The sequence below is a fragment of the Tepidicaulis marinus genome (assembly GCF_000739695.1).
In the GTDB taxonomy this organism is placed as follows: domain Bacteria; phylum Pseudomonadota; class Alphaproteobacteria; order Parvibaculales; family Parvibaculaceae; genus Tepidicaulis; species Tepidicaulis marinus.
In genome coordinates, this window is record NZ_BBIO01000008.1 from 1 (window position 1) to 55,381 (window position 55,381).

General features: G+C 60.5%; 55 protein-coding genes and 1 pseudogene (1 of these 56 cut by a window edge). 19 read left to right on the forward strand and 37 right to left on the reverse strand.

Going from position 1 to position 55,381, the window contains the following annotated elements:
• Positions 1-2,312: pseudogene (locus tag M2A_RS08640) on the reverse strand (DUF1302 domain-containing protein); the annotation flags it as partial.
• A gap of 450 nt (positions 2,313-2,762) precedes the next feature.
• Between M2A_RS08640 and M2A_RS17325 the strand changes: the two are divergent.
• The 5 genes from M2A_RS17325 (at position 2,763) to M2A_RS08670 (ending at position 7,595) form a co-directional block, all read left to right on the forward strand.
• Complete coding sequence (locus tag M2A_RS17325; protein ID WP_052379335.1) at positions 2,763-3,368, forward strand: TetR/AcrR family transcriptional regulator; 606 nt, start codon at positions 2,763-2,765, stop codon at positions 3,366-3,368.
• Positions 3,369-3,554: 186 nt separating this feature from the next.
• Entirely contained in the window at positions 3,555-4,724 is a 1,170-nt protein-coding gene (locus M2A_RS08655) for an acetyl-CoA C-acetyltransferase (protein ID WP_045445944.1), read from the forward strand.
• Positions 4,725-4,922: 198 nt separating this feature from the next.
• Positions 4,923-5,240 carry a hypothetical protein gene (locus tag M2A_RS08660; protein WP_045445947.1) on the forward strand — a complete coding sequence of 106 codons (318 nt, stop codon included), beginning with the start codon at positions 4,923-4,925 and terminating at the stop codon, positions 5,238-5,240.
• Between the two features lie 76 nt (positions 5,241-5,316).
• A complete protein-coding gene (locus tag M2A_RS08665; RefSeq protein ID WP_045445950.1) occupies positions 5,317-7,146 on the forward strand; it encodes an ABC-F family ATP-binding cassette domain-containing protein in 1,830 nt (609 codons plus the stop codon).
• A complete protein-coding gene (locus M2A_RS08670) occupies positions 7,143-7,595 on the forward strand; it encodes a YaiI/YqxD family protein (protein ID WP_045445953.1) in 453 nt (150 codons plus the stop codon). The genes M2A_RS08665 and M2A_RS08670 overlap by 4 nt, the downstream gene beginning before the upstream one ends.
• Here M2A_RS08670 and M2A_RS08675 read toward each other — a convergent pair.
• The 3 genes from M2A_RS08675 to M2A_RS08685 all read right to left on the reverse strand — a co-directional run bounded on the left by M2A_RS08675 (position 7,590) and on the right by M2A_RS08685 (position 10,689).
• Positions 7,590-8,774, reverse strand: a complete 1,185-nt coding sequence (locus M2A_RS08675) for an FAD-dependent monooxygenase (RefSeq protein WP_045445956.1) — start codon at positions 8,772-8,774, stop codon at positions 7,590-7,592. The two genes, M2A_RS08670 and M2A_RS08675, sit on opposite strands and share 6 nt — an antisense overlap.
• 124 nt (positions 8,775-8,898) lie before the next feature.
• On the reverse strand, positions 8,899-9,909 hold the full coding sequence (locus M2A_RS08680; RefSeq protein ID WP_052379336.1) for an MBL fold metallo-hydrolase: 1,011 nt from the start codon (positions 9,907-9,909) through the stop codon (positions 8,899-8,901).
• A 144-nt stretch (positions 9,910-10,053) separates the two neighbouring features.
• Positions 10,054-10,689 carry a TetR/AcrR family transcriptional regulator gene (locus tag M2A_RS08685; protein WP_081875507.1) on the reverse strand — a complete coding sequence of 212 codons (636 nt, stop codon included), beginning with the start codon at positions 10,687-10,689 and terminating at the stop codon, positions 10,054-10,056.
• A gap of 122 nt (positions 10,690-10,811) precedes the next feature.
• Here M2A_RS08685 and M2A_RS08690 point away from each other — a divergent pair, with 122 nt between their 5' ends.
• On the forward strand, positions 10,812-11,336 hold the full coding sequence (locus M2A_RS08690) for a lytic transglycosylase domain-containing protein (RefSeq protein WP_052379337.1): 525 nt from the start codon (positions 10,812-10,814) through the stop codon (positions 11,334-11,336).
• A gap of 70 nt (positions 11,337-11,406) precedes the next feature.
• Here M2A_RS08690 and M2A_RS08695 read toward each other — a convergent pair whose 3' ends face one another.
• On the reverse strand, positions 11,407-12,336 hold the full coding sequence (locus M2A_RS08695; protein WP_045445959.1) for a flagellin N-terminal helical domain-containing protein: 930 nt from the start codon (positions 12,334-12,336) through the stop codon (positions 11,407-11,409).
• Between the two features lie 302 nt (positions 12,337-12,638).
• Between M2A_RS08695 and motA the strand changes: the two genes are divergently transcribed.
• The 5 genes from motA to M2A_RS08720 all read left to right on the forward strand — a co-directional run bounded on the left by motA (position 12,639) and on the right by M2A_RS08720 (position 17,510).
• Positions 12,639-13,529: a flagellar motor stator protein MotA gene (motA, locus tag M2A_RS08700; protein ID WP_045445962.1), complete on the forward strand. Its 891-nt coding sequence runs from the start codon at positions 12,639-12,641 to the stop codon at positions 13,527-13,529.
• 9 nt (positions 13,530-13,538) lie between these two features.
• A complete protein-coding gene (locus M2A_RS17330; RefSeq protein WP_052379338.1) occupies positions 13,539-14,009 on the forward strand; it encodes a flagellar basal body-associated FliL family protein in 471 nt (156 codons plus the stop codon).
• Positions 14,010-14,014: 5 nt separating this feature from the next.
• Positions 14,015-15,373: a hypothetical protein gene (locus M2A_RS08710; RefSeq protein ID WP_045445964.1), complete on the forward strand. Its 1,359-nt coding sequence runs from the start codon at positions 14,015-14,017 to the stop codon at positions 15,371-15,373.
• A 111-nt stretch (positions 15,374-15,484) separates the two neighbouring features.
• Positions 15,485-16,870 (forward strand): flagellar hook-length control protein FliK, encoded by a 1,386-nt coding sequence (locus M2A_RS08715; protein WP_045445967.1) that lies wholly within the window; start codon positions 15,485-15,487, stop codon positions 16,868-16,870.
• Between the two features lie 31 nt (positions 16,871-16,901).
• Positions 16,902-17,510 (forward strand): flagellar hook assembly protein FlgD, encoded by a 609-nt coding sequence (locus M2A_RS08720; protein ID WP_052379339.1) that lies wholly within the window; start codon positions 16,902-16,904, stop codon positions 17,508-17,510.
• 80 nt (positions 17,511-17,590) lie between these two features.
• On the opposite strand, the gene M2A_RS08725 is transcribed toward M2A_RS08720, so the two are convergent.
• The 3 genes from M2A_RS08725 to M2A_RS08735 are packed head-to-tail and all read right to left on the reverse strand — an operon-like array spanning position 17,591 to position 19,733.
• Positions 17,591-18,127, reverse strand: a complete 537-nt coding sequence (locus tag M2A_RS08725) for a flagellar protein FlgN (protein ID WP_045445970.1) — start codon at positions 18,125-18,127, stop codon at positions 17,591-17,593.
• Entirely contained in the window at positions 18,124-18,606 is a 483-nt protein-coding gene (locus M2A_RS17335) for a rod-binding protein (protein ID WP_052379340.1), read from the reverse strand. Before M2A_RS17335 ends, M2A_RS08725 begins: the two co-directional genes overlap by 4 nt.
• Positions 18,606-19,733: a flagellar basal body P-ring protein FlgI gene (locus tag M2A_RS08735; protein ID WP_045445973.1), complete on the reverse strand. Its 1,128-nt coding sequence runs from the start codon at positions 19,731-19,733 to the stop codon at positions 18,606-18,608. The genes M2A_RS17335 and M2A_RS08735 overlap by 1 nt, the downstream gene beginning before the upstream one ends.
• 316 nt (positions 19,734-20,049) lie before the next feature.
• On the opposite strand from M2A_RS08735, the gene M2A_RS08740 reads away from it, so the two are divergent.
• Positions 20,050-20,841 carry a response regulator transcription factor gene (locus M2A_RS08740; protein WP_147446329.1) on the forward strand — a complete coding sequence of 264 codons (792 nt, stop codon included), beginning with the start codon at positions 20,050-20,052 and terminating at the stop codon, positions 20,839-20,841.
• Between the two features lie 85 nt (positions 20,842-20,926).
• On the opposite strand, the gene M2A_RS08745 is transcribed toward M2A_RS08740, so the two are convergent.
• Genes M2A_RS08745 through fliF form a run of 7 tightly spaced genes read right to left on the reverse strand, consistent with a single transcriptional unit; the run spans position 20,927 to position 26,607 of the window.
• Entirely contained in the window at positions 20,927-21,418 is a 492-nt protein-coding gene (locus M2A_RS08745; RefSeq protein ID WP_156101711.1) for a BspJ family T4SS effector nucleomodulin, read from the reverse strand.
• Positions 21,419-21,444: 26 nt separating this feature from the next.
• The gene (locus M2A_RS17340; protein WP_052379342.1) at positions 21,445-22,101 is read right to left on the reverse strand and encodes a MotE family protein; all 657 of its coding nucleotides are present in this window, start codon (positions 22,099-22,101) and stop codon (positions 21,445-21,447) included.
• On the reverse strand, positions 22,101-22,745 hold the full coding sequence (locus M2A_RS08755; protein WP_045445980.1) for a DUF6468 domain-containing protein: 645 nt from the start codon (positions 22,743-22,745) through the stop codon (positions 22,101-22,103). The genes M2A_RS17340 and M2A_RS08755 overlap by 1 nt, the downstream gene beginning before the upstream one ends.
• Positions 22,726-23,763 (reverse strand): FliM/FliN family flagellar motor switch protein, encoded by a 1,038-nt coding sequence (locus tag M2A_RS08760; protein WP_052379343.1) that lies wholly within the window; start codon positions 23,761-23,763, stop codon positions 22,726-22,728. Before M2A_RS08760 ends, M2A_RS08755 begins: the two co-directional genes overlap by 20 nt.
• Positions 23,763-24,179 (reverse strand): flagellar motor switch protein FliN, encoded by a 417-nt coding sequence (gene fliN / locus M2A_RS08765; protein ID WP_081875526.1) that lies wholly within the window; start codon positions 24,177-24,179, stop codon positions 23,763-23,765. The genes M2A_RS08760 and fliN overlap by 1 nt, the downstream gene beginning before the upstream one ends.
• Before the next feature lie 41 nt (positions 24,180-24,220).
• Positions 24,221-24,892: a FliH/SctL family protein gene (locus M2A_RS08770; RefSeq protein WP_045445983.1), complete on the reverse strand. Its 672-nt coding sequence runs from the start codon at positions 24,890-24,892 to the stop codon at positions 24,221-24,223.
• A 5-nt stretch (positions 24,893-24,897) separates the two neighbouring features.
• On the reverse strand, positions 24,898-26,607 hold the full coding sequence (gene fliF, locus M2A_RS08775; RefSeq protein ID WP_045445986.1) for a flagellar basal-body MS-ring/collar protein FliF: 1,710 nt from the start codon (positions 26,605-26,607) through the stop codon (positions 24,898-24,900).
• 122 nt (positions 26,608-26,729) lie between these two features.
• Between fliF and M2A_RS08780 the strand changes: the two genes are divergently transcribed.
• From M2A_RS08780 to flhB, 4 genes are read left to right on the forward strand one after another with little or no spacing between them, the layout of a single operon-like run.
• On the forward strand, positions 26,730-27,254 hold the full coding sequence (locus M2A_RS08780) for a flagellar basal body-associated FliL family protein (RefSeq protein WP_045445989.1): 525 nt from the start codon (positions 26,730-26,732) through the stop codon (positions 27,252-27,254).
• Complete coding sequence (locus M2A_RS08785; protein ID WP_045445991.1) at positions 27,251-28,078, forward strand: flagellar type III secretion system pore protein FliP; 828 nt, start codon at positions 27,251-27,253, stop codon at positions 28,076-28,078. Before M2A_RS08780 ends, M2A_RS08785 begins: the two co-directional genes overlap by 4 nt.
• A gap of 8 nt (positions 28,079-28,086) precedes the next feature.
• Positions 28,087-28,851 carry a flagellar biosynthetic protein FliR gene (locus tag M2A_RS08790; protein ID WP_045445993.1) on the forward strand — a complete coding sequence of 255 codons (765 nt, stop codon included), beginning with the start codon at positions 28,087-28,089 and terminating at the stop codon, positions 28,849-28,851.
• Between the two features lies 1 nt (position 28,852).
• Positions 28,853-29,941, forward strand: coding sequence for a flagellar biosynthesis protein FlhB (gene flhB, locus M2A_RS08795; RefSeq protein ID WP_045445995.1), 1,089 nt, complete (start codon positions 28,853-28,855; stop codon positions 29,939-29,941).
• A 75-nt stretch (positions 29,942-30,016) separates the two neighbouring features.
• On the opposite strand, the gene fliG is transcribed toward flhB, so the two are convergent.
• The 17 genes from fliG to flgF form a co-directional block, all read right to left on the reverse strand.
• Positions 30,017-31,051, reverse strand: a complete 1,035-nt coding sequence (gene fliG, locus M2A_RS08800; protein ID WP_045445997.1) for a flagellar motor switch protein FliG — start codon at positions 31,049-31,051, stop codon at positions 30,017-30,019.
• A 45-nt stretch (positions 31,052-31,096) separates the two neighbouring features.
• Complete coding sequence (locus M2A_RS08805) at positions 31,097-31,354, reverse strand: hypothetical protein (protein ID WP_045446000.1); 258 nt, start codon at positions 31,352-31,354, stop codon at positions 31,097-31,099.
• Positions 31,355-31,363: 9 nt separating this feature from the next.
• Positions 31,364-33,460 carry a flagellar biosynthesis protein FlhA gene (flhA, locus tag M2A_RS08810; protein WP_045446003.1) on the reverse strand — a complete coding sequence of 699 codons (2,097 nt, stop codon included), beginning with the start codon at positions 33,458-33,460 and terminating at the stop codon, positions 31,364-31,366.
• Positions 33,457-34,947, reverse strand: a complete 1,491-nt coding sequence (gene fliI / locus M2A_RS08815; RefSeq protein ID WP_156101712.1) for a flagellar protein export ATPase FliI — start codon at positions 34,945-34,947, stop codon at positions 33,457-33,459. Before fliI ends, flhA begins: the two co-directional genes overlap by 4 nt.
• Before the next feature lie 102 nt (positions 34,948-35,049).
• Entirely contained in the window at positions 35,050-35,721 is a 672-nt protein-coding gene (locus tag M2A_RS17345) for a hypothetical protein (RefSeq protein WP_147446328.1), read from the reverse strand.
• An 8-nt stretch (positions 35,722-35,729) separates the two neighbouring features.
• Complete coding sequence (gene fliQ / locus M2A_RS08825) at positions 35,730-35,996, reverse strand: flagellar biosynthesis protein FliQ (RefSeq protein WP_045446005.1); 267 nt, start codon at positions 35,994-35,996, stop codon at positions 35,730-35,732.
• Between the two features lie 23 nt (positions 35,997-36,019).
• On the reverse strand, positions 36,020-36,352 hold the full coding sequence (gene fliE / locus M2A_RS08830) for a flagellar hook-basal body complex protein FliE (RefSeq protein ID WP_052379345.1): 333 nt from the start codon (positions 36,350-36,352) through the stop codon (positions 36,020-36,022).
• An 11-nt stretch (positions 36,353-36,363) separates the two neighbouring features.
• Positions 36,364-36,783 carry a flagellar basal body rod protein FlgC gene (gene flgC / locus M2A_RS08835; protein ID WP_045446007.1) on the reverse strand — a complete coding sequence of 140 codons (420 nt, stop codon included), beginning with the start codon at positions 36,781-36,783 and terminating at the stop codon, positions 36,364-36,366.
• A 16-nt stretch (positions 36,784-36,799) separates the two neighbouring features.
• Positions 36,800-37,195, reverse strand: a complete 396-nt coding sequence (flgB, locus tag M2A_RS08840; RefSeq protein WP_045446008.1) for a hypothetical protein — start codon at positions 37,193-37,195, stop codon at positions 36,800-36,802.
• Positions 37,196-37,265: 70 nt separating this feature from the next.
• A complete protein-coding gene (locus M2A_RS08845; RefSeq protein WP_045446010.1) occupies positions 37,266-38,321 on the reverse strand; it encodes a flagellin N-terminal helical domain-containing protein in 1,056 nt (351 codons plus the stop codon).
• A gap of 13 nt (positions 38,322-38,334) precedes the next feature.
• Positions 38,335-39,813, reverse strand: coding sequence for a flagellar hook-associated protein FlgK (gene flgK, locus M2A_RS08850; RefSeq protein WP_045446012.1), 1,479 nt, complete (start codon positions 39,811-39,813; stop codon positions 38,335-38,337).
• A 56-nt stretch (positions 39,814-39,869) separates the two neighbouring features.
• A complete protein-coding gene (locus tag M2A_RS08855) occupies positions 39,870-41,144 on the reverse strand; it encodes a flagellar hook protein FlgE (RefSeq protein WP_045446014.1) in 1,275 nt (424 codons plus the stop codon).
• 146 nt (positions 41,145-41,290) lie between these two features.
• On the reverse strand, positions 41,291-42,466 hold the full coding sequence (locus M2A_RS08860) for a flagellar motor protein MotB (protein ID WP_045446017.1): 1,176 nt from the start codon (positions 42,464-42,466) through the stop codon (positions 41,291-41,293).
• A 29-nt stretch (positions 42,467-42,495) separates the two neighbouring features.
• Complete coding sequence (gene flgH, locus M2A_RS08865; RefSeq protein ID WP_045446020.1) at positions 42,496-43,224, reverse strand: flagellar basal body L-ring protein FlgH; 729 nt, start codon at positions 43,222-43,224, stop codon at positions 42,496-42,498.
• A gap of 12 nt (positions 43,225-43,236) precedes the next feature.
• Entirely contained in the window at positions 43,237-43,692 is a 456-nt protein-coding gene (gene flgA, locus M2A_RS17350) for a flagellar basal body P-ring formation chaperone FlgA (protein WP_052379346.1), read from the reverse strand.
• A gap of 4 nt (positions 43,693-43,696) precedes the next feature.
• Positions 43,697-44,482, reverse strand: a complete 786-nt coding sequence (gene flgG / locus M2A_RS08875) for a flagellar basal-body rod protein FlgG (protein WP_045446022.1) — start codon at positions 44,480-44,482, stop codon at positions 43,697-43,699.
• 58 nt (positions 44,483-44,540) lie between these two features.
• Positions 44,541-45,260, reverse strand: a complete 720-nt coding sequence (gene flgF / locus M2A_RS08880) for a flagellar basal-body rod protein FlgF (protein ID WP_045446025.1) — start codon at positions 45,258-45,260, stop codon at positions 44,541-44,543.
• Positions 45,261-45,452: 192 nt separating this feature from the next.
• Here flgF and M2A_RS08885 point away from each other — a divergent pair, with 192 nt between their 5' ends.
• Complete coding sequence (locus tag M2A_RS08885; protein WP_156101713.1) at positions 45,453-47,186, forward strand: hypothetical protein; 1,734 nt, start codon at positions 45,453-45,455, stop codon at positions 47,184-47,186.
• A 56-nt stretch (positions 47,187-47,242) separates the two neighbouring features.
• Here M2A_RS08885 and M2A_RS08890 read toward each other — a convergent pair whose 3' ends face one another.
• Genes M2A_RS08890 through flaF form a run of 3 tightly spaced genes read right to left on the reverse strand, consistent with a single transcriptional unit; the run spans position 47,243 to position 48,883 of the window.
• Positions 47,243-48,037: a DUF1217 domain-containing protein gene (locus M2A_RS08890; RefSeq protein ID WP_045446032.1), complete on the reverse strand. Its 795-nt coding sequence runs from the start codon at positions 48,035-48,037 to the stop codon at positions 47,243-47,245.
• Positions 48,038-48,082: 45 nt separating this feature from the next.
• Complete coding sequence (locus tag M2A_RS08895) at positions 48,083-48,496, reverse strand: flagellar biosynthesis repressor FlbT (protein WP_045446035.1); 414 nt, start codon at positions 48,494-48,496, stop codon at positions 48,083-48,085.
• A gap of 33 nt (positions 48,497-48,529) precedes the next feature.
• Positions 48,530-48,883, reverse strand: a complete 354-nt coding sequence (gene flaF, locus M2A_RS08900; protein WP_045446037.1) for a flagellar biosynthesis regulator FlaF — start codon at positions 48,881-48,883, stop codon at positions 48,530-48,532.
• 161 nt (positions 48,884-49,044) lie between these two features.
• Between flaF and M2A_RS08905 the strand changes: the two genes are divergently transcribed.
• Entirely contained in the window at positions 49,045-49,695 is a 651-nt protein-coding gene (locus M2A_RS08905) for a trimeric intracellular cation channel family protein (protein WP_045446039.1), read from the forward strand.
• Between the two features lie 4 nt (positions 49,696-49,699).
• On the opposite strand, the gene M2A_RS08910 is transcribed toward M2A_RS08905, so the two are convergent.
• Together M2A_RS08910 and M2A_RS08915 are read right to left on the reverse strand one after the other, a co-directional pair.
• Positions 49,700-52,834 (reverse strand): efflux RND transporter permease subunit, encoded by a 3,135-nt coding sequence (locus M2A_RS08910; protein ID WP_045446041.1) that lies wholly within the window; start codon positions 52,832-52,834, stop codon positions 49,700-49,702.
• Positions 52,831-54,072 carry an efflux RND transporter periplasmic adaptor subunit gene (locus tag M2A_RS08915; protein ID WP_081875512.1) on the reverse strand — a complete coding sequence of 414 codons (1,242 nt, stop codon included), beginning with the start codon at positions 54,070-54,072 and terminating at the stop codon, positions 52,831-52,833. Before M2A_RS08915 ends, M2A_RS08910 begins: the two co-directional genes overlap by 4 nt.
• 266 nt (positions 54,073-54,338) lie before the next feature.
• On the opposite strand from M2A_RS08915, the gene M2A_RS08920 reads away from it, so the two are divergent.
• On the forward strand, positions 54,339-55,381 hold the 5' portion of the coding sequence (locus tag M2A_RS08920) for a TrkH family potassium uptake protein (RefSeq protein ID WP_045446045.1). The gene runs 400 nt beyond the window's last position; the window shows 1,043 of its 1,443 coding nt (coding positions 1-1,043); the start codon lies at positions 54,339-54,341; the stop codon falls past the right edge of the window.

Genomic DNA, 55,381 nt, shown 5'->3' on the forward strand with positions numbered 1-55,381 from the left:
TCATGCTGCCATGCGATGGTCGGGTTCAGCGTGATCGGCGTGCCGAACGCGTTGTTGTACTGCAGCTGGCCGAGGAGCACGTAGCCCCAGGACAGGCTGGTGGGACGGCAGCCCTGACGGTTGTCGAGCGCAAGGAAGGCGCCGAGCGGCAGGTCCGTACCGGCAGTACACACATTGGCAAGCTGCTTGCGGGAGAAGTCGGCTTCATCCGGAACATCCGGCACCCACATCGCCCCGGCTTCCGTCACCAGGATACCGAGGTCGGCACCAAGCGCGCCGATCAGCGGGTTGGACTGGGTGTAGGTCGCCGTCGTGCCGATCTGAGCCGTCAGGACCTCTTCACGGACAAAGCCGGAATATTCCGCGCTTTGGCCCACACCGACGCTGCCGCAGGTGGAGTTCGGACGGAAGGTCTGACCAGCATCAACCTGTGCGGACACGGTGTCTGCACCCAGGATGAAGTCGAACAAACACGAGGCGCCGAGAGCAGCAAGCGTCAGCTGGTCCGTATCGAGCTGCAGCGGCTGGTTCGGGCGGAACGAGGTTTCGCCCTGCACGCCCCAATCACCAATCGTGGTGTTGAAGGAGAAGCCGAAGAGCTTGATGTCTTCCGGGTATTCCAAGAAGAGACCAATGTTGCTTGCGGCACCCGCCGTCGTGGTTGCGGCCAGAATTTCGGCACCGTCCACAGCCAAATCCGGAACGGTATCAGCGTTCAAATCCACAGACTGGTCGGCAATCAACGCACAGTTGAGGATCATTGCTTCCAGCAAGCTGCCACCATTAATGCCGCCGGTCGCAATTTGTGCTACAGGTGCGATAACACTTGCAACAGTCGGGCTACCGTTCAGCGCCAAACCGTTCTTCGCCGCCTGGATCAGCCCGTCCGGGTCATTCACCTGCGTGCTGTTCAAATAAGCCAACTTGGCCGGATTGAAAGTAGCCAGTGCCGCGCCAGGACCAGCACCGCCGCCTAGGCATCCGCTCTGCAATGCGCCGCAGGTTGTCTGCCCTGCGTTCAGGCCCGTTGCGTTATAAACTTGGAGCGACGTGTTTCCAGGACGGTTGATATAGCGCTCGCTCGCGATCGGCACACGGCTATGGTAGTTCATGAAATAGAAACCGAACTCAGTGGAGTTCAGCTCTTCCGAATACCAGCGCAGTGCGAGACCGTACTGGCCGCTGTCGCTTGCTTCCCGGTCCTGATCACGGGCTATATCACCCGTGCCGTCTTTCAGAGCAAGACGAAGGGCTTCATTGTTCCCTGTCGGATAAGCAACCGAGTAGTCGAGATAAGGGTTCACCCCTCCGCCGCAATTGAAACGCGGATCCGATACTTCTTTGTCAAACTCGCCGCTGATGTTACCTGCAGTGGAACAGTTACGGTTGAAGAAACCGGAAATGAACTCACCGCCCGTCACGAAGGACTGGCCGTTCGCCACGCCGCCTTGCGCGGTTACGTCAGAGCCGGAGAAGGGCGTGCCCGGACGGTCGAGCTGGGTTTCTTCCCATTCGAGCTGATAGAAACCTTCCAGCGCGAGATTGTAGGGAAGACCGATGGAGCCATAAGCCGCCTAAACGGGAAGCAGGCCTTCTTTGATTTCGGCGCCCGGACGGCGGAAGGCGTTCACATCGAGCGGGGAAACGGAGTTCACACCATTCAGAATGAACGTGCCTTCGCCCCAGTTGATCACCTGGCGGCCGATACGCAGGTTGAGCGGCAAATCGCCCACGTTGTAATCCGCCGACACATAAAGGTCGAGCAGGTCGATGTCGCGGGCGGCATCCACCTTGCCGCCTTCGTTCAGGGCAAAGCGCTCGTAAGAGCTGTCATTGTCCAGAACCGCGTCGTAGAACGAGTTCACACGGGCAAAGAGCGTGTAGTTCTGCCAGTTCGCCTGAATGTCGTTCGTCATTTTGACGACGCCCGATGTCAGGTCCCATTTGTCGAAGTTCAAACGGCCGTCATCGGTGTTGATCGACCCGGCAAAAGCGTTCGGGCCCGTTTCGCGGTCGAGCGTCACAACCTGATTACCGAAGTTACCGGCAGCAGCAGAAGCCGTAGTGGTCAAACCAGCGGTCGTTTCTACGTCCACTCGACTTTCGATTGGGCCGCCGTTACCGCCCGGTAAAAACAGGTCATTACGTTCGGAGACGCGCGCCGACACACCGGCCGAAACCGTCGTGTCGAAGTAAATCTGCACACCGCCGAATTGATATTCCAATGCGCTGGCCGGCATGCCCGATAGACATGTCATCGCCAGCAGCGACGCCGCGCCTAGCGCGCCGCGTCCGCTGATCTTTCCGATCATCTATTCCCTCCTCACGCGAAGCGATTCGCGCCCCGCATACCTCGATTACTTCGATTGGTGCTTTGCGAGCCCCTCGGCACTCAAGCACACCCTAGAAGATTAATAGACACGCTTCTTGTCAATAACTTCGGGCTTTAATGACTCAGTTTAAATATAACTGTAACAAATCGGCATATATGAAAACCGGATAATTTATCAGTCAAATCAATGAACTAGCTGATTCTTAAAGACTTTCTTCATACGAAATATCACCGTGCCACACCTGCCGGCACTTCGCCACCCTCCGGGCGGAATCATGACAAAATATCATGGACAGATCTTTCTCATAAAAATCGACACCCTCAATGCCTAAACATGAGAAGACCAAACCCGGCGGCTAAATGCTCGCAGCCCGGCGCGCAAGGCCTTACGTTTATTCCATGAGATCCGGCGCAGGGGAGAGCCAAGAGGGTGTCGAAGACCCACAAAGTCAGTTTCGTCAAAAAAACCGATGGCCGCGCCGCGCGGGGCGCGCAGACGAAACAAAAAATCATCGACGCGCTGTTCGAGCTGATCGAAAGCGGCCAGTCCGCGCCAACCGGCGAGCAGGTGGCCGAAAAGGCACAAGTCGGGCTTCGCTCCGTCTATCGGCATTTCGATGATATTGACACGCTTTATGCCGCTATTCAGGAACGGCTCGATGCCTCCCTGCGCCCGCTCATCCAATCGGCGCAAGAAAAGATCACGGGCGATCTGGAAGCGCGCACCCGCGCCATGACGGATATCAGGGGCGAATTCTACGAACGGGCAGGCCCTTTTATCCGCTCCGACCGCATGCGCCATTGGAACTCGCCCGAAATCGAACGGCGGCGGGCCTCGGGCAATTTGGAGATGCGCCTCTGGCTTTGGACCTGTCTGCCCGAATGCGCCAGTGCCCCTGCGGCGGCGCGCGCGGGGGTAGAAATGGCCGCTTCTTTCGCCGCTTGGGACCATTTGCGCAATGAGCAAAAGCTCAGCGTGGAAGAAGCGAAAGCCTGCACAGTCGAGGTAATCTTGAAATTGCTCGAGCCGGCGTGACGCGCCTTCAACCGCGCCTTTCTCTTTCCAATGTTCCCCTACGTCACGCGGATGAAGTGATCAAATCTGCGGCGAGAGTGCTAGAGCGCGCGTTTCAAAGGGTGTAAAGGAAGGGCAGCTTTTATCCGCATAAAGGGCAAAAGCCCTGACCCATAACGGATTGCGTTAACAGGAAGGAACTCACTCATGGCAGAAGCATATATCGTTGCTGCTTCGCGCACGGCAGGCGGCCGCCGCGACGGCAAACTCAAAGGCTGGCATCCGGCGGACCTCGCCGGCGCGGTGCTCAAAGACCTCGTCAAGAAAACCGATATCGACCCGGCCCGCATCGACGATGTGATCATGGGCTGCGTCGGCCAGGCGGGCGAGCAGGCCGTGAATATCGGCCGTAACGCCGTGCTCGCCGCCGGTCTGCCGGAAAGCATTCCGGCCACCAGCGTCGACCGTCAGTGCGGGTCTTCCCAGCAGTCGATCCACTTTGCCGCTCAGGCTGTGATGTCCGGCTTCATGGACTGCGTGATCGCCGCCGGCGTTGAAAGCATGACACGCGTGCCGATGGGCCTGCCCGCGTCGCTGCCCGCCAAAAACGGCTTCGGTGTTTATATGAGCCCGGAAATGCAGAAGCGCTATCCGGACATTCAGTTCTCCCAGTTCATGGGCGCTGAAATGATGGCGAAGAAATACGACATCTCCCGCGATGAGCTGGACGAATTCGGCTACCGGAGCCATCAGCGCGCGATCGCCGCAACCCAGGCCGGCGCGTTCGACGATGAAATTCTTGCCGTGGAAGTGGAAACGGAAAACGGCAAGGAAATGCACAAGGTTGACGAAGGCATCCGCTTCGATGCCAGCCTTGACGGCATCAAGGGCGTGAAGCTGCTTGCCGAAGGCGGCCGGCTGACGGCGGCAACCTCCAGCCAGATCTGCGACGGCTCGGCCGGTGTCATGATCGTCAATGAAAAAACGCTGAAGGAACTCGGCCTGACGCCGATGGCCCGCATCCACCACATGACCGTTGTGGGCGGCGATCCCATCATCATGCTCGAAGCCCCGATCCCGGGCACGCAGAAGGCGCTGCAGAAAGCCGGCATGAAAATCGACGACATCGACCTTTACGAAGTCAATGAAGCGTTCGCTTCCGTGCCGCTTGCCTGGTTGAAGGAAACCGGCGCCGACCCGGAAAAACTCAACGTCAATGGCGGCGCCATCGCGCTCGGCCACCCGCTCGGCGGCTCCGGCGCCAAGCTCATGACGACGCTGGTCCATGCACTGAAAAACCAGAACAAGCGCTATGGCCTGCAAACCATGTGCGAAGGCGGCGGCCTGGCCAATGTGACGATCATCGAACGTCTCTAAGCGCCGCACCTTAGCGTGAAACGGACGAACCGGCGGGGCCTCCCCGCCGGTTTTTCTTTGCCTGTTTCTCCGCATCTCAAGCGGGAACCAATGCCCCTGCCCGCGCGTTTAAACTGAACTAGCTAAAGTGCGGCAGCTGTGCCGCCTTGAGATGCCGACATGGGATGCAGACATGGGATGCAGACATGGGAGGGAGCCATGGACCGCAAGCCGATCTTTGCCTTTATCGTCAACAACGAATGGCTGGCCGCTCTTCTGGCCGCAATGACCTATATTCTGGCCACTTCCGCCTGGGCGGCAGGCCCCGCCGGGATCGATGCCGGTGCTTTCGAGCAGCAATTCGCCGCCCAGGGCATTTACCAGAAATGGGACCTCGACAAGGACGGAATCGTGGACGAGCGTGAGTTCTCCAAGGGGTTTCACGGCTATTATGACGAAGACCGCGACGAGGTCTTGAGCGAGAAAGAGCTGGAACGCTTCGAGAAAGATGCCGGCGAAGAAGGCCGCCTGCGCTAGGCCGCGCCCCAAAAGCTCCTTTTAGGGTCAAGAAAGCCTCTTGTCAGGTACAGGCCGGGCCATTAAGCCCAAGGCCATGGCGCCGCCGCTTTTACATCTGAAAAATATCCACCTGACCTTTGGAGGCACACCGCTTCTGAACGGGGCGGAGCTTGCCGTCTCGCCGGGCGAGCGGCTTTGCCTTGTGGGGCGGAACGGGTCCGGCAAATCGACCCTTTTGAAAGTCGCCGCCGGGCTTGCCACGCCCGATAGCGGCGAGATTTTCCTGCAGCCCGGCGCCACCATACGCTATTTGCCGCAGGAGCCGGATTTCAGCGGCTTCGACACCGCCCTTGCCTTTGCCGAGGCCGGACTCGGGCCGGGAGACGATCCTTACCGGGCGCGCTATCTTCTGGAGCGGCTGGGGCTGACGGGAGAAGAAAACCCCGCGCATCTTTCCGGCGGTCAGGCGCGCCGCGCGGCCCTCGCCCGCACGCTTGCCCCCTCACCCGATATTCTGCTTCTCGATGAACCGACGAACCATCTCGACCTGCCCGCCATCGAATGGCTGGAAAGCGAATTGCGCGGGCTGAAATCCGCCCTCGTCCTCATCAGCCACGACCGGCGCTTTTTATCCAATCTTTCGCGCAATACCGTCTGGCTCGACCGCGGACGCACGCGCGCCTTCAATGTCGGTTTTGCCGCCTTCGAGGAAACGCGCGACCGGCTGATCGAGGAAGAAGCGCAGGCCCAACACAAGCTCGAACGCAAAATCGAGCAGGAAGAAGACTGGCTGCGCTACGGCGTCACCGCCCGGCGCAAGCGCAATCAGAAGCGGCTGCGCGATCTCCACTCACTGCGCGCGGCACGTGTCAGCCAAGGCGAAGCGCTGCGCCGTGCCACCGCAACGGTGAACATGGCGGCAACCGAAGGGGAAACCTCCGGCAAGCTCGTCGCCGACCTTGAAGAGGTGAGCAAATCCTATGACGGCACGCCCATCGTCAAATCCTTGAGCGTGAAAATCCTGCGCGGCGACAGGGTGGGCATTGTCGGGCCCAACGGCGCGGGCAAGACCACACTCCTGAAACTCATCACGGGCGATCTTGCCCCCGATGAAGGCCGCATCAAGCTCGGCACGAACCGGCAGATGGTGACGCTGGAACAGAACCGGGAAAGCCTTGATCCAAACGAGACCTTGCGCGACGTTTTGACCGGCGGGCGCGGCGATATGGTGGAAGTCGGCGGCAGCAGCAAGCATGTCATCGGCTATATGAAGGATTTCCTCTTTGCCCCGGAACAGGCGCGCACGCCCGTCCATGCGCTCTCCGGCGGGGAGCGCGGGCGGTTGATGCTGGCCCGCGCGCTGGCCCGCCCTTCCAACCTTCTGATCCTCGACGAGCCTACCAACGATCTCGATATCGAAACGCTGGATCTCCTTCAGGAAATGCTCGCCGATTATGACGGCACGCTTTTGCTCGTCAGTCACGACCGCGATTTCCTCGACCGGATCGTGACCTATACGATCGCCTCGGAGGGAGATGGCGTCTGGCAGGTCTATCCCGGCGGCTATAGCGATATGGAGCGCCAGCGCGGCGCGCGCAAAAAGGAAGAAAAACCCGCTGCGCCCGCCAAACAAAAATCCGGCAGCGACAAGGCGCCCTCTACGCCCGCCAAAAAACAAGAAAAGCGCAAGCTCTCCTTCAAAGAAAAACATGCGCTTGAAACACTGCCCGGCGAGATGGAAACGCTTGCTGAGAAAATTGCGCTGCTTAAAGAGAAACTCGCCGCGCCCGATTTTTATTCCAAGGACCCGGAGGGTTTTGCCAAATCAGCCAAGGCGCTGGAAGCGGCAGAGGCCGAGCTTGCCCGGAAGGAAGAAGACTGGCTTGCTCTTGAAATGCTGCGCGAGGAGCTGGAGGGCACATGACCACGATCTATGTCGATGCCGATGCCTGCCCGGTGAAAGACGAAACGCTGCGCGTTGCCGAGCGGCACGGGCTTTTGACCTATATCGTTTCCAATAGCGGTATGCGCGTGCCGCGCAGCCCGCTTGTGCGGCAAATGATCGTACCGGAAGGCCCGGACGCCGCCGATAATTGGATTGCGGATCATATCGGCGAGAACGACATTGTGATCACCGCCGATATTCCCCTTGCCGCGCGCTGCCTTGAAAAGCAGGCGCTGGCACTCGGGCCAAGCGGCAAACCATTTTCGCAGGAAAATATCGGCATGTCGCTCGCGATGCGCGATCTGACCAGCACGTTGCGGGAGACGAGCGATTTTAAAAGTTACAATCCGGCCTTCACGCCGAAAGACCGCTCCCGTTTTCTCAGCGCACTGGAAGAGACGGTGCGCAAGGCAAAGCAGGACTCATAACGCTTCTGTCGCGTCATATTTCATCAGCCAGTCATAGCGGGACGCCGTAAAGCCCGGCAGCAATTTCGAGCCGGCCGCCATGGCAAAATGCACCCCGCGGCGCATCACCGGATGGGCAAGATGAAAGAGCCCCGCATTCGCTTCGGATTGCGCCTGCACCTTGGAGGCGCGCGGTTTGCGCACCGCTTCATAGCGGGCAAGCGCGTCCGGCACGGGTGCCGTTTCAAGGGAGGCAGTCAGGATGCAGGCATCCTCGATCGCCATGGCCGCGCCTTGCGCAAGAAACGGGAGCATCGGATGGCAGGCATCGCCCAGCAGCGTGACGCGGCCTGAACTCCAGGAGGCAAGCGGCGCGCGCGCATGAAGCGCCCAGCGGAAGGGTTTTTCCACTGCTTCAGCCACAGTACTTAATGTGGGGTGCCAGGAACCGAAATCCCGGCGCAATTCCTCCCGGCTACCAGGTTCCATCCAGGCTTCGGAGACCCAGGTGTCCCGCTCGACCACGCCGACGAAATTCACCAGCTCGCCGCCGCGCACATAATAGGTGATGGCATGGGCATGGGGCGCAAGCCAGCTCGTAACAACAGGGCGCAGGCCCGCATCTTTGAGCCGCTCGGCGGGCACAAGGCCGCGCCAGGCCATCATCTTTTTGAAGATGGGTTTTTGCGCGCCGAAAAGCGCCGTACGCACCGCCGAATGAATGCCGTCGGCGCCGACAATCAGATCGCCGCTTTCCACCGCGCCGTCTTCAAGGATGAGCGTCGCCGATCCGGCATTCTGATAAAGGCCGTTTACTTTCGCCTCGGTGCGGATCGTGCCGGGGCTGCGCGCTGCGACCGCCTCGCGCAAAAGCCGGTGAAGGTCCGCCCGGTGAATATGAAAATAGGGAAGCCCGTAGCGTGCCCGCGCCCGCTCGCCCAGCGGGATCTGCGTGAGAAGCCGGCCCGAGGCGTGATCGCGCAGCTCGATGCCTTGCGGCTCGAAGGAGACCTGCGTCAACGCTTCCTCAAGACCGAGGGAAAAAAGAACCCGCAGCGCATTCGGCCCGAGCTGAAGCCCGGCGCCCACCTCGCCCATATCGGCGTTTTGCTCGAAGAGCAGGACCTCATGCCCCTTTGCGAGAAGCGCGAGTGCCGCGGTAAGACCGCCAATGCCGCCGCCTGCAATCAATATTTTCATCGCCGTCCCTTTGCCCGCGAATGCGCTGCCGCATTAACCCGCCGAGCCACCCGCGCTCACCATAAAGGCTCGGGTGAGAGCGGCAAAGGCGGCATGTTGCCCGCGCCTGCGGTATTGCGGCAGATCAAGGCGCGGCAGCAGCAAGGCGGGGCAGTGCCGCAAAGGCCGCCTCATCATGAGAAGGCACGATGGCGAGCCCCGGATTGGCCTTCGCGATTTCGTGAAGCAGCGCCACGGTGCGCGCGGTCTCTTCCCTATTCCGGTCGACAAGCGAGCGGGCGAAGGGTGTTTTTTCGGCCGGAATAGAAACCGCTTCCGCTGACCAGGAAACATCGCCGATGAAAAAATAGCGCTCTTTGGGGCTGCGGGTCAGCACAAGGCCCAATGAGCCTGCCGTGTGACCGCCAAGCTCCACCAGCACGGCGGTTCCGTCCCCGAAAATGTCCTTGGAACGTTCAAAAGGACCGAAGGGAACAGGATCTAGCTTGACGAAATCCCAATTGATGGCCGGGTCCATATATTGTTCGGGAAAGAAGCCGGGATTGCCGATCTTACCCGCTGTGACCGCGCCTTCATATTCAGCCTCGAGAAGGCGAATTGGCGTTTGCGGGAAGTCCTTGATGATGCCTGCATGGTCCCAGTGCAAATGCGTGAGCAGGACGAAGTTGAAATCGGATGGCGCAAGCCCCGCCGCACGCAATTGCTCCAGCGCCGGGGTCCTTCCTTCATAGGCAAAGAGCTTGGCATTGAGACCGGAAAAATTCCGCTCGAACTCTCCGGCAATGCGCGAGCCGATCCCGCCTTCGAACAGGAAAGTCGCTTCGGGATGGCGTACGACGACGCCGGAGAAAATCGAGGTGTGTTCTTTCAGGAGGCTGCCGCCGCTGAAAATAAACGCCTGGGGCGAGACGTTCTGTCCGGTTACGAAATAGCCGAGTTCCACTTGCGGCGCACCCGGCTCCGGCACGGGTAGGCGGTATTCCCCTTCCCCGGCAAGTGCGGACGTGTCGATCACGCGGGGCCAAAGCTGATAGGCGGCGAACCCCCCGATCACCAAGAGAAGGGCGCCAAGCAAGGCCAGGCCCGTCAAAAGCAGGGTACGCGGGGTAAAGGGAAGGCTGCGGGACTGACTCATGATATCTCTCCTGTGTTCTGGATATTTTTTATGTTGTCCGGTCTATTTTTGTCAAGACAAATGCCGCCGGGCACGAAAATGGCGCGAATTTCCGCCACTTCACAGGAGGCAGAGCGGTCTTACCTGTACAGGGTGTGCGGGCTCTTAAGCCAGGGAGAGGGTGAGCTGACGGGCGAGGCGCCTCAGCGGCGCCGGAGAGCGCTGGACCTGCGAGAGGATGAGCGCGCCTTCGATGGCGGCAATGGCAAGCTCTGCCTGAGCGGCGGCTTTTTTCTTTTCCATGCCAAAGCGGCAGAGATGTTTCTCGATGATCGCCTGCCAGCGCGCATAAGCCTCAAGCGCGCTTAACCGGATGGGCTCGGCCTTGCCCGCGACTTCCAGCGCCACCAGACAGACGGGACAGCCCCCCTGGAAATCGCTCTCGACAAGCACATCCCCCAAAAGGGCTGCGGCTTTGGTCATGAGGTCCGCCGGGTCTTTCGCCTTGCCGGCGAGCTCTTCCAGCGCCTCGGCGATCTGTCCGCCGGCAAAGGCGACGGCAGCCGCGCCGATCTCTTCCTTACCGCCCGGAAAGTGATAATAGATCGACCCCTTGGGCAGATTCCCGGCCTCGGCAATGTCGAAAATGCCGGTCGCGTGAAACCCCTGCTTCTGGAAAAGAGAAGCAGCGACCTCAATCAATTGCTGGCGGGTTTTCTGCCCTTTGCTGATCTTCTTGTTCGCGGGTTTTGCAGAGGCCTGCCCCTGCCCGTCCGGCTTTGTATTTTGCGGCTTTTTCATCACTCACCTTTTAGAACAGCCGGTCTATTATGGGCGAGGAACCTTGCGGAAGAAAGCAAAACCGAAATCCGGTTTTAAAGCCGCGCGGCGAAACTCTTCTTCTCATTGAAAATGGAAGAGCCATGCCCCGCTTCACCGGCATTGCCGCATTCACCGCTTGCCTCGCCCTTTCCGGCCTTGGCGCACCCTCCGCCCATGCGGTAAAGGCGGCGGCCAGCACGCCGGAGCTTAAAACCTGCATTAGCAAGGCTGCCGCGCATTACGAGGTGCCCGAGCCGCTGATCTGGCTCATCCTCGATGTGGAAGGGGGCGAGGCCGGCACCGTCTCGGGCAACAGCAACGGCACGGATGATCTTGGCCCCATGCAGATCAACACGTTCTGGCTGCCCTTGATCGAGGAACATTATGAGCGCCCGCGCGCGCTCCTGCGCCGCCAGCTGCAGAACGACGCCTGCTTTAACATCGCCGTCGGCACCTGGATCCTGCGGGTCAATATCGACGAGGCGGGCGGCAATGTCTGGCAGGGCATGGGCTGGTATCACTCGCGCACCCCCTCCCATGCACGCAACTATCTCGACCGCGTGCTTGCTGCCGCCGAGCGATGGTATGGCGTGCGGCCGGAGGTATCCGTTTCCTTCCAGAAATAACGCACCTAACGGAAAAGGGCCCGCCCCGGAGGGCAGGCCCCATCTTGAGTGCTTCTGTTAACCGCGTCCGTTAGCCACGGAAGAGCGCCAGAATGTTCTGCGGCGCGCCATTGGCGATCGTCAGCGCCTGAATACCCAGCTGCTGCTGGACCTGCAGGGCTTTCAGACGAGCGCTTTCGCGGTTCATGTCGGCATCGACCAGCACACCGATACCGCGTTCTGCGGCGTCGGCGAGCTTCTGCACGAAGTCGTGCTGAATGCCCAGACGCTTTTCGATCGACCCCAGCGTGGAGCCGACTTCGGTCGCCTTGGCAACAGCTGCTTCGACTTCACCCAGTGCGTCGGCAAGATCGGCAGCCGTGGTGGTGTTGTCGATCGCGAAAGCGGCATCGAGGATACCGTTGGCGATCAAGCCGGCCGCACCACCGCTAAGCTGCGTGGTGAAGTGGCCATCACCCACCGCTGCACCGACATAGGCCGTCTGGCCCGGATCGAACACGATATTCTGCGGCGTAACCGTGGCACCCGTACGCACAAGCGAGGCAAGGATGTTCACGGGGTTACCGTTGTTGTTCGTATCGTTGATCGAACCGTCCAGCCAGTTGTTGCCGTTAAAGTTGGCGGAGTTCACCACTGAGAGGATCTGCCCCTTCAACTGCTGGATATCGTCGTTGATCTTCTCCTTGTCCACACCGGCATCCTGGGCCGCCACGAGACGCTGCTTCATATCCTTGAGCAGGTTCACGATGGATTCGTTGGCGGTGGACGCCACGTCCGCGGTCGCCTGACCGAGGCCGATAGCATCCGAAATCGCCTGATAGCCCACGAGGTCGGTCCGCATCGTCGTGGCAATCGCCCAATAAGCCGCGTTGTCCTTGGCTTTTGCGACGCGCATGCCCGTCGAAATACGGTCCTGGGTCATTTCCAGCTGCTGGTTCGTGCTGGTAAGGGTCTGCAGCGCGGTCATTGCGCCGACATTAGTGAGAATAGAAGCCGTCATAGCTCTGTTTCCTTCTTTCTAGGTTCAAAGAGGTGTCCCGCCTTCTGACGACCTGCAAAGATCCGCCGTGCTTCTGACTGGCCGGACCTGAGATGACATCTTGAGCTTTCCCGCCTCCGGTTAAACGCGGGTTTAAGTTTGCGCGGGCGAGCGTCCGGCGCGCGGAGCGCTTTTCTTAAAACCTGATTTAACCGCCCCTTCCTAGCGTGTCCCGATGCTGCACGAGGTGCGTTGCACTCGTTGCATTGCGTGTGAAATGCGCGGGCGCTCAATGCCGCCCGCCAAAGACAGGGAACAGCGCCATGGGTCCTCTTATCGGTATCCCGCTTCTGATCATCGCCGTGATCGGCGGCTATATGGGTATGGGAGGAGAAATTTCCGTTCTCTGGCAACCCTTCGAAATGCTGATCGTGGTGGGCGCTGCTATCTCCACGCTGATCATCGGCAATCCGCTGGCGGTCGTGAAAGACACGGTGCGCTCGGTCGGCGATCTTTTCAACGGCAAGAAGGTGAAGGAAGAAGATTACCTCGAACTTCTCAGCCTGCTTTATGCAATTTTGCGCTCCGTGAAGGGCCAGGGCATGCTGCAGCTTGAAAACATGATCGAGCGCCCGCATGAGAGCGAGCTTTTCCAGCAATATCCGCGCGTGCTTGCCAATCCGCGCGCCGTCAATTTCCTCTGCGATTATCTGCGCCTTCTTTCGCTCGGCACCGCCAAGCCGCATGAGATCGAATCCCTTATGGATGAGGAAATCCGCATCCTTTCCAAAGATCTGCACCGGCCGACCCATGCGCTGCAAGTCATAGCCGATGCCCTGCCCGCGCTCGGTATCGTGGCGGCGGTGCTCGGTGTGATTAGAGCGATGGGCGCGATCAATCAGCCGCCGGAAGTACTCGGCCATCTGATCGGCGGGGCGCTCTTCGGCACGTTTATCGGTGTCTTCCTTTCTTACGGGGTCGTCAGCCCGCTGGCCGGGCTCGTGCGCACCAACAAGGACGCGCAGATCAGCTATTTCCTGGCGATCAAATCCACCCTGCTTGCGCATCTGAACGGGGCGGCCGCGCAGGTTGCCATCGAATATGGCCGCAAGGTGCTGCATATCGATGCGCAGCCGAGCTTCGATGCGGTGGAAAAATCCACCGTGCTTGAAAACGACGTCATCCGGCACGCTAAAGCCCGCGACGCAGCCTAAGGAGCGGATATGCCGGATTTGAAAGTCTTTCGCTTCGTTTTCGTATGCCTTTTGATCGGCGGCGCCATCGGCACGGCCATGGCCTTCGATGCGGCGGCAAGGCTGCGCGCCGCCGAGGCCCCGCCCGCAGCCGAAACGGACCCGGACAAACCCTCCTCCTTGCATGTGGAAACGGGTCAGTTCGTCGTACCGCTCCTGGAAGAAGGACGCACCGAGGCATTTTTGCTGGCCGAGGTCGCCCTTGAAATGACCGATGCGGGCACCGCCGCCCGCCACCGCGCCGATACCTCCATCTTGCGGGATATCATGCTGCGGCATTTTTTCGAGGCAGCGGAAGAAGGCCGCGTTCTGCCGAGCAAAGCAGACCCTGCAACGCTCAGAGACAGTCTTAAGCATGCGCTCAACCGGGAGCTTGGCACCGCAGCGGTTGCTCAGGTTCTCTTCGACCGGCTGCTCCTTCAGGAAAATGTGCGGAGGTAGGGCCCATGGCAGAAGCGATTGCGCCTGCAACGGCAGAGGCTGACGGGCCGTCGCTTACCCCGGGCATTTACCGCGAGGCCACGCAAATCCGGGCGAATGCCGTGGTGCTGAGCCGCCCGCCGCTTTTCGTGCCGGGGTCCGAGGCGCTCTCGCTTGAAGGCACGGTGACGCGCCAGCTGCAGAATAATCTCATTCAGGTGCAGACCGATCTCGGCGCCTTCACCATCCGCTATTCCGGCGGCACGCAGGCGATCCCCGCAAATGGCGTGCGCGTGCCGGGCGCAGGCGAGGCGCTGCTGTTGACGATTTCTCCCTCCGGCACCAGCGTGCGCGCGGAGCTTGCCGCGCCCAAAACCGGCACGGCGCCTATCGGCACGGAAGTGCAAACGCTCAAAGGCCAGGCGGTGCTAACGAGCGAAGCCGTGCGCCCGGCCATCGCGCTTGCTCAGACGGCGGCGGCGCGCATCGTACAGAACAGCATGGCGCCGGCGCTTTCCATGCAGAACCCGGCGCCCGCCCGCGCGCCAAGCGATCCGCCGCCGGTGGGCGCGCGGCCCATCTCCCAGTTCGAAGGCTCCGTGGTCGGCTCGATCAAAAGCAGCGAGCTTTGGTATCAAAGCAGCCTTGCGGCAGGGCGCGATGAGACGGGGTTTCGCGATCCTTCCATGCTGAAAGCCTTTCAGGATGCAAGCCAGCTGCGCCATATCGACCCCGCTCAGCAGATCGTGAGCGGTTTCCGCAACCTCTCCCAGCCTTATCACACGATGATGGAAGCGCTGCTATTGCTCAATCCGGCCATCGTCTCGGCGCTGACCGCGAAAATCCCGAAAGCCAATTCCAGTTTCGGGATCGGGCTCATGTTTTTCTTTCTGTGCCTGCGCCATGGCGGCATTCGGCGCTGGCTCGGGCAGAACGCGGAACGCGAGTTCGAGCTGCATGAAATGGAAGAAATGCTGGATTATCTCGACCAGCAGGTTTTTCCGCGCATCCGCGACATTCCAGGCTACGGCAAATGGGCGGTCGCCGTTGCGCCCTTCATGCTGAAGGAGCTGTCGCAATTCGTCTGGGCGGTGCAGGAATCCATTACCGGACACAGAAGCCGCCTGCCCGTTCACCGCTTTGCGCTGCAATTGCCTTTCGAACGTTTGGGGCCCGTCCAGTTTTCAGGGCATGTGATCGGCCAGACGATCGACATTCTCTGCCTGACGCCGCGCCCGCTGCCCTCCGGCCTTGAAGAAACATTGCGGCGCAATGTGCCCGCCATCATCGCCCATCATCACATGAACGGCGGGATCGGCTTTTCCTATGACAGCGGGCTTTGGATTCCATTTGTCAAAAATTTGAGTCTCGATCGAGCCGTTTAAGGCACTGGCAGGTGACACGCGGGCACATGACAGGCAGGCAGGGCGGCAAAACCGAAACCCCAGTTTAGAGATTGGCTTCTAGCCTTAGCCCATCAAGGAAAGGCTTTGACCATGTCCGCAGACAGCCGGCTTACATTTCCCGCTTCCCCCTCTTACGCGCCTGAGACGCGTGCGCCGCGCAGTGCGCCTGCGGCCAAGGAGAAAAGCGAGGAAGATACGGGTGAAAGTTTTTCGGCCTATCTCGACCGGCGTGCGGCGGAAACGCAGGAGCGTGCCGCGCCGAAACCCGAACAGGTAAACGAAGCCCCGGCGCGCGCTAAAGAAACACCACCTGCAGGGCAAGCGGAAAAGCGCACCGCCGATGAGCGCAAACCACGATCGGAAGCAGCCCAAGGGAAGGCAGCAGGCGAAACCGTCGGCGAGACAGCAAAACCTGAAAAAGCCGTCACGCAAACCGCAAACGCGGCCAATAACGCACAAGCAGTGCTGGGCGAGAGCGCCAAAAAGAACACGTCCCCCACGCCTTCAGGGAAAGGGAAAGCCGCCTCCGAGACGGCGCCCCTTCCCGCCGCCCCCGGCGCGGGAGCTGCGCAGGCAAAAAATCCGGGCCCTGCCCCGGCAGGCAGCCTGCAAAGCTCCGCCAACACCGCCCGGGCGGCGGATGCCTGGACATCCTCCTTCGCCAGTGCTGAAGGCAAAGCGGAGAACGCGCAGGCGCCTGCCCGTGAGGCGAAACTCCCCGCCGCGCCGCTTCACGGCGCCAAGGAAGCCGGCGCCCGCGCAAATGACAAGAAAGAAGGCACCGGCAATGCGCAAACCGCAAAAGGCGGAAATGCTCTTGCGGCAGGCGAGGCCAGCGCCAAGGAAGATGCGCAGAATGCGGCAAAAGAATTATCGAGCCCAGGCAAGACGCCGGCAGGGCCTGCGCCCGCCAGCGCGCCGCAGAACCAGCCTGCCGCCGTTTCCCTTTTCGCCGAGCCCCGTGCAGGCAGCGCGGGCGAGAGCGTGCAAAGCCCCTCCCCCAGCGCAAGCACGGCAGGTGAGGCGGCGCAGCGCCTGGCCCAGCTTTCTCCCGCTCAGGCGGGCACGGCCCATACGCCCCGCCCCGCCCAGCAGCTTGCCGACGGGCTTATTCAGGCGGTGCGCCATGGGCAGGACAAGCTGACATTGCAGCTCTTCCCTGAAGAGCTTGGCTCCATCGATGTGACGCTTGAAATGCAGAACGGGCGCCTCAAAATCGTCGTCGCCGCCGAGCGGCCGGAAACCTTGCAGCAATTGCAGCAGAACCAGCGCGATCTGGAACGGGCGCTTGCCGATGCGGGCTTCGAGCGCGGCAGCGCCGATCTTTCCTTTTCCGAGCGCGGCGCGCAGGGCGATGAAAGAGAGCCCGGCGCGTCCCGTCAGGCCTTTTCCCTTCATAGCGCATTCGGCGATGCCGCAAGCGAGGAGAGCCCTCAATTGCTTTCCTTAAACGGCGGGATCGATTTGCGCCTTTAATCCACCCAAGGATCAACCGGCAGGACAGGACATGACCCAGGTACCCCAGACGACGACCGATTATCAGTCTTTCTTGAAGCTGATGACGGCGCAGATGAAAAACCAGGACCCGCTCGCCCCCTTGGATGCGACGCAGTTCGTCACCCAGCTTGCGCAATTCTCGCAAGTGGAACAGTCCGTGCAGATGAACGAGCGGCTGGACAATCTTTCCACCATGCTTTCTTCCCTTTCTTCCCAGGCAGGGGCCAGCATGATCGGCCGGTCGGTGGAAACCGAAAACTACCGCATGAAGCTGGAAGACGGCAGCGCGGAGTTCCGCCTGCGCCTCGATGAAACGCCGAGCGAGGCGGTTTACCGGGTGAAGAATGCGGGCGGCGATGTCATCCGCGAGCAAAGCTTCGTTTATGAAGGCGAAGGCCAGAGCATTGCCTGGGACGGTAAGGACGATAACGGCATCGATCAGGAAGACGGGCTTTATACGGTCGAGATCGAGGCGCGCAATGGGGACGGCGATCTTATCCCCGGCCAAACCTTCATGAACCACGCGATCACCGAAGTGGTGCAGGAAGGCGGCGCAACGCGGCTGGTGCTGGAAACGGGCCAGGAACTCGATGTGACGGCGGATATGCGTATCTTCTGAACCTTCTATATCCCCCATTAAAAAGGCGCCCTGGAAACCGGGCGCCTTTTTCGTTGTCTGAGATTGAATAAAGGGGGCGTTTAAAGCTCGAGCTTCATACCGGCGGGAGAAAGCTCGGCGGCGCGCAAGTTGCGGCCGGCGGCGCTATAGAGCCCTTCGCTATTCACGTTTTCCACGGCCCGGACATGGAGCGCGGCAACCTTCTGCACCGCCGAGCCCAGATCCTTGAGCAGGCGGAGATTTTCTTCGGCGCTTTTTTGCACATCCGCGGTCAGCGCTCTGATTTCTTCTTCAAGAGCGCCCCCGCCGCCCATCAACACCACGTTCTGCGCGCCTGCCGCCTCTTCCAGCGCGGAAAGCCGGATGAAGAGGCTTTCCTTGATATCTGCAAAACGTTCGAGGGCAGGCGTATCGAGTTTCAGCACCGCCTCGTTCTCGGCTTTCAAGACATCGCCAAGCTCGCGCAGATGCGCATGAGCGCGCGCCATAAGCTCCTGACGGTAGGCGGCGTTCGGGTCTTCTTCTTCCGGCTTTTCTCCTTCCGGCCGCATGGCCGCCTCAACCGGCGGCGCCTCGAAGTCCTGGATATGATGTTTCAAACCGCTCTCGCCCGTCATGATGTTTGATCCTCTCCTGTGCCAGCCATGCCATAGGTGCGGGCAATATCCCTGTAAACGGCTTCGGCAAGCCCGATGCCGCCGTTTTCCGCCACGCTTTCCCCGTAAGACTGCATGAGGAAGGTGCGGTAGGTTTCTTCCGCATGTCCGCCGCCGAAAAGCCCGTCGCTTTTGATGCCGGAAAACATGTGGGTGAACATTTCAGAGAGCATGAGCGCTTCGAATTCCTTCGCCGCTTTCCAGGCCGGGTCGGCCGGATCGTGCCCCGTACCCCCCAGCACCCGCGCGCGGGGTGCCTCGCTTGTAAAAGAGGCCGTCAGCGAAGGCGAAGGCGCGCTTTTTCTGTAGCGCTGCAATCCGGCGAACGTCTCCAGCGGCGGGGGCACAGCTTTTTCCGCGCGCCGCTCCAGAAAGGGGCGCTCCAGAAGCTCGGCAAAACCGCCGGGCGGGACCGGCCCTGTGGGAGGCAGGACACTCATCAGATCACCTCGATTTCCGCCTGCAGCGCGCCGCTCGCCTTGATCGCCTGAAGGATCGAGATGACATCGCCCGGCGACATGCCGAGCCGGTTGAGGCCGGAGACAAGCGATTCCAGCGTCGTCGTGCCGCCGACAACTTCAAAACCTTTCTTGCCTTCCTCGATCTCGATATCGGTGCGAGGCACGACCGCCGTCTCTCCCACTTCGGCGAAAGGCGAGGGTTGGGAGACCTGGGGCGTCTCGGTGACACGCACGGTCAAATTTCCATGGGTGATCGCGACTTTGCTGATATGCACATCGGCGCCGATCACGATCGTGCCGGATTTTTCGTCGATCACGACCTTGGCGACCGCATCAGGGCGCACATCCAGTCCTTCAATGTCATGGATGAACCGGGCGACCTGGCCGCGATATTTCGCCGGCACGCGGATTTCCACATTATTGAGGTCGAGCGGATCGGCAAGCGGCGCGCCGAAGCGGCGGTTCACCGTGTCGGCAATGCGGATCGCCGTCGTGAAATCGGGATTGCGCAGGTTCAGCCGGACGATCTCCAGCTGATCGAGCTGCTCGGGCAATTCCCGCTCCACAATCGCGCCATTCGTAATGCGCGCGCGTGTGGGAATGCCTTTCGTCACGGACTGCGCATCACCGTCCGCGCTATAGCCGGAAATGGCGACGGGACCCTGAGCCACCGCATAGACATTGCCATCCACGCCCATGAGCGGGGTGACAAGCAGCGCGCCGCCCGCAAGGCTCGTCGCATCGCCCAATGTGGACACCGACACGTCGATCAAGGCGCCTTGACGGGAAAATGGAGGCAGCTCGGCCGTCACCATGACGGCGGCGACGTTCTTCGTCTTCAGTTCCTCATCGCGCACATTGACGCCCATGCGCTTGAGCATGCTTGTCAGGCTCTGTTCGGTGAAAGGAATGTTGCGCAACCTGTCCCCCGAACCGTTGAGCCCGACGACGAGCCCGTAGCCGACCAGCATGTTCTTGCGCACGCCTTCCACGCGCACGATGTCCTTGATCCGGCTGGCCGCCGCTTCGCCCATGGCCGCCCCGGTCAGCGCCGCACCCAAAAAGGCCAGAAGCGCAAGGCGCACGGGAAGGGATTTCTTTTTCATTGCTCACAACCGCCAAAGTGTCGTTGAGCCTCACGCTAGGCGGCGCTGTTTAAACTGGCTTAAAAGGATGGCGCTCTTTTGCCGTTCCCGAAGATTTCAAATCGGAATTTTCATAAGAGTTGAAAAAAGTTTTCAGACAAAGCCCGTCGAAATCATGCGGAAGATGAAAAACACATGAAGTTTTGAAATCTAAGACGAAATGCAACGAATGAATTAAGCAGCCCTTTACAGGCGGTGCCTCTTATTGGTCACGAAACAGTGAGTCAACACTGCGGAGTTTTCTAAGGCCGGTCTCTCAAGGACGGAGAGAGAGCCAGTGAACTTTGCATCACTTATCGAGGGCACAATGGGCAACAAGCGCAAGAAAACGAACCTGGCACTTCTAGAAAAGAATGCCGGCGTGGCAGCCGCCTTGGAGCGCGTCTTTGCAAAAGAGCGGGCGGACATTTCCACGATCGAAGAGTACGGGCTTGACGATATTACCGATGCATTCGCCGCGGATCTGAACAATTATCAGGGTGCGCTGATCGGCGAGACCCAGGACATGGAAGAAACGATCCGGCTGCTGCGCAAGCTGGGCTGCGAGGTGCCCGTCGTGGCGCTGATCGATCACAAGAACAGCGCGCTTTCCATTGCGCTTTTGAACGCCGGGGCGGACGATGTGATGGTCAAACCGGTTAATGCCGGTGAAGTGATCGAGCGTATCCACGCGGTTATCCGCCGGGCCCATGGCCATCCCACCACCTCCATCGAGATCGGCGAAATCACCGCCTATCTGGATGGCCGCGATCCGGAAATCCGGGGAGAGCGGGTCAAACTCAGCCACCGCGAACATACGATTTTCACCCAGCTGGCGCTGCGCGTCGGACGTGTGGTGGCCAAGGAAACGATTTACGACGCTGTATACGGCATGCGCGATACGCAGCCTTTCGACAAAGTTGTCGATGTCTATATCTGCAAGCTGCGCAAGAAGCTCGCCAGTTATACGGATGGGGCCTCTTATATCGAGACGGTTTACGGGCGCGGCTACAAACTCGAAGCGCCGGAGGAAATCACCCTGGTGCGCCCCGCGCCTCTTCAGAGCGAGGCGGTCGCCGCGAATTTCTGATTTCCGCCGGACACGGCTTTCCCTCAAACGAAAAGCGCTGCCTTTAGGGCAGCGCTTTTTTGTGCCGGTTTACCGGCCTCGCCGCTTAGATAATATTTTTCTGGAGGCCCGTCTGGAGCTCTTCGATGAAATGCTTCGTTGCCTTGACCGCCGACTGGCCGCCTTGCGGGCGCACCTCGCCGAAATAGCACTGCATCTCGTTGCCGCGCCGCTCCACCTCGAAGATAACCTCGTAGAAGGGACCGGCCCAGACGAATTCAAGGCGCACGGCGGGCACCGTGTTCCAATCCAGTTCGAAGGTGCCTTTGCCCGAGAAATTGACATAGGCGCCATAAGGCGAGGAACTGAGGCAATCCTTGACGATGTCCATGAGGATATCTTTATACCCGTTGCGCAGCTCGCCGACGAAATGCGCCAGATCCACGGAAAAGATATCCTTCATCGCCTCTTCCATAACGGCGCTGAGCAGGCGTGACATCAAAACATCATTAGCCGAATGCTGCGCCTCGTCAGGATAGACGCGCCGCTCCCCATCCGTAATCAGCGTCAAGGTGGGTCTGTTCCGGCCAAATCGCATGAAATCCCTCATTATTCTGCGGCCCCTCAAAGCTGGCTGACATCGAGCCGCTCAAGGCTTCGGCGCCGCGCAATTTCTCGCGTCACATCCTGAGCCGCCGCTTTGGGCATCTGCGCCAGGATGGGAGCGGCCTCACGCTCCTTCATGGCCAGCACAACGGAAACCACGATAGGCAATTCCATATCGCCCAGGATACCGGCAGCCTCTATAGGTTTCATATTCCGGTACAGATTAACAAGCTGTTGAAGGTCCTGCTTCTCCGCCTCCGTTTGCTGCACAAGCAGCGCTTCAATTGCCCCTTGCAACGCGGTGAGACCGGCAAGCTGTTTCTGCAACCTGCGCTCCGCCGCCTTGAGCCGCGCCAGGCGCGCCGTGAGCGCGGCATCGCTCAATTGGCAGTTTTCCTGCTCCATAGAAGGCAAGATGGCATTTTCATGAGCGCCCGGCCCTGCCGCCGCTTCTTCTAACTGTTCAGGTTTTACGGTTTCTTCAGCATGCCGGGCGGCTGGGGGCGATTTTTCGCGCGCGCCGTTCAACAGATCGTCAGCCCAGGGGCGCGGATGATCCCCGAAGCCGGCCGCGCCAACTCCTTTGGCCATCGCCGCGCTTTCCTGCACCACGATTTCCATTTGCATGGGCAAGGCAAGAAAGGCCGCGGCCAGTGCGATGGGCAGGATACGCATCAGGTTTCTCCCGGCGCTTTGTAAAAGAGGTCGATCGCCTCATTCATCAAATTCTTTTTGCTGGCGAAAGCCGGTTTCCAGCGTTTGATGTCTTTCCCGGTTTCTTTTTTCCCGCTTTCCGGCGCGTGCGCCTCCGGACCGTCCATATCCATATGGAGGGCACGCACGCTACGCGGGCGCATAGGCGCTTCCTTCACATTTTCGGCCCTTATGGGCGGGCCCTGCGGCGCGCCTGCCGGACGGCGCGACACTTCATCCTCGAAGGCCTTGAGAAGCTCGGTCAATCCTTCGATGCTTTTCTCATCGTCCGGTTTTCTGCCGGCTGCCGGATGCAGCGCGTTGGCGGCGGCAAGACGCAGCTCGATCGTCTTGGCCTCTTTCAACGTCTCTTCGATCTTGCCGTTGAGGGCATGGGCGTGGGAGACGATTTCCTCCAACTGCCGGGCGGTCGCTACGGCATCGGATTTAAGCGTGCTCAGACTTTCCGTCATGTCTCCCGTGATCTTGGCGAATTTCTCGATCATCGGGCCGATATTGTCCTGGCCGCTGCGCAAAAGGCGCAGACGCTGGTTGACGAAATACATATAGGTCGTACACGCCAGGAGCGCGCAAAGCAGCGCGATATTAATCAGATAAGAGAGCATCGAGAAACTCCTGCTCCAGATTGGTTGCTTCGTCCACTTTGATGGCGAGCGAGCCGCCGGATTGGCCCATCTCCCCTTCGTAAAGAGGCACACCGTTGCACACGAGACGGGCGGCGGGCTTGCGCACGGAAATCGGCAAGGAAATCGTCATGCCGGGTTTCCAGCCGGCCACTTCGCCCAGCGTGACGGTGCGCTCGTGCAGCACGCCGGTGATCGCAAGCTCCGTGCGCTGCACCTCGCTATGGAAGTGGCGCTCCCAGGCGGGGTCCCGGCCGAATTTCTCACTGGTAAACATCTGCACCAGTTTTTTGCGCACCGGCTCGAGGGTCACGTAAGGCAGCGCGATGCGCACCTTGCCGCCGCCGCATTCGAAATCCACCTGCAGATCGATCAAGACCGTGGGATTGCTTTCCCGGCAAATCACCACGAATTCCTGGTTGACCTCCAGCCGCTCGCTTTTGAAGCTGACTTTGGAAATGGGTTCGAATGCGCTGGCCAGATTGTCCGCCACAAGATCGAGAACCCGGCCCGCCAGGCGGCGCTCGATGGAGGTATAAGAACGGCTGGGGTCGAACATCCGCGCGGATTTGGGGCTGCCCAGCAACACATCGACAAAAGCGTAAACCATGTCGGAATCGGCTGTGATAAGCAGCTTATTGTCCCATGGCTCGGCAATGGCCACATTGATCAGCGACCTGTCGGGCAGAGACTGCAAGACATCGCCGAACCGGTGAATGGAATAATCGGCGACATTGATGCGCGCGCTATGAGAGGTGAACTGGCGCAGGCCCGTCGTCAGCAGCCGCACCAGCCGGTCCACGATGACGTCCATCATCGGCAAGCGCTCGTGCAGCCCGGCGGAATCGGTGAGCTTGCTCAGCGCTTCGGAGGCTTGCAGCCGCTTCGCTCCCATCACGGCACCGGCCAGACTGCTTTCCTCCGCCTGCCCTTCCGCCCAGGCAGCGCCTGCCGGGTCCGGCCTTTGCGTGGTCTCATCCATCTCAAAGCCCTCGCTCATCAGTGCTTGGCCGCGCCGCCGGTGAAAGGGTCCGCCACGATATCGGTGAGCGTCACCCCGAAACGGTCCTCATCGACCACCACCACTTCGCCGCGCGCAATCACCCGGTCGTTGATCATGATGGCGACGGGCTCGCCGACTTTGTGATCGAGCTCGACAATGGCGCCGCGCCCCAGTTTCAAAAGGCTGGCCACCGGCATGGTTGCGGCCCCCAGGACAACCTGCATTTTCACCGGCACACCCATGACAACGGCAAGGTTCTGTTCGACCGTGCGCCGGGAATCGGCTTCCGGCTCATCAAGCTCGCCGCGCGGGAAAACGGCGGCGCTGACATCGAACTCCGCCTCGCTTGCCTGGCGCGCCGGCTGTTTTTGAGCGGGCGCTTGGCTGCGGGCTGCTTCAACCCTTTCTTCCATTTCCGTCTCGGTGCCGGGGATGAGAGGGGTTTCCTTATCGCTCATCGCGCTTCTCCTTCTTCACGCGTTTCCATGTCGTTTTGCGCGGCGCCATCCGCCGGCGCCAGCAGCGCCAGAATGGCGGCCGGATCGAAACTCACTCCGCCATGAGCCCAGCGGATATCGATACCGCCGGCAGGCAGCGCTTCTTGCGCGCGCACCAGAACCTCGACGCCCGCCGGCACCTCAACCGACGCCAGCAGCGCCTCGACCGAGGCCGCCGCACCAGGATGGACACCGATGAGCAATTGCCGGCTGTCGGCAAGTTGCAAAAAAGCATCTTGAAGCAGCGTTTCGCAGCGCGCGGCGAGCGTTTCTTCCATCAAGCGGGGGGCGAGCTGGCTGAAAAAGGTTTTGACCGCGCCCAAGGCTTCTTTTTCCAGACGGCAGGTTTCCTCATCCAGCAGGCCGACGCCGCGGGTGATTTCACTAAGAAGATCGAGCGTTACCTGGCGGGCCTGCATCGAACTGTCCCGTTCGGCCAAAAGCCGCCCTTCCCGTACGCCCTCGCTTTTGCCCTGCGCAAAGGCTTCGGCCCGGGCCTCGTCCAGTTGCGCGGCAAATTCTTCTTTCAGCCGGGTTTCCAGCTTCTCCGGCGTTTCCGCCTCTTCCACCACGGCAAGCCGGGCGGGCTTGTCCAGGGGCTCGAAAGCGTAAGGGCGCGTTGCAGCCATTCCCATCACGCGCTCCTTTCTTCATAGACCCAGGCGCGCAGAATATTGACCGCCTCTTCGGGATATTCGTCGACGATCTCGCCGAGCTTGGCGATGGAACTCTCGCGCACCTTGCCTTCGACCGAGCGCAGCTGGATCATGTTTTCCATGAACTTGTCGGTGCCGGTGCCGCCGGAAAGGTGGGCTTCGGCCTGGGCCCTGCGGTCTTCAAGCGCGCCGGCAACGGCTTCGCCGCCAGGTTCGAAACCGAGCGCAGCTGCCGCTGCGCCCTCCTCGCCCGCGGCCTCGCCTTCCAGCGTCTCAAGTGCCGTCTTGCGGCGCTCGCGGTTCGTTTCCATGAGACGGGAGACAACGGGTTTGAGACCGAACACGGTAAGCAGCCCGACAATCAGCAAGAGAACGAGCGACTGAATGACGGTACCCAGATTATGCATGACGACTTCCGTCAAAGTGGGCGTGCCCACCGGCTCAAGATCCTGTACCCGCTCGATGAATTTCACATTCTCTACCGTCACGACATCGCCGCGCGCGGCATCGAAACCGGCGGCCGTGCGCACGATGGTGGCGATTTTCTGCAGCTCTTCGGCGCTGCGTGGCTCATAAGTCTCCGCGCCCGAGTCATCCACGCCGCGCACGCCGTCGACGAGAATGGCAACGTTGAGACGTTCCACTTTACCCGCTTCGCTTACCCGCTCACGGCGCACGGAAGAGATTTCATAATTGATCGTCTCTTCCAAACGCTCGGTGGTGGAGGACGAGGAGGAGCCTGCCCCATTGCTGATTTCCTCTTCGGGCAGATTTTGCGCGACGGAGACGGGCGGCTCGGTGCTGGTATCGGTGGCGTTCTCGCTTTCGGAGAAATTGCGGCGCGAGCGCTCCACCCGGCTATCCGGATCGAAAGTTTCCTCAGCAATGACTTCCCGGTCGAGATCGATATCCGCCGTCACCGCGACGCGGAAATTACCCTGACCGAGATAAGGCGTGAGCAGACGGCGGATGGACTCGCTCATTCCCGTTTCCAGCTCCGAGCGGTATTCGGTGCCGCGCGCGGCATTGGCGCTGCCCTCCCCTTCGGCAACCAGCACTTCACCGGAACTGTCCAGAACGGTCACGTTTTTCAGAACGAGGCCCGGTACCGCGGCACTGACGAGGCGCTGAATGGCGAGGGCTTTTTCCCGCGCCATATGGGCGGCATCGCCCATACGCACGAAGACCGAGGCGCTGGGAACCGATGCCGCGCGGCTGAACGCATCGCGCTCCGGCAAAACCAGATGGACCCGCGCCGCAAGCACACCGTCCATCGTCTGAATGGTGCGGGCAAGCTCCCCTTCCAGCGCCCGCGTTTTCGTAACCTGCTGCATGAAAGAGGTGAGGCCGAGCGCGCCGGCATCGTCGAAAAGCTCCCATCCCGCCGAACTGTTGGTGGGCAGGCCCCGCTCCGCCAGCGCCATGCGGGCCTTGCGCGCATCCTTGGGCGATACAAGCACCGCCCCGCCATCGTCCTGCACGTCGAAATCGATGCCGATCTCTTTCAAGGCCTGACCGACACGCGACGTCTCGGCGGGCGAGAGCTTGGAATAAAGAACGGTCATGGAGGACTGCGACATCATGATGGATGCCGCCACAATGCCAATGACGATCAAAGCGCCGACGCTGCCCAGCACGATCAAGCGGCGCGTCCCCAGAGCCTGAAGGTTTTCCAGAAGCGACTTCACTGCATCCCCATTCTTTAAAGATTCCGAATACGGCGAGAGGTACCGTCATTGCGTTGATGACCAAGCTATCGGGCAATGTTTTCAGCGTGATTTAAGTTTGCAGGCAGCGGGAAGCGGAAGTGATGAACGTAGAAGCCGAAAGCGGAACGCAAAAGGCGGGAAAGAAAATCCTCGACCTTGTCCTCAAATATTCAGTGCCGCCGCTTTTCATTCTCTTCGGAGCGGTTCTGGCTTTCGCGGTCATGGCCTCATCGGCCGTGGAAACCGATAAAAATGTCGGCGAATTTGCCGTTTCCTATTGGGAAATTCTTGCGCATGGAAAGCCCGCGACACTTGAAGAAACCGATCCGACGCAGATTTTCGAGATCGGCCCCATCACCACCAATTTGCGCGATACCGCAAAAGCCCGCTTCATTCAGATCGGCATTAGCCTCGAAACCCGCAAAAGCACCCTTGCCGACGTCCAGCAAATGAAAGGCGATATCGAAGAAGCGCTCATCCTCTTTCTCAGGGGGCTCGACGGGCGCGATTTGCAGGGCAGCCATGCGGCGGCCCGGTTCAAAAGCCAAGTGGAGCGGCGCGTCGCGCTGGTCGATGAACAGGGAAAAATTTCACGTCTCGCTATTCATCATCTGGTGCTGCAATGACCCGGCGGTCGCTTTTTCTTTCCGTCTGCGCTCTTGGCGTTTTTTTTCTGACCCTTTCAGGGCCTGCCAGCGCGGCCGACTTCGACATCGCCTCGCTGGCGGATGGGGAGCGCAGCGGGCCGCTCACGGCGCGGATCATTCAATTTTTAGGCATTCTCACGGTTCTGTCGATCGCGCCCGGCCTCCTTATCATGGTGACCTGCTTCACGCGCATCGTGATCGTGCTTTCTTTCCTGCGCAGCGGGCTCGGGCTGCAGCAATCCCCGCCCAATATGGTGATCGTAAGCCTCGCGCTCTTTATCACCGCCTATGTGATGGCGCCGACATTCGACCAGGCTTGGCGCGACGGGCTCAATCCGCTTCTCAACGACCAGGTGACCGAAGAGCAAGCCTTCGGGCGCATCGTCGAACCCTTCCGCCAATTCATGCTGCGAAATGTGCGCGAGAAGGATCTGGCGCTTTTCGATGGGCTCTCGGCGGTAATTTATGAAAAATCCCGCCCCGCAGACTCGCGAGAAGATCAGGCGAGCGTGCTTCCCGCTCCCGCCGCCGATGAAGAGGCAGAGGAAACAGAAGCCCAGGTCGATCTACGTGTTCTCGTTCCCGCCTTTCTCGTCTCGGAACTACGCCGGGCCTTTGAGATCGGCTTTCTGATCTTCCTTCCCTTCCTTGTCATCGACCTTGTGGTCGCCACGGTTCTGATGGCCATGGGGATGATGATGCTGCCGCCCGTGGTGATTTCCCTGCCCTTCAAGGTGCTCTTCTTCGTTCTGATCGATGGCTGGTATTTGCTCACCTCCAGCCTCGTCCGATCCTTTTTGTAGAGGGCGCGATGGAAGGATTGCAGCTCTTTGCCCAGCAACAAGTGTTTCTTTTCATGCTGGTTTTTGCCCGCACGGGCACGGCCGTCCTTCTCATGCCAGGTTTCGGAGAGCGCATTATTCCTCGGCAAATAAGGCTCGTTCTGGCGCTTGCCATCAGTTTCGTCGCCTTGCCGCTCGCCCCCGTCACCCATCTCGCCTTGCCCGCCAATCTCGGTCTTTTGTTTTCCGCGATCGGCGGGGAGTTTTTGATCGGGGCCTTTATCGGGGCCGCGACACGGGTGATCTTCTCCGCTCTTCACATGGGCGGGCAATTGATCGGCCAATCGATGGGCCTCTCCGCGCTGGTGCCGGAAGCGGCGGCCGGGTTCGGCGGCTCCACGGCCACGACCAACCTGCTTGTCATGTGCGGGATGACGATGATCTTCGTGGCCGATCTGCATATTCTCATGATCGAGGCGATGGTCAGTTCTTACAGGCTCTTCCGGCCTGCCGAAATTCCGGACATGGCCGGGCTCGCGGAAGACTTCATTCATGTTATGAGCCGGGCTTTCCTGCTTGCCGTCAAATTCGCCAGTCCTTTTTTGATTGTCGCTTTCCTCTTCAATCTGGGCCTTGGGCTTACCAACCGGCTCATGCAATCCCTGCCCGTCTTTTTCGTCGGCATGCCGTTTTTGCTGGCGACGGGTTTTCTCGTTCTCTTCGCAACCACCGCCGCGATCATGCTTTCCTTCGCAGACAGCATGAGCACCTGGCTCAACAGCTTTGCCACCTGACATGTCCGATCAAACACAAGACAAGTCCTCGCAAACCGAGGAACCGACAGAGAAAAAGCAGTCCGACGCCAAACAAAAGGGCAATACGCCCAATTCGCGCGAGGTAGGCACGCTGCTCACCTTTCTGGCGGCCTTCACGCTGGTGGCAGGCGCCGGGTCCTGGGCCATGGCCGAACTCGGCCACGCCATGGTGCCGCTGATCGACCGGCCACATGAACTGATCGCGGGCCCGAGCGTGGGAGATCTCGCACAAATGATCGGCAATTTTATCGGCGAAACGGCGCTGACGCTGCTGCCCGTCTTTCTGCTTTTCATGATGGCCGGCATTCTGGCCATGCTCGTTCAAGGCAATGCCCGCCTTGCCCCCGACCGCATTCAGCCGAAGCTGGAGCGCATTTCTCCCAAGAAGGGCGCCGAGCGTATTTTCGGCCGGGCCGCTTTCGTTGAATTTTCCTTCGGGCTCATCAAATTGACGCTGATCGGCGCCATCACCAGTTTCGTGCTCTGGCCGGCCATTGCACAAGCGGAGTCTTTCGTCTTCAAGGATGTGGCCTCCATTCCTTCCATCTTGCGGGAATTCACGATGCGCCTGCTTGTCGCCGTCGCCTCTTCCATGACCTTGATTGCCGCGGTCGACATTTTGTGGCGCCGCTTCGACTGGAAGCGCAACCTGCGCATGTCGCACAAAGAAATCAAAGACGAGATGAAGCAGGTCGAAGGCGACCCGATGGTCAAACGCCGCTTGCGCGAAATCCGCCAAAGCCGGGCGCGCCGGCGCATGCTGGAATCGGTGCCGAACGCGTCTGTGGTGGTGATGAACCCCACCCACTATGCCGTGGCGCTGCGCTATGAGCGCGGGGTCGATGCGGTGCCGGTCTGCGTTGCCAAGGGGCTCGATCTCGTAGCGCTGAAAATCCGCGAAACGGCGGAAAAGCACGGCGTGCCCGTGGTGGAAGAACCGCCGCTTGCCCGCGCGCTCCATGCTTCCATGGAAGTCGGTCATCCGATCTCAAGCGAGTTTTACAAGGCGGTTGCCGAAATCATCTCCTACGTCCTCGGTCAGAAAACGCCTGCCCGCCAGAAGAACTGAGCCCATCCCGCCTATCCCGAAAAAAAAGGCGGCGCCCGCACGCGCCGCCTTTGTTTTGAGAAATGTTTGAGCCGCTTAGGCGATCATGCGGCGGGGAGAGGATTTGCCCTGCTGATTGAGAATGATCTCGCCGCGCGCCTCCAGCTCCTTGGCAAGACGCAGCACCCGGCTCTGAGCCTCATCCACATCGCTCGCGCGGATCGCGCCCATCAGCTCCAGCTCGCCCTTGACGATGGCCCGCGCGCGTTCCGACATGTTCTGGAAAACAATCTCGCGCGCCTCGTCCTTCAGGCCCTTCAGTGCCAGAATGAGCGTGTCGATTTCCACCGCCTGGACGATTACCTGGATCGAACGGCCATCGAGTTTCAGAAGATCGTCGAAAGTGAACATCAACGCCTTGATGGCATCGGCGGAGTCCGGCACTTCCTGCTCGATCTCGCCCATGATTTCCGGCAAGCGCGCCCGGTCCACCTGGTTGAGAATGTCGGCAATGCGCATATGGCTATCATTGCCGAGCATACGGGCGTAATTGACCATGAATTCCGAATGCAGCGTCTCTTCTATGTCTTTCAGCACATCTTTTTGCACATAATCCATCTCGATCATCCGGCGCATGACATCTGCGCGGAATTCGCTGGGCAGCGCCGCCACCACGCGGGCGGCATGCGCGGACCGGATTTTGGAGAGGATGACGGCCGCGGTTTGCGGATGCTCGCTCTGCAGATAACTTGCAAGAATCTGCTCGTTCACCGTGGAAAGCTTTTCCCACATGCTGCGGCCCGCCGCGCCGCGAATGTCGCCCATGATTTCCATCACCCGCTCTTCGGGCAGGAATTGGGAAAGCATACGCTCCGTACTGTCATAAGTGCCGACGACGCTGGCACTATTGACGAAATAATCCGTGAAATCCCGCAGCAAATGCTCGCAAACCGAAGAGGTAATGCTGCCGAGCTGCGCCATGGAGCGCGAGACCATGCGGATCTCGTCCTCATCGAGCTGTTCCATCAGCTTCGCGCCGCGGTCTTTGCCCAGCGCGAAGAGAATGACGGCGGCCCGTTCCGGCCCCGTCAGGCTGGTAACGTCTTCTCTCAAGCGAATCTGTTTTTCCATGACTTCTCTCGGCTGCTTGTGTTGATCTTGAATGCCGGTCCCGCTTCACTCCGGCTCCGGCGTGCGGCGCTCCTGCGCCATCTCATATTTGAAAAGCGGCGTCGCGATCTGGGAAAGAGCGAGGAGAACCGGCACATTAATCTGCATGCCCTCGGCCATCTCGCTCAAAAGCTGAGCAAGATCGGTTTCCGCCGTCACATCCTTTCCGCATTCACGCGCCAGCTGAACGATTTCATCGGCTAGGCTCGGGGCGCCGCCGGGCAGACTTCCGGTGTCCGGCTCGTGCGGGGAAGATTGTCTCATGATCCCTCCTTATACCTGCGCCACGACTTTGACCGGCGTCTTGCGGTGCAGTTCGGCATGACTGATGACCGGCGTCGCCGCGCTCACCCGTTCAAGAAGCGAGCGCACGAAGGTGCGGATTTCCTGGCCGACAAGAATGGCGAAAGGCTCCCCCGCGCCGATCTGCTGCTGGATTGCGGGCCGCGCGGCAAGCACGAAATCATGCACCATAGAGGGCGGCATGGTGAAGACGCGGTCCTCGCCTTGCTGTTCGATATGGTCCATGAAAGCCTGCTCCCATTTGGGTTGCAGTGTCACGGCCCGCACAAAACCGTCGCTCCCGGCAAGCGCCTGGCAAATCTGCTGAGCAAGGCGCGCGCGCACATGCTCGACGATAAGCCCGACATTGCGCGAATGAGGCGCAGCTTCCGCCACAGCTTCGAGAATAAGCGGCAGGTTGCGGATCGAGACCTGTTCGGCAAGCAGGCTTTGCAGTACGTTTTGCAGCGCGGCCATGGTGATCTGCGCGGGCACGAGATCGGCAATGAGTTTTTGATAATCGCCGTCGAGCCCGTCGAGAAGTTTCTGCAAGGCGGCATAAGTCAGAAGCGAGCTTAGATTGTCTTTTATGACTTCGGTCAGATGCGTGATGACGACGCTTTCCTCATCCACCACCGTATAACCCTTGCTTTCCGCCCGCTCGGCCATGGAACGGGAAATCCAGCGCGCAGGCAGCCCGAATGTAGGTTCACGCGTTTCTTGGCCTTCAATAGGCTCGGCGGTCCCGCTCGGGTCGATGGCCAGCATATATTTCGGCCAGACCTCGCCTTTGCCGACAACCACCCCTTGAACGGAAATCTCATAAGCTTTCGGCTCCAGAAAGCCGCTATCCTTCACGCGGATTTTGGGCAGATAAAACCCATATTGCTTGGCGAAACGGCGGCGCAGAAGCGAGACCTTGGCGGTGAGCCCCGTATTCTCGCCGACGATCAGCGGCACGAGCTGGCTGCCCACTTCAAGCTGAATGTCCTCGATGCGCAAAAGCTCTTCGATGGGCGTTTCCTCGGAGACTTTGGGCTGGGCCGCGGCAAGCTCTTCGCGCTGGCGCTCGCGCTCCTGTTCCTCGAAAAGGCGGGGCAGCCACCAGGCAATGCCGCCGAAGAACCCGCCGAGCAGCAGGAAGGGGAAGAACGGCATGCCCGGCGTGATGGCGAGAAGCCCCATCAAGACCGCAGCGAGCAGCAGCGCTTTCGGGTAAGCGCCGAGCTGGCGCAGCAAAGCCTGATCGGCCGAACCCTGATTGCCGCCTTTGGTAACAAGAAGACCGGCGGCAAGCGAAACGATGAGCGCCGGGATCTGCGAGACAAGCCCGTCGCCGACCGAGAGGATCGAATAGACATGAGCGGCTTCTGAAAAGCTGAGGTCCTTTTGCGCGACGCCTATCAGGATGCCGCCGACGAGATTGATGAAGGTGATGATGAGACCGGCAATCGCATCGCCGCGCACGAATTTCGAGGCCCCGTCCATGGAACCGAAGAACGAGCTTTCCTGTTCCAGTTCCGAGCGGCGCTGCTGGGCCTGTTTGTCGTCAATGAGCCCGGCGGAAAGATCGGCGTCGATGGCCATTTGCTTTCCAGGAATGGCATCGAGGGTAAAACGCGCCGCAACCTCGGCAACGCGGGTCGCCCCTTTCGTGATCACCAGGAAGTTCACCGTCACGAGAATGGCGAAGACGATCATCCCGATGACGAAATTCCCGCCGATGACGAAATGCGAGAAGCCGGAAATTACATGGCCTGCCGCCGTCGGCCCTTCATGCCCTTCGGAAAGAATGAGCCGCGTCGAGGCGATGTTGAGGGAAAGGCGCAACATGGTCGCCACAAGCAGGATCGTCGGGAAGGAGGAAAAATCGAGCGGCTTGTGGATCCAGAGCGCCACCATCAAGACCAGCACGGAAAAGGCAACAGAAATGGCCAGACCGATATCGAGCCCCCATGAGGGAACCGGCAAAAAGAGAATGGTGAGCATGAAGATGATGCCCACCGCAAACCAGATGTCCCGGTGCTGCAGCCCGCCGCGCGTGAACTGATCGAGGGCTGGAAATTTCTGGACGAATGTTTCGCTCACGGGCGCGCCTCTTTCATGATCGGTTCTTCGATGACGATGCCGCCGTCTTCTTCCATGGCTCTCAGATCGGCGAGAAGTTCGGGCGGCAGCTCATGCGTGAGTGCGGGCTCGTGCGGGGGAACAAGCTCTGCCGCCGCCTCTTCTTCCGGCAGACCGGCCGCCCCGGCATGGCCGAGCAATTTGCCGAGCTCAGCAAAACTTTCTTCCAGCGAGGCGCGGCAATCGGCTTTTTGTGCCAGAAAAGCTTCGAGCGCCGGCTCCAGCTCGATCGCCCGGTCCACAAACGGGTCGGCGCCTGCCTTGTAGGCACCGAGCTGAATGAGCTCGCGCATTTCTTCAAAAGCGGCGAGATAGCGGCGCGCTTCGCGGCAGATCGCTTCTTCTTCGGGCGTATGGCAGGCAGGCAGCGCACGCGAAACGCTTTTAAGAATGTCGATGGCGGGAAAGCGGCCGCGCTCGGCGATCGCCCGTTCCAGCACGATATGCCCATCGAGGATCGAGCGGGCGGCATCGGCGATGGGATCGTTGTGATCGTCCCCTTCCGCCAGCACCGTGAAAATGCCGGTAATGTCGCCTTGCCTTTCCGTGCCCGGCCCCGCCCGTTCCAAAAGCCGCGCCATTTCGCTGAAGACGCTGGGCGGATAGCCTTTCGATGCCGGGGGCTCGCCCGCCGTCAGGCCGATCTCGCGCTGGGCCATGGCAAAGCGGGTAATGGAATCGACCAGGCAGACGACCTGCAGGCCCAGGTCGCGGAAGGCTTCTGCGACGGTCAGCGTCAAATAAGTCGCCTGGCGGCGCATGTGCGGGCTTTCATCGGAGGTGGAGACCACCATGACCGCGCGCTTCAGCCCCTCGGCGCCCAAGGTTTCCTGCAAGAATTCCTGTACCTCTCGCCCGCGCTCGCCAATGAGGCCAATGACGGCCACATCCGCGCCGCCGCCCCGCGCCAGCATGGAAAGCAGCGTGGATTTACCGACACCGGAACCGGAAAAAACCCCGATGCGCTGCCCCCGGCACAGCGGCGCGAAGACATTGAGCGCGCGCACGCCCGTTTCAAGCTTCTGCCCGAGCCGCCGGCGGCTATAAGGAGAGGGCGGCACCCCGCGCAGACGCCGGGCAATCTCGCCCTGCGGCAGCGGGCCCTTGCCGTCCACCGGCTCGCCAAGCCCGTTCACCACCCGGCCGATCCAGCCTGGATGCGGTTTGACGCTTGCGCCCGTGCCTTGCGTTTCCACCCGGGCGCCAAGGGCAATGCCTTCTGCCGCCTCGAAAGGCATGAGAAGGCTGCTTGCCCCGTCAAAGCCGATGACTTCAGAGGCAATACGCCGCCCGTCCTGCGCCAGGATATCGCAGCGGTCGCCCGCAGAGAGTTTACGCTCCAGCCCGCGCACCCGCAGCGTCTGGCCGCTGCAGGCCGTCACCGTGCCGCGGTAAACGGGCCCAGGAAGCTGCTCCAGCACTGTCTGAAATTTTTCGAGACGCCGCATGATGCCTGCCATTGCCAAAAAGAGAGCCGTTTCCGGCCTTAGGCAACGCTAAAGAGCGGCGTTTAAACGGGAGTATAAGTTCTGCGGCCTGAAAAGGGACGCTTAGAACCGCGTATCCATGCCGGGCCGCTCATAATGAGCGTCCTGATATTGCTGCTGATGCATGCGGTAAAGCGCTTCCATCAGCTCGCGGGGAATTTGCGTGCCTTCATAGGCGCTGCTCTCGGTGACGGAGGCAAGTTGAAGCGGCGCAACCTTGCCGGGCGCCGGCATAGCTTCCGGCCCTTTCAGGCTCGCGGCAGGGGCCGGCGGCGGGGGCGCGGCGGCAAGATCGAGCCGCGCTTCCTGGGCGCCGGGGGCCGGCTCAGCGCTTGCAATATCGATGGTGACGCGCGCCTTTTCTTCCGGCGCCTGCGCCCCGGCAACGGTCACCGGGGATTGCGGGCCTTCTTCTTCGCCCGTCAGGAAGGCCATGACATGGGCGCCCATATCCTTGCCCGTCACTTCCTCGATCACACTGTCGATCACCGCGCCGATCACGCCGAGCGGGCCGCCCATAATAGCCGAGCCCAGAATCTTCATCGGCGCCTTGATCGTGTCCCCCGTCACTTCCCGGTAAAGCGTGGAAATGCCCGGCAAATGTTGCAGCGGATTAATGGCATCGAGAAAATCGCCGAAATCGAGATCGCCGCCGCCCTTTTGCACGGCGCCCGCCCGGTCCGCCTTCATCGGGCCGGGGCTCGCTAGCGTTGCGTGATACATGGGCGCGGGCATGGGCTCTCCTAAAATCCGGTGGCGACACGCTCGAAAAGATCGAACGCAAAACGGGAAAGCCCTTGATAGATGAAGGGCGCGGAAATCACGCCGACGGCCAGAATGGCGCCGATCTTCGGCACGAAGGTGAGGGTCATTTCCTGCACTTGGGTGAGCGCCTGCAACAGCGCGATAACGATGCCAACCAGCATGCCCACCACCAGCATGGGCGAGGTGACGAGGAAAGCCGTCCACACCGCATCACGGATCAGGTCAATGGCATCTGCTTCGTTCATGACTGCCCCACACTTATCCGCCGTCAAACCGGCATGCGCATGATTTCCTGATAAGCGGAGACAAGCTTGTCTCGGATGGCGACGGCCGATTGCAGCGTCAGTTCCGCCGCCATCACGCCTTCGGCCACCTGCTGGGCGCTTGCCTTGCCGCTGATGCCGGCTGCCGAAACGCTTTCCGCCTGGCGCAGCGTGCCGACGGACTGAGACACCATGTTTTCCACGAAATTGGAAAACTCGGCCGCATCCGCCTTGCTCGGCTCCATTACCTTGGCCGGGCCGTTGGTCACGCCCGTGCCGAAGGTTTTTGCCTCTTCGTAGAGTTTTGCCGCCTGACCGACGAAACCGACAGCCGCCATGATCGTTCTCCTTAACCCCGGCGCATCAGATCGGTGGTCCGCATCACCATTTTGCGGGCCTGATCGATGATGTTGAGATTGGCTTCATATGACCGCGTCGCCTCGCGCATATCGGCCATTTCGACCAGTGCGGAGACATTGGGCAGTTTCACATATCCGTCCTCGGCCGCCGCCGGGTGGCTCGGATCGTGGATAAGTTTGAAATCGGATTTATCGACGCCGATGGATTTTACCTGCACTTTGGATGCGCCGAGCGCCCGGTCGAGCTCGGCATCGAAGGTAATGGTCTTGCGCCGGTAGGGATCGCCGCCCGGCACCTGCGCCGTGGAATTGGCATTGGCGACGTTTTCCGACACGACGCGCAGGCGCTGGCTTTGAGCTTTCAAGCCCGAGCTTGCGATCGACATGGCAGCGCTTAAAGGATCGAACATGGGACCACTCCTTCCCTTAACGCGGCCCGGCCAGCGCCGTGCTCAGCATGTTGAAACTGCTTTTATAGACGTTGGAAACCAGCGCATGAGAAGTCACGACCTGCGAGGCCTTCAGCATCTCCTGTTCCAGCGACACGCTGTTGCCGGAGGGCACGATTTCCCAGGTCTTTGTTTTCGCATCGACTTTCAGATTGCCGCTCGCGGTGCTCGCAAGCTCCAAATGTCCCTTCCGGGTCTGCGCAAGGCGCACTTCCGCCGCGCTCAATTCCTGATCGAAAGGCTTGAGATCGCGCGCCGCATAGCCTGGCGTGTTCGCATTGGCGACATTTTCCGCCACCAGCTGATGGCGCATCGCCAGATACGACATGCGGTCGCTGGCAAGACCGAAAAGCGAGATACCGAAAGGTTCCATCCGTCCGTCTCCTTTTGACTAAGCTCAGCCTAGAGGCGCGGCTTTAAACCCGGGTTTCGGTTTTACGCCCTTAAAGATAATTCATCAGCGACAGGCGGCTGAGACGCGCGGTAATGGAGAAGGCCGCCTCGATCTGCGTCGTTGCGTTGGAAAGACGCACCGCCGTTTCGTAAGGATCGGCGCCTTCCAGCTCGTTGATCTGGCGCGTGGCGACATTCAAGGTGAGATCGTGGCGCGTCTGCGCCCGCTCGATGGCCTGTTCGGAAAGGCCCAAAATAGCTTGGGTCTGCTCCAGAAGGCCGATACCGCGCTGCACCTTGTCGAGCGCGCTTTCCAGCACCGTGCGGTATTCCACACTCGGCATGGAGGCAGGATCGATAGCGGCCAGCGTATAGGCGGCTTCCATGATCAGCCGGGCGCCCGGATCGTCTGCCCGCGCGCCGGCATTCACCGCCGTTTCCGCATCGATCCGCGCGGTCACGCCTTGCGTGTTGCCATTATAAAAAGTCGTGTTGAAGCGGTAGGCGGCATTGGTATGCGTGCTGTCGAAAACGGTGGAAATACCATCGGGCCCCGTCAGAAGGTCGTTCAGCGTGGCCGCATCCGTTACCGGAGGCTTTGCGGCAATCACATCCTGAATGACCTGCATGGGCGAAAAGCCCGTGCCGCCATTCACCTGATCGTTGAGCTGCAATGCCTGCTGATCGACCGCGGTGCCTGCGAAAATCGAACGTCCGCCGAAAGACGTGTTGAGCGCGCCTTCCAGATTGCCGATGAGATCGAGCGCGGCGTCGGGAATAAGCTCGATGGCGAACTCGCCATGCAATGCTGCGACAATATTGGAAATGAAAGAATTGGCATTATCCCGCGCGCCCGTCAGGCTCGCCTGGGTAATTTCAAGGCGCGAGGCCAGTGTCTTGTTGGAGGTGATGAACCCTTCGGCCTCGCTGAACGCCTCGCGCAGCAGAATGTCGCGGGAGGTCAGAGCGCCGAGATCGCCTGCCACATCGCGTTTCTTGCCGGTCGCCTGCTCACCTTGCAGATGCAAAAGCTCGCGCTGCGTGTCGGCAACGCTTTTGCGGGCCTGCAGGGACATGGCGAGCGTGGATACGGAGCCGATATTCATCTTTCTCTCCCGCTTAGAACGAGGCCAGCAGCTGATCGAGCATGCGGTTGGCGGCAGAGATGACCTGCGCGCTGGCGGCATAGCTGCGTTCGATGCTCAGCATTTTTTGCATTTCATCGTCGATATTGACCCCGTCCTTGCTGAGGCGCGAATTGGACAGGCTGTCAAAGGCAATGGTTTCCGACTTCGCATTGTTCTGCGCCGTGCTGCGCAGCGTGTGCGCGTCCGAGGAGGCATTGGAGGCGTAATTGAGCAATGTCGCGGAGGTTTGAATGCCCGCCGCCGGATCGAAGCCGAAGGTTTGCGTGAACACCGCGCTGAAGGCCTGGATCTGCGCCGGATCCCCCGCCGGGCCGGGCACGGCCGCATGTACCCCGTCACGGATGCGCGAAGGATCGCCGCCCGCCAGCGGGTCGATCAACGTGTTCACCGCGATGCGCCCGGCAAGACCCGGCGCATAGGCAAGTGGATCGTGCGCTGCGCCCGCATCGGTAAAGAATCCGGTATCGCTCGGCGCCACACCCGTCACCGTCGCATCCGCGTTCTGAAAGGCGGCGGTGAGCTGGCTTGCCAGTTCATCCACTTGGCGCTGAAAGCGCGGCATCAACCGATCGCGAATCTCAAAATGCGCGGCAAGTTTGCCGCCGGAAAGCGCGCCCGGATAATTGCTGCCCGGCGCGATATCCACCCCGTCCACGGTCAGCCCGCTCAAGGCGGAGGGGCCGGGGGGCGGCGTATAGGCGGCATTCGGCGGGATGACCGGCGAGGCAGCGAAGGAAAGCGGATGCACCTCGCTGTCGAGCAGCGTCACCCCGCCATTTGTCAGGATCGTTACGCCGTTATTTGAGGGAAGGACGTTGATCGGAATTTCCTGGGACAGCCGGTCGATCAATCTGTCGCGCTGATCGAGCAGATCGCCGATATCGCCGTCGCGTCCCCGGCCCTGAATTTCAAGGTTCAGCCGGTGGATCTCGCTGAGATCCCGGTTGATATTGAGGACCGTGCCGGAAATCTGCGCATCGGCATCTTCGCGCAATTGGCGGATGGCGCTGTCGGTATGTTTGAAAACGCCCGTCAAATCCCGCGCCTTGGCAGCGACCGCCTGCTGCAGCGCCACGTCTTCCGGGTTCTCACCCAGAAGCGCCAGCTCGCGCTGAAACTCGCCGAGCGCCGAGGCGAGCGAGCGCTCGTCCTGCGGCTGGCCGACAAGATCGGTATAAAGGGAAAGCGCGGCGCTCAAGGTTTCCTGATAGCCGACACGGGAGGCGGCGGTGCGCACATCACGGATGAGGAATTCATCCACCGTCCGCGAGATGGAGAGCACCGAAACGCCCGCCCCGGAGCCGCCGACGACGAGACTGCCCAGTTCCACATCCTTGCGCACATAGCCTTCGGTCTGCGCGTTCGAAATGTTGCGGCTGACGATCGCCGCCTGGGTCTGGGTTGCGTTCAGCCCGCTCAAGGCGGATTGAATGGCCTGTGAAATACTCATCGTCTTTCCGTTTCCCTGCCTGGGCCTTTGCTCAAGCAGCTACCTCAAAATTACGCCTAGCGTTTGAGCCTGCTCAGCTCCGTCAGCATTTCATCGCCCGCCTGGAAGATTTTGGCGTTCGAGGAATAGGCACGCTGGGTTTGAATAAGTTCGGTCAGCTCTTCGGCGATATCGACGTTGGAAGCTTCCAGCGCATTGGCGATCACCTCCCCCGTCGGCCCGCTCAAAGCATCCCAGAGGCGCACGGCGCCCGAGGCCTGAGAAAGCTGGAAGACGTTGCCGTCTTCGGAGACGAGCCCATCGGTATTGGGCACATCGGCAAGCGGGATCTGATAGACCGGCGTGCGCTGACCGTTATTGAAGATCGCGAACATGGTGCCGTCCTTGTCGATCTCCACTTTCTGGAGCTGGCCGATCTGCGAGCCGTCCGCATTGATGCGGTTCGGCGAATAATCGCCGACGAACTGCACCACGCCGTTGAAACTGTCCACCGCGCCAAGCTTGAGGTCGATATTCTGCCCGTCCACGGTCGTCAGCGTCGCCGTGCCATTTGCGAAAGGCAGCGCCGTCGTGATGGTTTGCGGCGCCCCGGCCAGCGCGCCGGCATTGTGGAACGTGTAGTCGACGGTGCCGATATTCGTGCCGTCATAATCGATGACGTTCAGCGTCCACTGGTTGGGCGTTGCAATATCCGGCTGCCATTCGAGGGTCAGGCGGCGGGAAGCGCCGAGCGGATCGAAATAGGTCATGGAGGTTTCGACCGGCGCCGTGGGCGTGCCCGTGCCCGTCAATTGCTGGGGCAGGTTCGCGGCAAAGTCGATATTCGCCGTTGCCTGGCCGGCAAAGCCCAGATTGGCGATATTCACCGTCTCCATATCGCCGAACGTATCGCGCGAGGGAGAGGGAATGACCGGCGTGCCGTCCGGGTTCAGCGCAAAACCTTCCAGATAATAGCCCGCCCGGTTGACGAGATTGCCGTTCTTGTCGGGAATGAACGAGCCTGCACGGGTCAGCGAGAAAGTGCGGTTCGGGTCGCCCGGATTTTTGGAGACCGTAAAAAAGCCGCGCCCGCCGATCGCCATATCCGTGGCGCTCGTCGAGGTGATGAGGCTGCCGGATTTACCGATTTCGGTGCGCACGGAAGGCAGCACGCCGCCAGCGGTATAATTCGTGCGGCTCGGCGACTGCGTAACCATGGTCGTAAACTCGACGCTGGCGCGCTTGTACCCTTCGGTACTGGAATTGGAAATATTGTCGGCAATCGCGCCGAATTTGATCGACTGCGCTTTCAACCCGGCAACGCCGGCGCGCATGGCACCCAAAAGGCTCATTGCAAGCTCCTGTTACTCTCGCAAGCATGCCCCGCCTTTTCTTGGGGACGCAGAGCCCTTCTTGGGATGCCGCGCCGTCTAACCGGCGCAGATTGACGCTAGAGCGCGATGTTTAAGCTGGGAATAAAGAATCGCGTCCTTCGCATTCATTTCGCCAGAACCAGGATGGAAATCCGGCGGTTGCGCGGATCGAGCGCATCATCCTCGATCAACGGGCGCCGGTCGCCATGCCCTTCGACACGCAGGACACGCTCCGGCGCCAGCCCATTGAGAAGAAGCTGGCGGCGGGCGGCATTCGCCCGATCCGCGGAAAGCTCCCAGTTGGAATAGTTCCGCGTGCCCTTGTAAGGCAATGCGTCCGTGTGACCGGTGATCATCAGCCCGTTCGGCACGTCTTCCAGCACTTCAGCCACGGCCTGCATGATCGCAGCCGTTTCCGCCGTCACATCCGAGGAGCCGACCGCGAACATGGAGAATTTATTGTCATCCATGATCTGGATGCGCAGGCCTTCCTCCTCGATATTGAGGCGGATATTTTCATTCAGGCCCTTCTTCTCCATCAGCTCGCGCAGGTTCTCCAGCAGCTTCTGCTTCAGCCCTTCAAGCTGCTCGCCCTGCTCAAGGCGCGCCAAAAGCTCGCTTTCGCTGAGCTTGGCCTTGCCGGAGGCGCCCGCATCCATCCCGCCGAAAGGTTCGATTTTCTGAGCTGACTTTTCGCCTTCATGCTCTTCGAAGGCTGCGGCATCAAGTTCGGCGGGCGCGCGCGCATCCTGATAAAGCTGCGCCATTTTTTCGCTCGGCTGGGCAAAAGGATCGTTAAAGGCGGCAACGGCAACGGGCGCCGTCTCGCCGATTTTCATGGGCTCGGAGGGCAGCTGCGCGGTCAGCGGCGGCTCATGCTGGGCGGCTGAGTCTTTAAACGCGCTCACCCCGCGTCCTTCCTCCGCTCCCTGGGGCCGGCGCTTTTCCGTGCCGATGGTGGAAACGGAGGGCGGTGCGGAAACCGGATGCGGGCGCTCGCCCTCCCCATCGGGCGCGGTCATCGAGCCTTCGGTGTCGGCGGTGCGCCCCGCCATCAGCCCGTCCGTGCCCGATGCCCCGGTCGCCACGGCCATGGGATTGAAATAAGCGGAAATGCCGTCGCGCTGTTCTTCCGTTGTCGCGTTGACGAGCCACATCAGCAAAAAGAACGCCATCATCGCGGTGACGAAATCGGCATAAGCCAGTTTCCAGACGCCGCCATGGGCGCCTTCCAGCTCATGGTCGTGCCGCTTCACGCGGACGATCACGACTTCCTGCGGAGTTTCTGCCATACGCGCCATTGCGGCCTCTTTTTCTTTCGTGTGGGACCTTACCAGGGCATCAGAATGTCATAGACCTGCTGGCCGTAGCGCGGCTGCTGTACATCCGAGAGCATGCCCCGCCCGCCATAAGCAACGCGCGCTTCGGCTACGTCTTTATATTCGATCTGGTTTTCCGCATCGATATCGATGGGCCGGATGACGCCGGTGATGCGCAGATCGCGCATTTCGTAATTCACCAGCACTTCCTGCCGCCCGGCAATCGCCAGATTGCCGTTGGGCAGCACATCCGTCACCACGGCGGCAATGCGCAGATTGATCTGTTCGTTGCGGTTGATGTCACCGCGCCCGCGCGACAGGCTGGAACTGCCCAGATCGACGCCCTGGTCGAAATCGAGCTCGCGGATCTTGTCTTCCACCACCTGCTGCAATCCCAAAGCAGCGTCGAGCGAGGCGTTTTCGGAATTTTCCCGCGAACGCTCGGAGGAATTGCGCAGCTGCGCCTTGTCATCGATATCGATGAGCACGGTCACGATATCGCCGATTTTCTTGGCGCGCACATCGGCAAAAAACTCCCGCTCGCCCGTCTGCCAGAGCGAGGCGTAATTGCGCTTTTTCGTCATATCGCCGGGCATGGGAAAGGAAATCTGGCGCGGCGCGCCCTCCCCATGCTCGCCCACCGCCATGGGAGAAAAGTCCGGCGCCTTGCCCACGCGCTCCAGCCGCGAACAGCCGGCAGCAAGAAGAAGAGTGCAGCAGATGATGAAGAGGCGGCGCATGGGCAGGCTCCCTTAATGGGTGATCCGGGCCCGGGACGGGCCGGTGACAACGGCATAGACCGTGTTGCCGGTGGAAGGATTGGTGAGGCGCACCGTGTCGCCTTTCATGCCGTCATCCTGGGCGAGCGCCAGAAGGTTGAGCTCCAGCGTGCCGTCCCGGTAAAGGGCGGAGACCTGCGCGTTCTTTTCCACCATGAGCGGGGCGCGCAAGGCGAGCGAGGAAATGACGCGGCCGGGCAGCAAGGTGCGCCGCGCTTCCATGCCGACAATCGCGCCTTCATCCAAAAGACTGTCGGGACGCAGCTGGCGCGTTTCCACCGCGGCAAGGCGCAAATCCGCCTCGCGAATGACCTCGCCGCGCTCGATCCGCCGCGCGGGCACGGGCGTTTCCGCCGCCTCTTCTTCGGCAAGCAGTGGCGAGGCCGGTACTGCAAGCATAAGACCTAAGGCGATGATCAGCGCGCGCATCAGCTTACCTCATCCGCGTGACGGTGCTGAACATCTGATCCGCCGTCTCGATCACCTTGGAATTCATTTCATAGGCCCGCTGGGCGGAAATGAGATCGGTAATTTCCTGCACCGGATTGACGTTGGAACTTTCCAGAAACTTCTGGCGGATGGAGCCGAAGCCCACTTCCCCCGGCACACCGACGATGGCCGGGCCAGAGGCCAGCGTTTCTTTGAGCATATTGTCACCGGCGCTGCTCAGGCCGGCTTCATTCGGAAAGACCGCAAGCTCGATCTGGCCGAGATTGAGCGGCTCGGCTTCCCCGTCCACATAGGCAAGCACTTCGCCGCTCTGATTGACCGTCACATCCACCGCATTGTCGGGAATGGCAAGGCCGGGCTGCAGCACATAACCGTCTGCGGTCACAAGCTGGCCGTCCGGGGATTTCTGGAAGGCGCCGTCGCGCGTATACCCCGTTTCCCCGCCCGGCAGATCGACCATGAAATAACCGCGCCCTTGAAGCGCCAGGTCATAAGTATTGCCGGTATTGGCAAGATTGCCCTGCAGCGATACGCGGCGCACGGCTGCGGTTTTCACACCGAGACCGACCTGAATACCGGCGGGCACGATATTGCCCTCATCGGTCGACTGCACGCCCTGGCGGCGCTGGTTCATATAGAAAAGATCGGTGAACTCGGCCCGCGCGCGCTGAAAGGCGGTCGTGTTCATGTTCGCGATATTGTTCGAGATGACCTCGACATTCGTCTGCTGGGCCATCATGCCGGTGGCGGCGATACCGAGCGCTCTCATGCTGCTCTCCTTACATCGGACACTCTCATGTCTTTCGCCCGTTTCAGCGGGCCGGGGTTTAATCGATCCTGCCAAGGGTGCGGATGGCGCCGCGCAATGTTTCATCGCCGCCCTCCACCATGGTTTTCGTCTGCTCATAAGCGCGCGAGATGGACACGAGCTCGGTCATGGCAAGCACGGGCTGCACATTCGAACCTTCGATCATGCCTTGCTGAAACTCGGCCTCTTCTGCCGCTTCGGGCTGGCCCGGCGCGCTGTAAAGACCGCTTGCCTCACGCGTCATGGTCTGATTGTCGGCAGGGCGCACGCGGCCGATCTGGCCGAAAACCCGCTCGCCATCGCCGATCGTGCCGTCTTTGAGAATTTCAACGCGCGCAGCATCCTGAGGAATGGTGATCTCGCCGCCGCCATTATCCAGCACCGGATTGCCGTCCATCGTCACAAGGCGGCCATCTGCATCGAGATTGAGACGCCCGTCGCGCGTATAGCGCAGGCCTTCGGGCGTTCCCACCTGCAGCCATGCATCGCCATTGATCGCCACATCGAGCGGATTGCCCGTGCGCTCCATCTTGCCCGCGCGCATATCGGTATAGCTGTTGCGGTCCACCACGAAAGACACCGAGCGGCCTTCCTGCGCCTTTTCCATATGCGCATCGAAAAGCACTTTTTCGGCGCGGAAACCGGCGGTGTTCATATTGGCGATATTGTTCGCCACCACATCGAGCTGGCGGCGCAGCGCCAATTGCCCGGAAAGACCTACATAAATCTGCGTCTGCATCGTTTCATTTCCTGACGAAGTGCAAAGCGCGCCATTTTGAACGCAGGTTTAACCTGGAACGGGGAGGTTAAACGCGAGTTTCGGTTTTGCTCCGCTTCAGGAGCGGTAGATGAGCAGGGGATCTGGCGCGATATGGCAATGCGGAAGAGGCGTAAGTTCAGCGGGTTTGCGGCAAAAACACTGGCTTTTTGCATGAGCACGAGCGCGCTCGTGACGGCAGGTTCCGTTCCGGCATTCGCGGAAAACGAAGGTGAAAAGGCCAGCGCGGCAGAAACCGTATTGCCGCTGCGCGCCGCCTCTTACCTGACCCAGCGCGCGGCGCTGCACGGGATGCTCGATGCCGCCAAAGGAAAGGCGCGCATCGAAGCCGCGCATATGACAGCGGATTTTTACATCGAGCGCGGGCTTTACCCCGAAGCAGCCCTCGAGCTTGGCCGCACCTTAAAGCCGGGCGACAGCGCGCTTGCGGACAAAGCCTTGCAAGAAAAACTGATCCTCATCTCCCTGATCGCCAGCCATGGGCGCAGCCGGGGCACATGGGCGCTTGAGGACACAGCCGCCGCCCCCTCTCCGCTTGAGCGGCTCGTCACCGCCGCGCTTAAAGGAGAAGCCGTGCCGCCCGAAGGACTTTCCTCCCGAAAAGCGCTGGCGAGCCTTGAAGGATTTTTCGCCTTTCCCGCCACAGCGCAGGAAGAGCTCGCCCCGCTTCTGGCCGAAGCGGCGGCATCGGGCAGCGACGGGGATTTTCTCCGGCATTTCGCAACGCTTTTTGCCCAAAGAGCGCCTGCGCTTTTGCCCGCCACCTGCCAGCAATGGATTTCCGCGCGCCTTGCCGAATATGAAGGTTTCCCGCAAGCCGCCCGCGCCCGTTATGCGCGCCTCTCCTTAACCGCCGACCGCTGCGCCGCCCATGGCAGGCTCCGCCTTGCCCTGCTCGATCTGATGGCGGGCGGAAACGCGCGCGAAACGGTCCGCGCCGATATGGTGGCGCTGCAGGAGGCCTGGAGGGGCGATACGATCGAGGAAGGCGCGCTCAGGGCGCTTGCCCTGATCGACCGGGAAGAGGACGACCCGCGCATAGCACTCCACTGGCTGCGCCTCCTGGCCGACCGGTTTCCGGCGAGCCTTGAGGATCCCGGTCTTTCCCAATCGGCCGCAAGCCTTGCCGCCAGGCTCTTCGGAAGCCTTGCAGACGGACAGGAAACGAACCTTCATGACTGGCGGCGCGACCGCCTCGCCTATCTTGAATTTCTGAAAGCGGATGATATCCGGCGTCAGGAAGCCGAGTCTTACGCCGGGGCGCTGCTGGCGGCCGGCGCGCATGGCAAGGCGGGCGCCATTCTGGCCGGCCTTATCCGTGAGACGGAAAAAGAAGCGCCCGGCACCCCGCGCCATCAGGCACTGATCGTCAAAAAAGCGCGGAGCGATCTTGCCGCGGGCGATGCCGAAGCCGCGCTTACCACCCTTGCCGCGCTGCCGGAAACAGTCGATAGCGGCCTTGCCCGCGAGGCAACCGGCGCAAAGCTTGCCGCGCTTATCGACCTTGGCCGCCTCGATGAAGCAAATGTGGAACTTGGCGCAGAACTGACCCCCGCACAGGCGCTAGAGCTTGCCCAAGCCTATGGGACGCACGCCGATTGGGAGCAGGCATTCCATCTCCTCAAAGCCCCGTTCGAGGAGGCTGGCGAAACGGTGCTCCCCGGCGGCTATTACGATCTCTTCGCCGCCGCCGCGCTCCTCTCCGGCCATGAGGCGGAGGCCGCCCGGCTTCTTGGCGAGGATACGAAAAAAGACGCCCGCCCGCCGCTTGCCGCCATGGCCGCGATGCCGGGCACGCCTTTGCCGGACGAGCTGACCGCGCCCGAAAAAGTGCGCCGCCTTCTCGATGAGACGGGCAAGCTCATTCATCTTGCCGATACGCTCTAAAAGAAAACGCCCGCTCCTTTCGGGGCGGGCGCCTTTATCTTCTCGAAAGCCGTGTTTTAAAGCCGGTATTTGCTGAGATCCGCCAGCAAGGAAGGATCGATGGAGACGATCGCGGGGGCGCTGCCCAAGGGCTGGATCGGCGCAATGCCGTTTGCCGCCAGATCGATGCCCGATTGTGGGCCCTGCACCACATCCCACATGGCGGTGAAACGCTGCATCCATTTGTCGAGCTTCTTGGGGTCTTTCAGGTCTTCAAGCGGAATGCGGTTTTCGAAATATTCCACCTGCCGGTCGATATTGGTGCTCACGAATTCCTGCGGCAGCCCCATCATCGTGCGCACGGTTTCATAAAGCGCGGCATCGCCGATGATCTCATACCAATTATCGACTTCCGCGATCTTGCGCTCGAAATAGATGGCAAGGCGCACACCCTGATTGCTCTCGCCGATCCGCTCTTCCAGCTCGAGTTTGAGATATTTTTCGACCACCGCATCCACATTCTTGTGGATCAGCATGTTGAGATTGCCCGTCTCGGCAAAGCCGAAGGCCTCAGCGATTTCCTTAAAAGCACTGTCCTGCAGGCGGTTGGCGATCGATCTGTCGTTCACCACGCCTTCATCGAAAACCTTGCGCATCAGCCCTTTCGCATAGGTCTGGCTTTCAAGGCCGAAGGCTTTCATAGCGAAGGTGTAGAGCCGGTAATCGTCGATGAGCTCATCGCCGGTCGAAATTTTGGAAATATTGGCACGGAAATAATCCACTTCCCGCTGCACAAAACCTTCCTTGGCAATCGCGCCGAGCTGCTGGCTATAGGTGCGCCCGATCTGGGCATATTCGGTAAGCGTGGACATGGCGTCCTTCCTTTCAGCCTTGCACCGGGCAGCGGAGGGCGAGAATCAGCCCGCCACCTCCAGCGCCGGCATTTGGCCCAACAGGTCTTTTTCATAATCGAGAACGCGTTTCAGCCGTTTCAGCGCCTGGTAGAAATCTTCTTCTTCCACAAAAGAAATGGCCTCGTGCAGAAGTTCCAAAATCTCACCGTTTTCAAAGGCATAAAGAAGCTGCGCCATCACCGTGTTGAAGAAGATGCGGTGATGGTCGTGCCGCGCCGGCTCCAAAAGCATCAGCTGGACGGCAAAATAGACCCGCTCTGTCGGCGTGCTGACATCTTTTTCATCGAGAATTTCCGGAGCGCGGATCACCTGCGCGAAATTTTCCACGCTCAAGGTCGTGCGCTGGGATTTACAGGTAATCACCGCGCCGTTGATCACGCATTTATCGCCATGCAAAAGGCGGATGTTCAAACCCATTGTCTGCTCCTTCTCGAGCGAGGCCGCGGCGCTTTATTGGCGCGCATTCAGCCCGGCGATAATCGCCTCGTTGATTTCGATCATGGAGCGGATATCCGCCCCGCCGGAATGGGCCGCGCCCGATTCCCGCTCCACCCAGATGGCAAGCGAGAGAAGATTGGATTTCAGCTCGTCGGGCAGCATGTTGCTGGGATCGGATACGTCGGCGGCCAGCGCCGTCCAGAGCCGGCGGTTGTCCAGCACCGCGCGGTGATACATCTCATCGCGCCGCTCCGCTTCCACCACATCTTTGAGCTGATCGGTCACGCGCCTGAAAATCAGGCTTTCGGATTGGCGCGGGTCGACAATCTGCTGTTTCGTTTCAAGATACGCGCTCACTTGCTGCATCTTTTCAAGCCTCCTTGGGCCCGCAGGCCGCCCAGCGGGATGCGGGCGGCGGGCCATTTCCATGTACTAAACGCTAGGCGGGGATGTTTAAGCTGGGTTTTAAGCTTTGCCCGCTTTAGCCTCACACGGGGGGAGAGGAATGCGGCGGCCCGAGGGATGAGATGAGCCTGAATTACACGAGCCTTTTGTTTTTCATCGATAGTGCCGGCGTTCTCGTCTTTGCGATCTCCGGCGCGCTGGTCGCCGCGCGCAAGCAGCTCGATATTGTCGGCTTCTGCCTCATCGGCATCGTAACGGGGCTCGGCGGCGGCACGATCCGCGATTTGCTGCTCGGCACGGTCAAGGCCGGTGCCATCGAGGTCTTCTGGCTCGATAAGTCTTTCTATCTATATCTGTGCATCGCAGGCGCGGTTTTCGTGTTCTTTTTCCATCATATGGTGAATTCGCGCTACCGGGCGGTGCTCTGGGCGGATGCCATCGGCCTGTCGCTCTTTGCCGTGGAAGGAACGAAACGCGCGCTCGGAGCCGGGATCGATCCGAGCGCCGCCGTACTTCTCGGTGTCATCACGGCCACATTCGGCGGCATCATCCGCGACGTCATTTGCCGGGAGGATTCGCCCATCCTGCGCAAGGAGATCTACATCACCGCCGCCTTTACCGGCGCCGCGCTTTATGCCGCGCTCGGCCCGCTGGAGTTTTTAAGCGAAACGGCGCGCACCTTCATCGCCATTGCCGCAGCTTTCGGCTTGCGGGCCGCAGCCCTCCGGTTCGATCTGACATTGCCCGGCTTCCGCCAGCGCCCGCCTTCCTGAAGGCTCACTCCCCGTCGCGGCGGCGCGCAAGCGCCCGCGTTGCCACATAAAAGACCGGCGTAAAAAGCAGCCCGAAAAGCGTCACCCCGATCATGCCGGAAAAAACCGCCGTGCCGAGCGCCTGGCGCTGTTCGGCGCCCGCACCCGCCGCAATGACGAGCGGCACGACCCCCAGAATGAAGGCAAAGGAGGTCATGAGAATGGGGCGCAAACGCGTGCGCGCTGCCTGCGCCGCCGCATCGAAACGGCTGAGCCCTTCGGCTTCCCCCTGGCGGGCAAATTCCACGATCAGGATCGCGTTCTTCGCCGCAAGGCCGATCAGAACGACAAGGCCGATCTGCACGAGAATGTTGTTGTCGAGCCCGCGCAGGAGCACCCCGCTCATCGCTGCCAGCAGGCACATGGGCACGATGAGAATGATGGCGAGCGGCAGGAGCCAGCTTTCATATTGCGCAGCAAGCACCAGAAAGACGAAGACGACGGCGGCCATGAAAATATAGATCGCCGTGTTGCCGACCTGTTTTTCCTGGAAGGACAGCTCCGTCCATTCATAAGCAAAGCCGTCGGGCAGGACCTGATCGGCAAGCCCTTCCATAGCGCTCAAGGTCTGGCCTGTGGAAAAGCCGGGATTGGTGTTCCCCTGCACGGCGGCTGCCGGGTAAAGATTATAGCGGGCAACGCGGTAAGGCCCGGTAATGTCCCGGAACGTGGCAATGGAGCCGAGCGGCACCATGGCGCCCGATTGCGAGCGGGTGCGCAGAGCGGCCACATCGTCCACGTCGCGCCGGTGCGGGCCGTCGGCCTGCGCGCGCACCTGGAAGGTCCGGCCCAGGAAATTGAAATCATTGACGTAGGACGAGCCTATATAAACGCCGAGCGTTTCAAAGACACGCGAGACGGGCACGCCCAGCTTTTCCGCCTTCACCCGGTCGATATCGGCATAGATTTGCGGCGTCTTCGTATTGAAAAGCGTGAAGACCCGCGTTGCCTCGGGCAGCCCGTTCGCGGCCATGGCAAGATTCTGCGCGGCCGCTTCGAGCGCCGGCAGTCCGCGGCCCTGGCGGTCCTCCACCATCATCTTGAAACCGCCGCCCGTGCCCACGCCGCGCACCGGCGGCGGCACGACGACGAAGATCGTCGCCTCGCGGATGGAGGCAAAACGGCGCTGCAAATCCTGCAAGACATCCTGCCAGCCGACGCCAATGTCGGCGCGCTCGTCGAAAGAACGCAGCGAAATGAACATCGCCCCGGTATTGGGCGCATTCGTGAATGTCGCCCCGTCGAAACCGGCATAGCCCGTCACGCGGTTGACGCCCGGCGTTTCCACCGCCATGCGCGAGGCGCGGCGCACCACATCGTCGGTGCGCGACAGCGCCGAGCCCGGCGGCAATTGCACGACGCCGATGAAATAGCCCTGGTCCTGTTCGGGAATAAAGCCGGTCGGCGTCTTGGCAAATTCGAGAACCGTCAGGCCGATAAGGCCGCCATAGATAAGAAGCATCATGGCGCTGACGCGCACGGCGCGAGCGACGACATCGCTATACCAGCCCGAAAGCGCTTCGAAGGACGTGTTAAAGCGCGTGAAAAACCGGTTTGCCGCGCGGCGCAGCGGCCCGCCGCCTTCTTCCGCTTCTTCCCGGCGCAGAAGAAGCCGGGCAAGCGCCGGGCTCAAGGTCAGCGAGATAAGACCTGAAATCGCCACCGCCGTTGCGATCGTCACCGCGAATTGCTGGTAAAAAGCACCGGAAATGCCGGGAATGAAAGCAGTAGGAATAAAAACCGCGCTGAGCACGAGCACGATGGAGACAAGCGCCGAGCCCACCTCGTCCATCGTCTTATGCGCGGCATCGTAAGGCGAGAGCCCTTCGCGCAAATGCCGCTCGACATTTTCCACCACGACAATCGCATCATCCACCACGATGCCGATGGCAAGCACAAGCCCGAAAAGCGAGAGCGTGTTGAGCGAAAAGCCGAGCGCGGCCATGACGCCGAACGTGCCGATGAGGGAGACCGGAATAGCAACAATGGGAATGATCGCCGCGCGCCAGCTTTGCAGGAAGAGGACGATCACGATAATGACGAGCGCCACCGCCTCGAAGATCGTGCGGGTGAGCTCGGAGACCGATTCCTCGACGAATTGCGTCGGATTATAAGGAATGGCATAGGCGATACCGGGCGGGAAATCTTTCGAGAGCCGCTCCAGCGTTGCTTTGACTTCTTCCGCCGTTGCCAGCGCATTCGAGCCTGGGCGCTGGAAAATGCCGAGCGCCACGCCCTTCTTGCCGTCGAGATAGGAATTGGAGACGTAGTTCTGCGCGCCAAGCTCGATGCGCGCCACATCGGCAAGGCGCGTGACGCGCCCTTGCGCGTCCGTCTTCACCACGACATCGCCGAATTGTTCCGGTTCGATCAGCCGGCCAAGCGTTTGCACCGCCACTTCAAAAGCGCCCTGGTCCGGCATGGGCGAGGTGTTGAGCACCCCGGAAGAGACCTGAACGTTTTGCGCGCGCAGCGCCTCCAGAACATCCGAGACGGTCATGCGCCGCGCCTCGAGACGCGGCGGGTCGAGCCAGATGCGCATGGAATAATCGGCGCTGCCGAACACGATCACATTGCCCACACCGCCAAGGCGCGAGAGCACGTCGGTGATGTTGAGCTTCGTGTAGTTCGAGAGATAAAGCTGATCGACGGATTCATCCGGCGAGTTCATGTTGACGACCATCAGCATGTCGGGCGAGCGCTTGACCGTCGTCACGCCGAGGCGGCGCACTTCTTCGGGCAGGCGGCTTTCGGCCACCGCCACGCGGTTTTGCACCAGCACCTGCGCGGCATCGAGATCGGTGCCGAGCGCGAAGGTAACGGTGATGGACACGCGCCCGTCCCCGGTCGATTGCGAGGACATATAAAGCATGTTCTCGACGCCGTTGATTTCCTGCTCAAGCGGCGTTGCCACCGTATCGGCCACGACTTCCGCAGACGCGCCGGGATAGGAGGCGGAAACCTGAATGGTGGGCGGAGCAACCTCCGGATATTGCTGAATGGGCAGACCGACATAAGACATGCCGCCGATCAGCGTGATGAGGATCGCGATAACGGCGGCGAAGATCGGTCGGTCGACGAAGAAATGGGAAAACTTCATTCCGCTTCCCCTCCGGCTTCACCTGTCTTTGGCGCTTTTCCTTCCGGCGCTTTCTCCGGGGCGCCGTCCCCCTGTTTGTCCGCATTGACCGGCGCGCCGTTGCGGATTTTCGTCAGCCCGTCGATGATCACCCAATCATCCGGCGTGAGCCCGGCGCGCACCACGCGCATATCCTCGATGACGGGGCCGAGCTCCAGATAGCGCGCGGCGGCTTTACCCTCTTCGCCCAGCACATAGACGAATTTGCGCGACTGGTCGGAATTGATGGCGACTTCCGGCACCAGAATGGCTTCATATTCTTCCGAACCCGGCACCCGCACCTGGCCGAAAAGACCGGGTGTCAAAAACCCGTCCGCATTGCCGAATTGCGCCTGGCCGCGGATCGTCCCCGAGGCGGTGTCTAGCGCATTGTCGACAAAAACCATGCTGCCGCCATGGCTGAATTCTTTTTCATCCAGCAGCTTTACGGAAACGGCAACGGAGCTGGAGCGGGCGTTGAGCCGGCCTTCATCGTTGAGGCGCTGATATTTCAGATAATCGGCTTCCGACACATCGAACTCGAAGAGCACCGGATCGAGCGAGACGATGCGGGTGAGCACATCGCTGCCTTGGGTGACGAGATTGCCGACATCCACCTTGCTGTCGGAAATGCGCCCGCGAATGGGGGCACGGATTTCGGTAAAGTCGAACTCAAGCTGCGCCTGATCGCGCTCGGCCTTGGCGGCGGCAAGCGATGCATCGGCCACTTTGCGCTCCAAAAGCCGCTGATCGTATGTCGAGCGGGAGACATTGGAGCTTTTGAGCAATTTGGACGCGCGGGCAAGCTCACGCTCGGCAAGATTCAGGCTCGCCTCGGCGCTCGCAACGCGCGCTTCGGCTTCTTCCAGCGCGACTTTGAAGGAACGCTGATCGATGACGAAAAGCAGATCGCCTTTCTCGACGATCTGGCCGTCTTCAAAGAGCACCGAATCAAGATAGCCCGACACCCGCGCGCGGATATCCACCTGGGAAACGGGCACAAAGCGGCCCGTATAGATTTCCCATTCCACGATTTCCTTCACTGTCGGATGCACCGCCGTCACGGTGGGCGGCGGCGGGCCCTGATTGCCCCCCTCGTCGCAAGCGGCAAGCCCAAGCGCCATGAACCCGGCAAAGGCAAGACCGGCAACGCGTTTCATCGATATTTGCTTGGCGGTTTTTCCGGTCACATGCGGGCGGCGGTTTATTCTTCTGCGCATCTCATGCTCCTTATGACCTGCCTCTTGCAACCGGCAACGCCCGCGAGGAGGGCCAGGCGGGGCACTTTACCTTATCCCATTTTCACCGGAATGATGAGCCCCCGCGCAGCGAAATGACGGGGCCGGTGTTTAATTTGTGCAGCGATTGCCTGAGCTTAGCGGCTCTCGCCCTTTGCGCTTTCATCTTTTTCCGCAAAGGTCTAAAAGACCGGGCCTGAAATATAATGCTGAGCAGCTTGCCTCAGAAGGCTGTAAGAACAGGTTTCATGCGCGCACCCCCCGTTCTTTATATTCTCGGTCTTCTGCTCTGCAGCCTCGCAGTGACCATGCTCCTTCCGGCTGGCATCGATCTTTTATGGGCACACCCGGACTGGAAGAGCTTCGTGATTTCGGCGGGCATCACCGGCGGCATCGGCGCCCTGCTTGCCATCATCACTTACAGTCCGGCCCCTATCGAACTGGATCTGCGCCAGTCTTTCCTGCTCACCGCAAGCAGCTGGGTCGTGCTGCCCGCCTTCGCCGCACTGCCGCTGATCGGCGTCGGTGTTTCTTATACGGATGCTTTTTTCGAAGCCGTCTCGGGCCTGACGACGACCGGCTCCACGGTGATGAGCGGGCTCGACACGCTGCCCTATGGCATCTTGTTCTGGCGCGCGCTTTTACAATGGATCGGCGGCATCGGTATCATCGTCATGGCGATCGTACTGCTGCCCTTCCTGCGCGTCGGCGGTATGCAGCTCTTCCGCACGGAAAGTTCGGAGCAGTCGGAAAAAATCATTCCGAAAGCCTTTCACTTCGTCGCCTATATTGCCGCTGCCTATAGCTCGCTCACCGCGCTTTGCGCCGTCAGTTATGCAGCGGCGGGCATGAGCGGGTTCGATGCCATATGCCACGCCATGACGACGCTCTCAACCGGGGGCTATTCGACCCATGATGCCTCTTTCGGCCATTTCGATAGCCGCACCATGCAATGGATCGCCACGTTTTTCATGATTTCCGGTGCCGTGCCTTTCGTTGCCTATATCCGCATGATCCGGGGTGACGAACGCAAGATCTGGGACGATGTGCAAATCCGCGGGCTGATACGGTTTTTAACGAGCGTCATTCTGGTCCTCACGGTCTGGCGCGTGTCGTCGGCCAATGCCGATCCTTTCACCGCACTCACGGAGGCCGCCTTCAACGTCACCTCGGTCGTTACCACCACGGGCTTTGCCAGCACCGATTATTCGCTCTGGGGGCCGGCGGCACTTGGCGGCTTTTTGTTTTTGACCTTTGTCGGCGGCTGCGCGGGCTCGACCTCCGGCGGCAT

Excerpts from the sequence above, each read along its gene's own strand:
- M2A_RS08915 (WP_081875512.1), bottom strand. The coding sequence starts at position 54,072 with ATGCGCAGAAGAATAAACCGCCGCCCGCATGTGACCGGAAAAACCGCC.
- flgH (WP_045446020.1), bottom strand. The coding sequence starts at position 43,224 with ATGCGCCGCCTCTTCATCATCTGCTGCACTCTTCTTCTTGCTGCCGGC.
- M2A_RS17330 (WP_052379338.1), top strand. The coding sequence starts at position 13,539 with ATGCCGGATTTGAAAGTCTTTCGCTTCGTTTTCGTATGCCTTTTGATC.
- M2A_RS08890 (WP_045446032.1), bottom strand. The coding sequence starts at position 48,037 with ATGTCCACGCTTACCGAATATGCCCAGATCGGGCGCACCTATAGCCAG.
- M2A_RS08905 (WP_045446039.1), top strand. The coding sequence starts at position 49,045 with ATGAGCCTGAATTACACGAGCCTTTTGTTTTTCATCGATAGTGCCGGC.
- M2A_RS08770 (WP_045445983.1), bottom strand. The coding sequence starts at position 24,892 with ATGGCTGCAACGCGCCCTTACGCTTTCGAGCCCCTGGACAAGCCCGCC.
- fliG (WP_045445997.1), bottom strand. The coding sequence starts at position 31,051 with ATGGAAAAACAGATTCGCTTGAGAGAAGACGTTACCAGCCTGACGGGG.
- M2A_RS08665 (WP_045445950.1), top strand. The coding sequence starts at position 5,317 with ATGGCGCCGCCGCTTTTACATCTGAAAAATATCCACCTGACCTTTGGA.
- M2A_RS08805 (WP_045446000.1), bottom strand. The coding sequence starts at position 31,354 with ATGAGACAATCTTCCCCGCACGAGCCGGACACCGGAAGTCTGCCCGGC.
- M2A_RS08755 (WP_045445980.1), bottom strand. The coding sequence starts at position 22,745 with ATGCTCTCTTATCTGATTAATATCGCGCTGCTTTGCGCGCTCCTGGCG.
- fliE (WP_052379345.1), bottom strand. The coding sequence starts at position 36,352 with ATGGCGGCTGTCGGTTTCGTCGGTCAGGCGGCAAAACTCTACGAAGAG.
- motA (WP_045445962.1), top strand. The coding sequence starts at position 12,639 with ATGGGTCCTCTTATCGGTATCCCGCTTCTGATCATCGCCGTGATCGGC.
- fliN (WP_081875526.1), bottom strand. The coding sequence starts at position 24,179 with ATGGAAGAAAGGGTTGAAGCAGCCCGCAGCCAAGCGCCCGCTCAAAAA.
- flhB (WP_045445995.1), top strand. The coding sequence starts at position 28,853 with ATGTCCGATCAAACACAAGACAAGTCCTCGCAAACCGAGGAACCGACA.
- M2A_RS08855 (WP_045446014.1), bottom strand. The coding sequence starts at position 41,144 with ATGAGCCTTTTGGGTGCCATGCGCGCCGGCGTTGCCGGGTTGAAAGCG.
- M2A_RS08685 (WP_081875507.1), bottom strand. The coding sequence starts at position 10,689 with ATGAAAAAGCCGCAAAATACAAAGCCGGACGGGCAGGGGCAGGCCTCT.
- flgG (WP_045446022.1), bottom strand. The coding sequence starts at position 44,482 with ATGAGAGCGCTCGGTATCGCCGCCACCGGCATGATGGCCCAGCAGACG.
- flaF (WP_045446037.1), bottom strand. The coding sequence starts at position 48,883 with ATGCAGCAAGTGAGCGCGTATCTTGAAACGAAACAGCAGATTGTCGAC.
- M2A_RS08790 (WP_045445993.1), top strand. The coding sequence starts at position 28,087 with ATGGAAGGATTGCAGCTCTTTGCCCAGCAACAAGTGTTTCTTTTCATG.
- M2A_RS08735 (WP_045445973.1), bottom strand. The coding sequence starts at position 19,733 with ATGAAAAAGAAATCCCTTCCCGTGCGCCTTGCGCTTCTGGCCTTTTTG.
- flgB (WP_045446008.1), bottom strand. The coding sequence starts at position 37,195 with ATGGAACCTTTCGGTATCTCGCTTTTCGGTCTTGCCAGCGACCGCATG.
- fliI (WP_156101712.1), bottom strand. The coding sequence starts at position 34,947 with ATGCGGCGTCTCGAAAAATTTCAGACAGTGCTGGAGCAGCTTCCTGGG.
- M2A_RS08860 (WP_045446017.1), bottom strand. The coding sequence starts at position 42,466 with ATGGCGCGTATGGCAGAAACTCCGCAGGAAGTCGTGATCGTCCGCGTG.
- M2A_RS08720 (WP_052379339.1), top strand. The coding sequence starts at position 16,902 with ATGACCCAGGTACCCCAGACGACGACCGATTATCAGTCTTTCTTGAAG.
- M2A_RS08675 (WP_045445956.1), bottom strand. The coding sequence starts at position 8,774 with ATGAAAATATTGATTGCAGGCGGCGGCATTGGCGGTCTTACCGCGGCA.
- flgK (WP_045446012.1), bottom strand. The coding sequence starts at position 39,813 with ATGAGTATTTCACAGGCCATTCAATCCGCCTTGAGCGGGCTGAACGCA.
- M2A_RS08710 (WP_045445964.1), top strand. The coding sequence starts at position 14,015 with ATGGCAGAAGCGATTGCGCCTGCAACGGCAGAGGCTGACGGGCCGTCG.
- M2A_RS08725 (WP_045445970.1), bottom strand. The coding sequence starts at position 18,127 with ATGACGGGCGAGAGCGGTTTGAAACATCATATCCAGGACTTCGAGGCG.
- M2A_RS08845 (WP_045446010.1), bottom strand. The coding sequence starts at position 38,321 with ATGAATATCGGCTCCGTATCCACGCTCGCCATGTCCCTGCAGGCCCGC.
- M2A_RS08695 (WP_045445959.1), bottom strand. The coding sequence starts at position 12,336 with ATGACGGCTTCTATTCTCACTAATGTCGGCGCAATGACCGCGCTGCAG.
- M2A_RS08660 (WP_045445947.1), top strand. The coding sequence starts at position 4,923 with ATGGACCGCAAGCCGATCTTTGCCTTTATCGTCAACAACGAATGGCTG.
- M2A_RS08655 (WP_045445944.1), top strand. The coding sequence starts at position 3,555 with ATGGCAGAAGCATATATCGTTGCTGCTTCGCGCACGGCAGGCGGCCGC.
- M2A_RS08910 (WP_045446041.1), bottom strand. The coding sequence starts at position 52,834 with ATGAAGTTTTCCCATTTCTTCGTCGACCGACCGATCTTCGCCGCCGTT.
- M2A_RS08780 (WP_045445989.1), top strand. The coding sequence starts at position 26,730 with ATGAACGTAGAAGCCGAAAGCGGAACGCAAAAGGCGGGAAAGAAAATC.
- M2A_RS08895 (WP_045446035.1), bottom strand. The coding sequence starts at position 48,496 with ATGGGTTTGAACATCCGCCTTTTGCATGGCGATAAATGCGTGATCAAC.
- flgF (WP_045446025.1), bottom strand. The coding sequence starts at position 45,260 with ATGCAGACGCAGATTTATGTAGGTCTTTCCGGGCAATTGGCGCTGCGC.
- M2A_RS17345 (WP_147446328.1), bottom strand. The coding sequence starts at position 35,721 with ATGCCCGCGCCCATGTATCACGCAACGCTAGCGAGCCCCGGCCCGATG.
- M2A_RS08715 (WP_045445967.1), top strand. The coding sequence starts at position 15,485 with ATGTCCGCAGACAGCCGGCTTACATTTCCCGCTTCCCCCTCTTACGCG.
- M2A_RS17340 (WP_052379342.1), bottom strand. The coding sequence starts at position 22,101 with ATGCGTATCCTGCCCATCGCACTGGCCGCGGCCTTTCTTGCCTTGCCC.
- M2A_RS08785 (WP_045445991.1), top strand. The coding sequence starts at position 27,251 with ATGACCCGGCGGTCGCTTTTTCTTTCCGTCTGCGCTCTTGGCGTTTTT.
- M2A_RS08690 (WP_052379337.1), top strand. The coding sequence starts at position 10,812 with ATGCCCCGCTTCACCGGCATTGCCGCATTCACCGCTTGCCTCGCCCTT.
- fliQ (WP_045446005.1), bottom strand. The coding sequence starts at position 35,996 with ATGAACGAAGCAGATGCCATTGACCTGATCCGTGATGCGGTGTGGACG.
- M2A_RS08760 (WP_052379343.1), bottom strand. The coding sequence starts at position 23,763 with ATGAGCGAGGGCTTTGAGATGGATGAGACCACGCAAAGGCCGGACCCG.
- M2A_RS08670 (WP_045445953.1), top strand. The coding sequence starts at position 7,143 with ATGACCACGATCTATGTCGATGCCGATGCCTGCCCGGTGAAAGACGAA.
- flgC (WP_045446007.1), bottom strand. The coding sequence starts at position 36,783 with ATGTTCGATCCTTTAAGCGCTGCCATGTCGATCGCAAGCTCGGGCTTG.
- M2A_RS17335 (WP_052379340.1), bottom strand. The coding sequence starts at position 18,606 with ATGAGTGTCCTGCCTCCCACAGGGCCGGTCCCGCCCGGCGGTTTTGCC.
- M2A_RS08680 (WP_052379336.1), bottom strand. The coding sequence starts at position 9,909 with ATGAGTCAGTCCCGCAGCCTTCCCTTTACCCCGCGTACCCTGCTTTTG.
- flgA (WP_052379346.1), bottom strand. The coding sequence starts at position 43,692 with ATGCGCGCGCTGATCATCGCCTTAGGTCTTATGCTTGCAGTACCGGCC.
- M2A_RS08885 (WP_156101713.1), top strand. The coding sequence starts at position 45,453 with ATGAGCACGAGCGCGCTCGTGACGGCAGGTTCCGTTCCGGCATTCGCG.
- M2A_RS08745 (WP_156101711.1), bottom strand. The coding sequence starts at position 21,418 with ATGCGATTTGGCCGGAACAGACCCACCTTGACGCTGATTACGGATGGG.